The sequence below is a fragment of the Hyphomicrobium sp. genome, from assembly GCF_009026145.1.
GTDB lineage: Bacteria > Pseudomonadota > Alphaproteobacteria > Rhizobiales > Hyphomicrobiaceae > Hyphomicrobium_A.
This window is the reverse complement of the sequence record NZ_WBUE01000009.1, coordinates 27,501-83,252: the sequence shown is the minus strand read 5'-3', so window position 1 is coordinate 83,252 and position 55,752 is coordinate 27,501. Positions and strand designations below refer to the sequence as shown.

Genomic DNA, 55,752 nt, shown 5'->3' with positions numbered 1-55,752 from the left:
CGGCAACGGTGAGCGGCACGAGCACGATCGACAGCATCTTGAAGAACGCATCCCACCATTCGGCGCCAATCTTGAATTTCACGTTTCTGACCCCTGTCCCGGTTATCGCCACGGGATTCCCCGTCGCAAAAGCGGCATCGGCGTGACGCGGCGGCCGCCAAAGGCGTTGCGCGCGATAAGGCGTCGCAAGACATGGTTAAGGTCGTTGGGCGCGGATTGAGGAAATTTGGATCGCTTGGGCTAAGGCGATCTTGGCACGGGCAACGGTATCCTTTGAAGGACGTTCAATCCGGAGGATACCCCATGCACCGTCATCTTCCCGTCTGCGCATTTGCCGGCGCCCTGACGCTGTGCGCCGTGGCGCTCGGGACACCGGCGCAGGCGGCGCCGGTCGCTGGCCTCAGCGCCATTCCCGGCTACTCGGCTCATTCCGCGTCCATGGTCGACAAGGCCGGCTGGGTTCGCTGGCGCTGGCATCGCAACTGGTGGTGGCGCTGGCGCCGTTGGTGAGAAGCCGCAACAACGGGGGCGGCAATCAATGTGCCGTTCCGGTCCCCGAAAGCTGGTGACGTCGTCACTCGGCCAGCAACGCCTTCTCTATCGCGGCCTCGCCGGAGATCATGCGCCAGAAGGCAATCATCTTGGCCGCATCGTGGAATTCCTCCATACGCGCGATCCTGTTGCCCCTATAGGTGACGAGCTGGCGGTACGATCCGACGAGTGTGTGGTGCGTCGTCTTATGGCGAATGTAGCACTCGATCTTGGCGCGCCCGATCCCATCGCTGAAGCGGAAGTATTCGGATACGGAAACGCTTTCGGCGACGTCGGCGATGGGCTGCAGCATGTGGCGCAAGGCCTGCTTGCCGACGATCGAAAGTGGTCCTCCGTCGGGGCCGCCGGTATTGCAGTAGTAGGTGAGATCGTCGACGTAGTTGCTCAGCACCCCCTCGATATCACCGCGGCTCCACGCAGCGTGCGACGAATCCAGAATCATCCTGGCCCTGTGTTCGTCTAATTGCATCTCCACTGTCCCTCCCGCCGACAGTCGTCCCGAGAGACCGAAGGTCGGCCCATTCCGCATTCCACGGACGAAGTGCCGATGACCGAGTGGCGGAAATCGGACAGATCGCGGGGTCGCACGGTGCGGATCGAAGGTCGAGCTCAAGGGGCTGCATTCGGTAACGCGAGACTTCGTGCTCAGGCCGCATATCTTGCCATGTCAGTCAAGCAAGACAAGTCCTACGCATGTTGAATGTCAGCAGGCAGATCGATTTCCGCTCATATGATGCATTTCCGCAGATGCGTCCGGGATCTGGGTTTCCAAGGCACTAAATCTGAGGGCAATCCCATGCCCATTCATTGATCACCATCACGCGGGTCTGCGCTCCCTCACTGCAGGGCCACACCGACTGAGGAATCAGCGCCGCGCAATTCACGCCGCTTCAATTTCTGTTACGGCGCTCACCTGCGCCGGCATTTCGGCAGTGGCATCGTCTTTCGGCCAGAGCGCTTCGGCATGCCGAACGGTCCCCGACCCATTGACGCTGATGTCGGTGAACCCCGCGGCCCGTAGCCGATCGGCGATCATGTCGTTGCCGGCGAGGCTTTCCAAAAGGCCGAGCGAGATGGTGGCTTGGTAGCGCCGGCCGCGCCTGACGGTGAATGTGCTCAACTGGACCTCCTTCGACGTCATTTCGCGTTTGCAGGGGGTCATATTGCCACGCAATCCGGCTGCGTGGACGAGTTCCGGCTCGACGACTAGTCTGCGCCCGGGGAGCGGGAGTAGAGCACCATGGCAAAACGCGTGGCGGTTATCGTCGGGTCCACCGGTGCCATCGGGCGCCAGCTCATGCCGCTACTGCTCGCCTCGCCGCGGTTCGACAATATCGTCGTGCTACACCACCGGCCGACGCAGTATGCCGAGCTTCCGAGGGTCAAAGAGAGAATCGTCGACTTCTCCCGCATTCCTCCGCCGCCGGCGGGCGAGGACGTGGAAGCGGTATTCTGCTGCGTTGGTACGACGCAAAAAAAGGCTGGGTCTACCGAGGCTTTTCAGAAGGTCGATCGCGATATTCCGATCGCCTTGGCGAAATGGGCGGCCGCGCATAGCGCTACGGCGCTCGTCGCCATAAGCTCCGTCGATGCCCGGGCAACGGCGCGCAGCGTCTATCTTAGGACCAAGGGGGAGATGGAAAGCGGGGTTGCGGGCGCGGGGTTGCGATCGGTCTATATCCTGCGCCCATCGCTGCTCGCCGGAGAGCGCGACGAGTTTCGGCTGGCCGAGCGCATCGGCAACCGGGTACTCGCCGTCATCGGCCCACTGATGCTGGGGCCGCTACGCAAGTATCGGGCAATACATACAAAAACGGTTGCCAGGGGCATGCTCGTATGCGCCGAGCGTGCCGCCCCGGGCGTGCACATCGTCGAATCGGATGCGATCCAGGAGCTGGGCACCTGAGGCCTTGTCGCGTGCCCCGCGGCGAACGATTTGTTCGCTATCCTTAACCATGGCCACAATGGCTTTCAGGTAACCCCCGACGAAGAAAGCAACTTTAAGCAGGCGCGCGACACAGTGCGGCCTTTCCCCGTATCCTCTCGCCGATTAGCCGTTGGCGCGCGAGCGTCCGTAAGAAGAAGTGCCCAATGAAGATCGTCATCGCCCCGGATTCCTTCAAAGAAAACCTGACCTCCCTGGAAGTGGCGAGCGAGATCGAGACGGGCCTCAAGCGGGTCTGGCCGGACGCCGTCTACGTCAAGGTGCCGATGGCCGACGGCGGCGAGGGCACGGTGCAATCGCTGGTCGATGCCACCGGCGGCCAGATCGTCCAGGTCGAGGTCTCGGGTCCCATGGGCGCCAGGGTGCTGGCTTCCTACGGCCTGCTCGGCAACGGCAAGACGGCGGTCATCGAGATGGCCGAGGCTTCCGGGCTTCCGCTCGTTCCCAAGGAGCAGCGCAATCCGCTCGTTGCCACCACCTACGGCACCGGTGAGCTGATCGCCGATGCCATCAAGCGCGGCGTCGAGGAGATCATTCTTGGCATTGGCGGCTCGGCCACCAACGATGCCGGCGCCGGCCTCGCCCAGGCGCTCGGTGTCCGCTTCCTGAACTTTGGTGGGGCGCCGATTCCCGATCTCATCGCTGGCGGTCACCTCGACAAGGTGCAGGCCGTCGACATGTCGGGCGTGAACCCTGGCCTCGCCAAGATCCGCATCAGCGTCGCCTGCGACGTCACCAATCCGTTGTGCGGCGAGAAGGGTGCTTCGCGCGTCTACGGCCCGCAGAAGGGCGCCACGCCAGAGATGGTCGAGCAGCTCGACAAGAACCTGGCGCACTTCGCCCACGTCATCAAACGCTCAATCGGTGCCGATGTCATCGATCGGCCGGGCGCTGGCGCTGGCGGCGGCATCGGGGCTGGGCTCATGGCCTTCACCAACGCCACGCTGAAGCGCGGCGTCGAACTCGTCGTCGCGGCGACGCGGCTCGAGGAGCACATGCAGGGTGCCGCTCTCGCCTTCACCGGCGAGGGGCGCGTTGATTTCCAGACCGCCTTCGGCAAGACCCCCTCGGGCGTCGCCGCGGCGGCGCGCAAGCACGGCGTGCCGGTCGTAGCTATCGGCGGCGGTCTGGCGGATGATGCAGGCGGTGTTTTCGCGCACGGCATCGATGGTCTCGAGACGGCAACGCCCAACGCCATGCCGCTCGATGTGGCGATCAAGAAGTCGCGGCAGTACCTGCAGGATGCCGCCGAGCGCGCCGCCCGCCTGATCATCATCGGCCAGCGCATGTCGAAATCGGCTTCCTGAGCGCGGACAATTCCGATACGCGGCGGCGCCTTTGATTAAGCATGAGGCGTGCGGCGTATGTGCATGCCACCGATGGCACGCTAGGCTGCGTACCCATTGAAACCGCAGAGGTTTAGCGTAGCGGTGGGGGCAGCGTATGAAGTCATTGATGCCTCAGCTGGCGATGACGCCGCATGTCGCGGCGCTCTTGAAGCTAGCCGGACACGCTGGCTTCGTGGCCAATCGCCGACCAGCTGAAACTCCAGCACCCACCGATGCGATCACCAACTGGGAAGGCGGCGTGACCTACAGTCCGGCCGTCGTGGTCCACCCGCGAACGATCGACGACGTGGTGCGCGTCGTCATGGATGCGGCGAGCTATCCCTCGCCGGTGCGGGCGGTGGGCAAGCTGCATTCGCCGGCTCCCTGCTCCGCCGACGACGGGGGCACCATGCTCGATATGACCGGCATGACCCGCATCATCGAGATCGGCCACGACTTCGTCACCGCCGAGGCGGGCGCGCTGTACATCGATGTGGCGGAAGAGCTAGCGCGCCGCGGCAAGCAGTTTCACATCAACACCGAGATCGGCAACGTCACGCTCGGCGCGGTCGCCTGCGCCGCGACGAAGGACAGCTCGCTGATCGGCACCTCGTACTGGGGGCAGATCAGCTCGTTCGTCTCCGGCATGAAGGTCGTCAGACCCGACGGCACGGTGGCCAGCTACAATGAGACCGAGAACGGCGAGGAGATGCGCCTTTTGCGCTCGAGCTACGGCCTCATCGGCGTCATTGTCGAGGTGACGCTGCGCATCAAGCCGCTGACCGCCATCTGGGCGCGCCACCGCGTCTTCACGCTCGAGCAGTTCCGCGCTGCCGTGCCCAGCCTCGTGGCCGAGGGCAAGGCGCTGATGATGTACTTCTATCCTTTCTCAGGCAGGGTGATGGTGGAGGAGCGGCGCGAGGTGCCGGGCGTCAAGCCGACCTCCTCGGGCCGCTGGTGGCTGCGCAATGCCTTCTGGCGCCGACTAGGGCCTATGTTCACGGTTCTTATCGCACGCGGCTCACCTAACCGTGCCATAGAGTACCGCGTGCGTGCGATCTACGACTTCCTGATCTGCCGCTGGACGACCTTCATCGTCGGCGGCAACGCAACCAAGCCGCACCTGCAGATCATCCGCCACAGCGAGAAACCCGGACCCTACAAGTTCGTGTTCTCGATGTGGTCGTTCGACGAGGCGCATTTCTTCGCCACGCTGGAGGCCTACTTCCGTTTTTGCCGCGAGTATGCGGAGCGGACCGGTTTCCGTTGCGACTTACCAGCAGTCGGCTACCGCATGGTCGCCGACAAGAACGCGCTCCTGTCGTTCACGCACGATGCCCCGGCCATGAGCATCGACCCGGCCTCGACCGGCGGACCCGGCTGGGATGCCTTCCTTAAAGCATTCAACGAGTTCTCCAGCGCCCACGACGGCCATCCGCTGCTCAATCAGACCAAGCACCTGACCCCGGAGCAGGTGGCCAAGGCATACGGTGACCGGTGGAGCGAGTTCGCGCAGGCGCGCCGCGCGCGCGATCCCGGCGATCGGCTGTTGTCCAGCTATTTCAAGACGCTGTTGCAGAGCGCGGAGCCCGATCAGACAATGCTCTTGGCGTAAAGATCGGCGCGCCGGTCGCGGAAGAAGCCCCAGTCGGCGCGGTAGCTCTCCAGTTTGTTGAGGTCGAACGTGTGCACGAGCACGCCCTCGTCGCTAGCGCCGAAAGATTCGACGATCTCGCCGCGGTGATCGGCGATGAACGAGTGGCCGTAGAATCTCTGCTTGGCGCCGTCATTGTCTTCGAGGCCGATGCGGTTGGCGGCGACGACCGGCACGGCGTTGGCGACGGCGTGGCCCTGCATCGCACGCTGCCACTGCAGGTGCGTATCGAGGCTCGCGTCGTAGGGCTCGGACCCGATGGCGGTCGGATAGAACAGCACCTCGGCGCCGGCGAGCGCCATGGCCCGCGCGCACTCGGGGAACCACTGGTCCCAGCAGATGCCGACTCCGATGGTGCCGGCCTTGGTCTTCCACGCCTTGAAGCCGGTGTCGCCGGGGTGGAAGTAGTATTTCTCCTGGTAGCCGGGGCCGTCCGGGATGTGGCTCTTTCGGTAGACGCCGAGGATGGACCCGTCCGCGTCGGCAATGGCGACGCTGTTGTAGTAGCGCGGGCCGTCCTTCTCGAAGAACGAGATGGGAATGACGACGCCGAGCTCGCCGGCGAGCTTCTTGAGCGCCAGCACGCACGGGTGCTCATCGACGGGAAGCGCCGTCGTGAACCACTTCGGGTCTTGGCGGGTCGGGAAGTAGATGCCCTGGAACAGTTCCGACGGCAGCACGACCTGGGCGCCCTGCTTTGCTGCCTCGCGCGCGAAAGCCTCGGTCCTGGCGATGTTGTCGCGCAGGTCGTGGCCGTACCATGTCTGGATCGCGGCGACGGTGAGCGTGCGGTGGGCCATCTAGCGCGGCTCCTGCTGGGTGATGCAATGGAACGAGCCGCCGCCAGCGGTGCCGCAGCCAAGCAACCCGCGCGAGGGAACGCCCACTACCTTGTGATCGGGGAAAACCGTCCGGAGCCCGGCCAGCGCTGCCTCTTCGGTAGGTGTGCCGTACACGGGCACGACGACAAGACCATTGGCGATGACGAAGTTCATGTGCGATGCGGGCGAGATCTCGCCGAGGGCATTACGATAGAGCCCGACGCCGGGGATGCGCGCCACCTCCAGTTTGCGACCGAGGGCGTCGGTTGCCGCCTCCAGCGTGCGGGCGATGGCATCGAGCGTCTCGCGGTTGGGATCGTCGTCACCGGCCGGCGCCTGGCAGACGACGCGCCCCGGGCCGACGAAGCGCGCGATGTTGTCGATGTGCCCGTCGGTATGGTCGTTCTTGAGGCCCTCGTCGATCCAGATCACCTTCTGGGCGCCGAACGCCTCGCCGAGCGCCGCTTCGGCCTGCGCCCGCGTCCAACCGTTACGGTTGGGGTTGAGCAGCGTCTGCCGCGTTGTCAGGATCGTTCCCTCCCCGTCGTGGTCGACAGCGCCGCCCTCGAGCACGAAGCCGAAGCGCCGGATCGCGACGTCTGCGACGCGGGCGATGTCGTCGCCGACCGTGGCGTCGTCGGGCAGGTCGTACTTGCCGCCCCAGCTGTTGGTGGCAAAGCGCAGCGCCACGGGGCCGAGGTGTGTGTGCGCGAAGATGGGTCCCGTGTCGCGCAGCCAAATATCACCATAGCGCGCCTGCACAAAATCGGCGACGCCACCCAGCGCGGCACGTGCCGAGGCCTCCGCCTCCGCGCCGTTGACGAGCAGGCGCACCGTATTCGCCTCGGCCAGCGCGCGCACCATCGCCGCCACGTCCCGGCGCGGCGTCTCGAGGTCGCCGTTCCATTCACGCGGGTCGGCGGGCCAGGCGGTCCATACTGCCTTGAGCAGTGCCCACTCTGGCGGAACGGTAATCGTCGTTTCGGTTACGTCGGGCAGCATCTCGTCTCTCGTTGGCGCGCGTTCGGCGGATCAATAGCGGGCGCCGGGCTCGCTGGGGAGCCTCATATCGTGCGCCGGAGGCGCCTTCGCCAGTGGCATGTCGCCCTACGGGGCTGAAAACGCCCCAAGGCACGGGGGCGGCGCCCATCCGCAACTTCTGCAAAGCTGTTGTCCGAGCCCCACCAATTGCCTCGGCAGCATGAAGGATTTGTTTGCTCTGACCCAAGGTCTCGCCGCCACGCTGAGCCTCTCGTCATACCTTGCCGGCTATCCCAATCCCATCGGTCGCCGGCCGCGAGCCGTTGCGACACGTTTGCGTTCGGAGGGAAGATCATGACTCGCAGCTCGGTTCTTGCGCTCGCCGCAAGCGTTGCCATAGGCACATTCGGTTTGACCACGGATGCCGACGCGCGCGGCGGCTTCGGTGGCGGTCACTTCGGCGGCGGCTTTGGCGGGGGTCACTTTGGCGGCATGCGCGATTTCGGCGGTGGCATGCGCGACTTCCGGCCCGAGTTCCGGTCCGAGATGGGCGAGCCGCGCATGGGCGACCACCGTCCGGTCGAGGATCACCATCCCGTCGACGACCATCGTGCCATGGACGATCACCGCGCCGATGACGCGGCACGTCGCGGCGACGACCATGCCGATCATCCCGATGCGCGCGACCGCGCGGTCGACGATCATCGCAACCTCGACCGCCGTGACGATCTCGCCCAGCACTGGAACAACTGGCACGAGCCGGTGAATGCCGGTCGCTGGGACCACAACGCGTTCTGGAACAACAATTGGAACGCCCGCAACTTCAACTGCTACAATTGCCGCTGGGGCTGGGTCGGCCCGGTGTTCTGGCCGTTCGCCTGGGGCGACATGTGGTCGTTTGCCTGGTGGCCCTACGCGGCGACGGCGCCGTTCTGGAACTATGGCGTCGACTACATCATGGGCGGTCTGTTCTGGCCCAACGGCGCCTACGCATGGCCGACGGGTGGCTACGGCGCCACGGCGTGGACGCAGACCGACGGCGACTACGTCTATGCGCGCCAGTCGCACCAGGACATCTACAGCGCGGGTCCCTCTGATGGCAGCGACGAAAAGCAGACCGCCGCGGCACAGGACGACAGCCAGAACCAGGATCTCGCCACTTGCAGCGGCTTCGCACCCGGAGTTGCCAGCCTGCCGATCGACAAGATCGAGGCGAGTGTGAAGCCCACCGGCGTGCAGCTCACTGACCTCAAGGCGCTCGAAGTCGCCTCCAGCAAGGCGGAAGGCATCCTCAAGGCGTCGTGCCCCAGCTCCCCGCCGCTGACCCCGGTTGGCCGCCTCGACGCGCTGCAAAAGCGCCTCGACGCCATGGTGCAGGGTCTCGACCTCGTGCGCGCGCCGCTTGCCAAGTTCGATGGCTCGCTGTCGGCCGAGCAGAAGCAACAGCTCGATTCCCTCGGCGGCAGCAAGGTGGCGAACCCGACCGCGCTGTGCTCGACGCAGAACGAGGAGTTCATCAACGTGCCGACGCAGGAGATCATCGCGACGGTCGATCCCGACGAGGAGCAGAAAGCAGCGCTCGACGCCCTCGACAACGTGTCGGCCAAGGCGGCGGCCATGCTGCAGGCGACGTGCCCGGCGCAGATCCCGGCAACGACCGAGGCCCGTCTCGACGCCATGGACAAGCGTCTGCGCGCTACGGTTACGGCGATGAACGAGGTGCGGCCGGCGCTGGTCGGCTTCTATGACTCGCTCAGCGACGAGCAGAAGGCGCGCTTCGACACGATGCCGGGCCAGTAGCCGAGCTAAGGTTGGATTGGCCAGAGAGCGTCGCCGACTAACGCTGACAGAGCCCCCTCACCCGGAACGCACGCTACGCATTCGCGCCGGCCTGTCCCCAGTGGGGAGAGGCTAGTCGAACTCGAGGCAAGGCCTTAACCTCTCCTCGCCGGGGAGAGGTCGGAAGCGATCGCAAGATCGCTTCGGGGTGAGGGGGAGTAGAGCGTGTCAGCCCAGCTTCACGCTGCGCAGACGCAACGAATTGGTGATGACGCTGACCGAGGACAGCGCCATGGCGGCCGCGGCGATGATCGGCGACAACAGGATGCCGAAGGCCGGGTAAAGCACGCCGGCCGCTATCGGCACGCCAGCGGCATTGTAGATGAAGGCGAAGAACAGGTTCTGGCGGATATTGCGCATGACGCTCTCCGACAGACGGCGCGCGCGCACGATGCCCTGCAGATCGCCCTTCAAGAGCGTGATGCCGGCGCTCTCGATAGCGACGTCGGTGCCGGTGCCCATGGCAATGCCGACCTCGGCTGCCGCGAGCGCAGGAGCATCGTTGACGCCGTCGCCGGCCATGGCGACGACGCGGCCTTCCTTCTGTAGCTTCTCGACGACGGCGCTCTTCTGGTCGGGCAGCACCTCGGCCTCGATTTCGGTGAGACCGAGGCGGCGCGCGACCGCCAGTGCCGTAGTGCGATTGTCTCCCGTGAGCATGACGACGCGCACGCCGTCTCCGCTCAGCGCCTTAAGCGCCGCCGCGGTTGTGGCTTTGACCGGATCGGCGATGGCGATGACGCCGGCAACCTTGCCATCGACGGCGACGAAGATCGACGTCGCGCCCTCGCGGCGCAGCTGCTCGGCCTGCGCCTCGAGCGGTGTGGTGGCGATGCCTAGCTCGGCGAGGAAGCGCGGATTGCCGAGCGCAACGCGCTTGCGCTCGACCATGCCGATGGCGCCCTTGCCGGTCGGCGAGTCGAAGCCCATGACGCGGGCCAGCTCGATGTTGCGCTCCTTGGCGGCGGCAACGATCGCCGCCGCAAGCGGGTGCTCGCTCGCGACCTCGACGCTGGCCGCGAATTTGAGCAGGCTCGCCTCATCGAAGCCCTCTGCGGGGACGATCTTGACGACCTTCGGCTTGCCTTCCGTCAAGGTGCCCGTCTTGTCGACGACGAGGGTGTCGACCTTCTCCATGCGCTCGAGCGCTTCCGCGTTCTTGATCAACACACCGGCCTGCGCGCCGCGTCCGACGCCAACCATGATCGACATCGGGGTGGCGAGCCCGAGCGCGCACGGGCAGGCGATGATCAGCACCGTGACAGCGGCAACGAGCCCATAGGCAAAGCGCGGCTCGGGCCCGAACATGGCCCATGCCACGAAGGCCACCACTGCGACCAGGATCACCGCCGGCACGAACCAGCCTGAGACCTGGTCGGCAAGGCGCTGGATCGGGGCGCGCGAGCGCTGCGCCTGTGCTACCATCTGCACGATCTGGGCGAGCATGGTGTCGCGCCCGACCTTGTCGGCGCGCATGACGAAGGAGCCGGACTGGTTGAGCGTTCCGGCGATCACCTTGGCGCCGACCTCCTTGGTGACGGGCATCGACTCGCCGGTCACCATGGATTCGTCGAGCGAGGAGCGTCCCTCGATGAGGGTGCCGTCGACCGGTACCTTCTCGCCCGGGCGAACGCGCAGCTTGTCGCCCACAACTACATCGTCGAGCGGGACCTCCTCGTCCGAGCCGTCCTGCACGCGGCGCGCGGTCTTGGGCGCGAGGTCGAGCAGCGCGCGGATGGCGCCGGACGTCTGCTCGCGCGCGCGCAGCTCGAGAACCTGTCCCAGCAGGACCAGCACCGTGATGACGGAGGCCGCTTCGAAGTAGACGGCTACGGCACCATCCGGTCCGCGGAACGCCGAGGGGAAGATTCCGGGCGCAAGTGTCGCAATTACGCTGTAGACCCAGGCGACGCCTGTGCCCATGGCGATGAGCGTGAACATGTTAAGGTTGCGCGTGAGAAGCGACTGCCAGCCGCGTTCGAAGAACGGCCAGCCGACCCACAGCACGACCGGCGTCGCTAACGCCAGCTGCAGCCAGTTCGACGTCGTCTTGCTGAGCAGCATATGCAGCCCGGTGAGATGCCCGCCCATCTCGAGAGCAAGTACCGGCAAGGTGAGCACTAGGCCGATCCAGAAGCGTCGCGCCATGTCGACGAGCTCGGGGTTCGGGCCCGTCTCGGCGCTTACCAGCTCGGGCTCCAGGGCCATACCGCAGATGGGGCACGAACCCGGACCAACCTGGCGAATCTCTGGGTGCATCGGGCACGTGTAGACGGTGCCTTCCGGCACCGGCACATGCACGCGCTCGTCTTTGGTGAGGTACTTCTGCGGATCGGCCAAGAATTTCGTGCGGCAGCCGGCGGCGCAGAAGTAATAGCTGCGCCCAGCGTGTTCGGCGCGGAACTTGGCGGTGTGTGGGTCGACGTCCATCCCGCACACGGGATCCTTGGCCAGCGACGGCGATGGGCTGGCCGCCTCGCTCTTTTTGTGCTCGTGCGCGTGCGGATGGTGGTGGGTGCTGCCGGGAGCGCGGTGGTTGTCGGCCATGGGATCCTCGTTGGTCGAGACCCAATATAGGTATGGCCTTGGATTAAGCGAGCTTTGACGGAGATCAGGCGGCCGACAGCTCGAAAGCCGTCACCTCCGGCCAGAACACGCGCGCGCGGGCGCTGATTTCGCTTGGATTGCCGGTCGTCATCAGAACGAGCGAGCGGCCGCGATCGCCGTCCACGTAATGCTGATGCCGCGCCAGATAGTCCTCGAGACTATCGGCGACCACCTCCGGCTGCGAGAGGATGCGGGTGAACGGCGGCAGGTGGCGGCGGAAGAGGTGCTCCACCAGCGGGAAGTGCGTACAACCAAGAATCGCGCGGTGCGGCGGCATTCCGTTGGTCTGCGCTAGCAACCCGCGGATGCCCTCCTCGACGAGGCGCTCCAGCTCGGCCTCCGGGGCCGCCTCCTCGATCGCACCGGCGAGGCGCCCACACACTTGCTGCACGACCGTAACGCGCGGGCAGCGCTTGCGGATCTCTTCCGGGTAGACGCCGGAGGTAATCGTGCGCGTGGTGCCGAAGACGGCGACGACGTCGGTGTTGTACTTCTGCGGGTATTGCGGGCTCGACACGGCCCAGGGCGTCTGCGTGGCGGCTTCGACCGTCGGCGCCACGATGCCAAGCACGTTATGGCCGCGCCAGCGGCTGCTCGGCAGCCACTTTTGCTGTAGGTGACGGGCGGCGACGGCGGTTGCCGTATTGCAGCCGAGCAGGACCAGCTTGCAGCCCTGGGCAAACAGCGCTTCGACGCTGGCGCGCGTGAAATCGATGACCTCGGCCGACGAGCGATCGCCGTAAGGGACGTTCGCGTGGTCGCCCAGGTAGAGAAATGACTTGTCGGGGAAGCGGTCGACGAGTGCGCGCAGCACCGTCAGCCCCCCCAAGCCTGAATCGAAGACGCCGATCATGCGCGTGTGTGGGGCCGGCACCGTCAGGTCGTCAAGATGGGTCGATGCGCTATTCTGCGGCTTCGGACGGTGAGCGACCGCCCGGCGCAGCAGGGGCCACAGCGGGGGCCTCGGTGTCGAAGCGCTTCAGCGCCTCGAGGCCCGGCATGGCGACCGTAGAATATCCACAATCGACGAAATGCACCTCGCCCGTCACCGCACCCGACAGATCCGACAAGAGATACAGCGCCGATCCGCCCACCTCGTTGAGCGTCGGCGTGCGCTTCAGCGGCGCATGCTCCTTTTGGAAGTTGAAGATGACGCGCGCGTCGGAAACGCCGGCGCCCGAAAGCGTACGCATCGGACCGGCGGAGAGCGCGTTGACACGGATGCCCTGCGGGCCGAGGTCGGCGGCGAGATAGCGCACGGAGGCTTCCAGCGCGGCCTTGGCGACGCCCATGACGTTGTAGGAGGGCACCGACTTCGTGGCGCCGCCATAGCTCAGGGTCAAGAGCGAGCCGCCGTTCGGCATCAGGGGGAAGGCGCGCTTGGCAACCTCGGTGAACGAGAAGCACGAAATGACCATCGTATTGGTGAAATTCTCGCGTGTGGTGTTGACGTAGCGCCCCGAAAGCTCGCGCGGGTCGGAGTAGGCGAGCGCGTGCACGACGAAGTCGAGGTTGCCCCAAGTTTCTTTGATGCGCGCGAAGGCGCGGTCGACGCTGTCGAGGTCGAGGACGTTGCACGGCTCGATGATTTCCGAGCCCAGCGACTTGGCGAGCGGCAGCGCGCGGCGGCCGAAGGCGCCGTCCTGGTAGGTGAAGGCGAGCTGGGCGCCCTGGCCAGCCAGGATGCGGGCGATGCCCCAGGCGATCGAGCGCTCGTTGGCTACGCCCATGATGAGCCCGCGCTTGCCAGCCATGATCGGGCCAGGTTTGGCGAGGTCGATTTCGGTCATGGGACTTCCTGTCGTTCCTGAGTGTCTAGTGGCGGCTCGCAATGCCGCCCGCGGTTGATAGCCGCTCCGCGCTAATTCGCTGTTCCCGGCATGACAGCCGTCCGCTCGGTCGTTCTAGCCGGTCACACGCCGAAAAACGAGCGTGGCATTAGTGCCGCCGAACCCGAAGCTGTTCGACATGACGCAGTTAAGGCTAACATTATCGATGCGCTCGCGCACGATCGGCATGTCGGCCAGCTCGGGGTCGATCTCCTCGATATTGGCGCTTTCGCAGATGAAACCATTGTTCATCATGAGCAGCGAGAAAATCGCCTCCTGCACACCGACGGCACCGAGCGAATGCCCGGTCAGCGATTTGGTCGAGGCAATCTTCGGCACCTCGCCGTCGAACACCTTGCGGATGGCCTCGATCTCGCGCAGATCGCCAATCGGCGTACCGGTGCCGTGCGGGTTGATGTAGTCGACTTTGTGGCCGATGCCTCTGCCGTCCATGCCCTTGAGAGCGAGCTGCATGCAGCGCACCGCGCCTTCTCCCGAAGGAGCCACCATGTCGTAGCCGTCCGACGTGGCGCCGTAGCCGGCGACCTCACCGTAGATGCGCGCCCCGCGCGACTTCGCCCGCTCCAGCTCCTCCAAGACGACGACGCCGGCCCCGCCCGCGATGACAAAGCCGTCGCGGTTCTTGTCGTAGGCGCGGCTGGCCTTGGCCGGCGTATCGTTGAACTTCGAGGACATGGCGCCCATGGCGTCGAACAGCACCGACAACGTCCAGTCGAGCTCCTCGCAGCCCCCGGCGAACATCACGTCCTGCTTGCCCCACTGGATCAGCTCGGCGGCATTGCCGATGCAGTGCGCCGACGTCGAGCAGGCCGACGCGATGGAATAGTTGACGCCTTTGATCTGAAAGCTCGTGGCGAGGGCGGCGGAGGGCCCGGAGCACATGGCCTTGGGCACCTCGAACGGCCCGACTTTGCGGGGGTCCTTCTCGCGCGTGACGTCGGCGGCGGCGACGATGGCGCGGGTAGACGGGCCGCCCGAGCCCATGATGATGCCGGTGCGCTCGTTGATGATGTCCTTTTCCTCGAGGCCGGCGTCGCGAATGGCCTGATCCATAGCGACGTAGTTCCAGCCGACACCGTCACCCATGAAGCGGCGCGGTTTGCGCGGAACCTGCGACTCCCAGTCGAGGTTGGGGGCGCCGTGCACCTGGCAGCGGAATCCCAGCTCGGCGTACTTGTCGGCGCGCACGATGCCGGACTTGGCCTCGCGGAGAGACGCGAGCACTTCCTGGCAGCTGTTTCCGATCGAGGAAACAATGCCCATGCCCGTGACGACCACTCGTCTCATCCGCCCATCCTCTCGTACCGGAAGCTTGCGGCTTCGCTCGCAATTCGGCTCCGGCGGAAGCGAGCACGAAAAGCCATCAAGATCAAGGACTGACGGCAGCCGCCGATTCGCCGCTCTCGAACAGGCCGACGCGCAGGTCGTTGGCCGTATAGATGACTTGGCCGTCGGCCTTCATGACACCGTCCGCGATGGCCAGCTTCAGCTTGCGCAAAATGACCCGCTTGAGGTCGACGATGTACTCGACCCGGCCGACCGTCGGCACCACCATGCCGGTGAACTTGACCTCGCCGACCCCCAGCGCGCGGCCTCGCCCGGGCGCGCCCAGCCAACCGAGGAAGAAGCCCGTCATCTGCCAGAGGGCGTCGAGGCCGAGGCAGCCGGGCATCACCGGGTCGCCCTCGAAATGGCAGCGGAAGAACCAGTCGAGCCGGCTGTTGCCGGCCACCTTGAGCTCGGCGGCGATTTGCCCCTTGCCGTGCTGGCCGCCGGTCTCGGAGACGGTCGAAATCCGGTCGAACATGAGCATCGGCGGCAGCGGCAGCTGCGCATTGCCGGGGCCGAACAGCTCGCCGCGGCCACACGCAAGCAGGTCCTCGTATTCGAAGCTCGTGCGGCGTTCTGTCATGATTTCTGCGCTCAGTTCCTCGCTTGCGAACGCCTTCGGCAGGTTAAGCCGCGGCCGCGGGGTTCCCTAACACAGTCGTATGGCCTTCAAAAGGGTGGGCACCGAGCCGCAGGGCGAGGATGCGTGCTCCCGCTGCGTTCGGGCCCCGTGTTGCAGGCAACCCGGCGCCTGCCTATAGTATATTTCTGGTGTTAGCTTGATTTGCCGCCCCATTGGGGGAGCTAGTGCGGCCCGCCAAGCGGCCAGCCCTGTAACAGGCGCGACGCGCATACGGATGACCAACAACACGCCCGGCTTACAAAAGGACGCAAAGGCCCCTCGGGGCGTCGCTCAGCTGCTGCGCAGGGCTGGGCTGCGGCCGACACGCCAGCGCTTGGCGCTCGGCGCCCTATTGTTCGAGGGCGAGGATCGCCACGTCACAGCCGAATCGCTGCACGCCGAAGCCACCGCCGCCGGCCAACACGTTTCCCTGGCTACCGTCTACAACACGCTGCACCAATTCAAGCGGGCGGGGCTGCTGCGCGAGCTGGCGATCAACGGCGCCAAGGCCTATTTCGACACCAATACGTCGAACCACAATCACTTCTTTGTCGAGGAAGAGGGTGAGCTGCATGACATTCCGGGCCATGCCATCCGCGTCGATGGCCTGCCGGAGCCCCCCGAGGGCATGAGCATCACCCACATCGACGTCGTCGTCCGGCTCAAGAAGGACTGAACGGCGCGTCGTCCCGTTCCCGCTTCGACCTCACTTCAGCACCTCGCCCTCGTAGACTCCCCACAACTTGTTCTGCTCGATGTAGCCTTGGAACTTGTCGATGCTGACGCGGCACCAGCGTCCATCGCAGGTCGAAAGGTTAGCGATGACGCCCGCCTCGATCATGGCCACGGGACGGGCGTGCTCGCTGTCGTTGCGGCGCAACGCCACCTTGGGCACCGGAGTGCCCTGCTTGATCTCCCATGGCAGCACCAATGCCGTACGCCTGCCCGACAAGAACGATTGCAGCACCCACCCGGCGGCCCCATCGGCGTCGCGTACCTGTCGCCAGCCCTCGAATTCCTTGATCACCTCGAGCGGCAAACCGGCGCGGCGATAGACCCACGCCGTCGGGTAATCAGTGCCGGGTCCCTTGCGCATATTGACGCGATCGGACTTGAGGCTGACGAAGCGGGGAACGGGCAAACCGCTGCCGCCGGGGAAGCTTGACCCGGCGCCAGTCGGCTGCCATGCGGCGAGTGCGGTCGCAGCCAGAACCGTCATCGCCGCCAGCGCATTGCGAAACAGATTGTGCGCTGCCGTTGCCTGCCTTCGCATTCTCGCCTCGTCATTGGTCCGGGTAAGGAGAATCGCTGGGTGAATTCTTAGGTGTCCTCTCGGACCAGTCTGCTCTTGCCGTCGCTCAGAGAAAATCCCGCACTTTGTCATCGCAATGACGTTCTGTTAGACCTGCCTGAACGAGAGCTAATTCGACTGGCCCCTTCCAGACCCCCCATCCTCCAAGAGCCAACAGCGAACCCCCCGATGCCGAACAGCGCCCGAAAGCCAATCGTCATTGTCACGCGCAAGCTGCCCGATGTCGTCGAAACCCGCATGCGCGAGCTGTTCGACGCGCGGCTCAACGTCGACGATGCGCCCCTGACGCAGAGCCAGATCGCCGAGTCGCTCAAGATCGCCGACGTATTGGTGCCCACGGTTACGGACCGCATCGATCGCGCCGTGATCTCCCAAGCCGGACCGCAGCTGCGGCTGATCGCCAACTTTGGCACCGGCGTCGACAACATCGACCTCGATACGGCCCGCAACCGCGGAATTACAGTCACCAATACGCCGGGAGTTCTCACCGAGGACACCGCCGACATGACCATGGCACTGATCCTCGCCACCCCACGCCGGCTGGTGGAAGGAGCCGACTACCTCAAGGACCAGAAGAATACCTGGAGCGGCTGGTCGCCGACATGGATGCTCGGCCACCGCATCTACGGCAAGCGGCTCGGCATCATCGGCATGGGACGTATCGGCTCGGCGGTGGCACGTCGCGCCAAGGCGTTCGGCCTGCAGATCCACTACCACAACCGCCGCCGTGTTTCTCAGGACTTGGAGAAGGAGCTCGAGGCGACCTACTGGGAAAGCCTCGATCAGATGCTGACGCGGGTCGACATCGTCTCCGTGAACTGTCCGCATACCCCCGGGACCTATCACCTGCTTTCGGCCCGCCGCCTGCGGTTGTTGAAGCCGTCGGCCTATATCGTCAACACTTCGCGCGGCGAGGTCATCGACGAGAACGAGTTGGCGCGGCTCATCGAGGCCGGCGCCATCGCGGGCGCGGGGCTCGACGTGTTCGAGCATGAGCCGGCGGTCAACCCCAAGATTCTCAGCTCGGAACGGGTCGTGGCGCTGCCGCACATGAGCTCGGCGACCATCGAAGGCCGCATCGACATGGGCGAGAAGGTGATCATCAACATCAAGGCGTTCCTCGACGGCCACGCCCCGCCCGACCGCGTCCACCCGGCGATGTTCTAAGGCGCGCGCGCCGTGGTCGAGTCTAGGCGGCCATCCCCGCAGACGGTCGTGCGCAGCTGGCAGGTGCCGCGGGCGCGCCGATCGGCATTGCAGCGCCCGAGCGCCAACCGCTCGGCATCGCTGGGCGTAAGGCCGCCGCCCGAGTAGGTGATCTTTCGCTCTTTGGCGATGCGCCCCGACGCGATGGCCGCGCAGACCTCGCCGCGAAAGCTCACGGCTTCGCAGGCTCCGCGCCCGAGGGCGGCACACTCGGCGCGCACTTTTTCCTCAGCCTCGAGGCGCGAGCCGATCTTCCACACCGAGAAGAACGAGCCATCGGGTGCGAAGGCGATGGCGCCGAACTCGGGCGCCTTTTCGGGTACCGGTGCGGGTGCGATCGACAATTGCGGCGGCTGCTCAGGCTCGGCACGCGCCTCGAGGTCGAAACCGGGCAGCGGCAGCAGGACGGCGGCGACAATTGTCAGGAGCAAGGTGTGCAACATCCGTAAGAGCAACATGGAAGCGCTATCCTCTCATGCCGCGCATGTCGAGTTGTGCTTCGTCGCCGCATGGATTGAAAGGTCGGTTATCGTCGGGTTGCGGCCACTGATCGGATTTTCCGGATCCCAGGTGATCGACAGCGTCTCGAAGCGCGCCGCGAGTGCATCGTACATCAGCAGGCGGCCAGCCAGGGTCGACCCGATGCCGAGGATTTCCTTCAGTATTTCTGTTGCTTGCAGCGTGCCGATGACGCCGACGACGGCCCCCAAGACTCCAACCTCGGCGCAGTTGGGCAGCGTGCCGGGCGGCGGCGCCTCGGGGAACAGGCAGCGGTAGCTGGGGTAGGGGGTCCCGTCCGCGTCACGCTCGTGCGGCTTGAAGGTCGATACATAGCCGTCGAACGGGCCCACGGCACCGAACACCAGCGTGCGCTTGGCGAGGTAGCAGGCGTCGGAGACGAGGTAGCGCGTCTCGGCGTTGTCCGAGCCATCGGCGACGATGTCGTAGCGGGCGATGATCGCGGCGGCATTGCCGGCATCGAGGCGCGCCTCGATCGGCTCCACAACGACGTGCGGATTGATGCGGCCTATCGCATCGCGCGCGCTCGCCACCTTCGCTTCACCGACGTGGGTCGTGTCGTGGACGATCTGGCGCTGCAGGTTGTCGAGCGACACGCGGTCGTCGTCGACGATGCCGATGGTGCCGATGCCGGCCGCGGCGAGATATAGAGCGAGCGGCGAGCCGAGGCCGCCGGCCCCGACGATCAGCACGCGGGCGCTCTTGAGCCGCTGCTGGCCTTGGCCGCCCACCTCCTTCAGCACGAGGTGGCGCTTGTAGCGCTCGATCTCCTGCGCCGAGAGCCGCGGTGATGCTTTGTCCTGCATGCCGCTAGGTTAGCGCAACTGACCCTGGCCGTCAGCGGGCGGCGGCCTATTCTTCCGCGCCGCACGCCGCCCATTCGGCCAAGATAGTTACGATGCGCGCGCAAAAAAGAAGGGCCCCCGGGGAGGACAAGCCCGGGGGGCAGCAACGCCGATAGATTCGCGACGCAATTAGGTGGGCTTGCTCGGGTCGAGGAAGAGATCGCTGGTGTAGTAGCGCTCGGCCGACGACGGCGCGAAGGTGACGATCGTCTTGCCGGCGTACTCCGGCCGCTCGGCAACGGAGAGCGCTGCTGCCACGTTGGCACCGGTGGAGATGCCGCCCGGGATGCCTTCCACTTTGGCGACGAGGCGCGCGACCTCGAACGCCTGCTCGCTCGACACGGTGACGATCTCATCGATGAAGCTGGTGTCGAGGATCGAGGGGATGAAACCGGCGCCGATGCCCTGGATCTTGTGCGGCCCGCGCGGCTTGCCGGACAGCACCGGGCTGGTCGTCGGCTCGACGGCGATGATCTTGAGGTCAGGCTTGCGAGGCTTCAGTGCTCGTCCGCAACCTGTCAGCGTGCCGCCCGTGCCGACGCCGATCACGAGGGCATCGACCTTGCCATGCGTGTCGTTCCAGATCTCCTCGGCCGTCGTCAATTCATGAACGAGCGGGTTGGCCGGGTTATCGAATTGCCCGGGGATGACGGCGTTGGGGATCGTCTTGGCGAGCTCGTTGGCGCGCTCCACCGCTAGTGGCATGCCGCCCGGGCCCGGCGTCAGCTCCAATTCCGCGCCAAGGTGGGTCAGGATCTTGCGCCGCTCCATCGACATGGTTTCCGGCATGACGAGAATCAGCCGGTAGCCGCGCGCCGCGGCGACGAAGGCGAGACCGATGCCGGTGTTGCCGGACGTCGGCTCGACAAGCACCGTCTTGCCTGGCGTGATCTTCCCCTGCGCTTCGAGGGCGTCGATCATCGATACGCCGATGCGGTCTTTGACCGACGACAGCGGGTTGAAGAACTCGAGCTTCAAGAGAATGTCGGCTTTGACTTTGGCCGCACTCGTTATCTTCGATAGGCGGACGAGCGGCGTGTGCCCAATGGTTTCGGCGATCGAATCGTAGACGCGGCCGCGGCCCCACGTCTTGGTGGCGGCAAGGGTCTTGATCTCGGGGGTATCGTTCATCGCGGGGGTGCCTCGTATCAGCGGCCGAGTGATTGACTGCCGCGGCCGATGGCAAGATCAGTCGCGGCAATCGCACGTTGGGCGAAAGGCCGACGCTGTCAAGAAGCGGCGTCGATCAGCGATTGCCGGTCCGAGGCCTGACCGGACTTGTTTTTTTTCGCGGGCCGGCAGGCGGAGGGATGGATTTCTTTTGAGGTGCGGTTCTGCGGGATTGGGCGTTCTCATTGGCTCCTGTCGAGCCAAATCCCCCCGCGCCGCGCGCCGTAGCGGAGATCTCCTCCACCTCGACCAGCTGGGCATGCGTCACCGGGCTGACGACGAGCTGCGCAATGCGCTCGCCGCGGCGGACCTCGAACGGGGCCTGCCCGAGGTTCGCCAGCACGACGCGCACCTCGCCGCGGTAGTCGCAGTCGATGGTGCCGGGGCTGTTGAGCACCGTGACGCCGTAGTTGAGTGCCAGCCCCGAGCGCGGCCGCACCTGCGCCTCGTATCCCGGCGGCAGCTCGATGATGAGGCCGGTCGGCACGAGCGCGCGCGCGCCGGGTGCCAGCGTCATCGGGCTGCGCGCATCGAGCGCGGCAAACAGATCCAGCCCCGCAGCGCCCTCCGTTTGATACGCGGGGAGCGGCAGGCCGCTGCCGTGCGGCAAGCGCACGACCCTTACGCGGGCGCGCAGATTGGCCTTTGTGTGTTGACGCGACGTGGTCATTCGGCCGCCGCCGCGCTATGCCGCAAAAACTCGGCGGCGCGCAGCATGAGGCGCCGGGCGACTTCGTCCTTGCTGAGCGTCGGCCAATCCTCGATGCCGTCGGCCGTGACAAGATGCACCGTGTTGCCGTCGCCGCCGAATACGCCGCGCGATGGCGAGACGTCGTTGGCGACGATCCAGTCGGCACCCTTCGCCTTGCGCTTCTTGGCGGCTTCGCTCGTCACGTTCTCCGTCTCGGCGGCAAAGCCGATGACGAGCGTCGGGCGACCAGAGCGCGACTTGCCCACGGTGGCCAGGATGTCGGGGTTCTCGACGAGCTCGAGGCTCGGCTTGGCGCCCGACTTCTTTATCTTCTCGCGCGGTGCCGACGCAGTGCGCCAGTCGGCAACGGCGGCGGCGAACGCGGCGATGCCGGCCGGCAGCGCCGCCTGCACCGCATGCAGCATCTGCTCGGCGGTCTCTACGCGCACGACGTCGACACTAGGCGGATCGGCCAGCGACACCGGGCCGGTAACGAGGGTGACGCGCGCCCCGAGCGCCGCTGCGGCGCGCGCGATGGCATGGCCTTGCTTGCCGGACGAGCGGTTGGCGATGTAGCGCACCGGGTCGATCGGCTCGTGCGTCGGGCCGCTGGTGACGAGCACATGCCGGCCCGCGAGTGGGCGCGCGCCAACCCGTGCCAGCGGCGAGCCTCGCCGCCCGGCGAGGATCTTGTTGGCCGCATCGATGATCTCCGGCACCTCGACCAGCCGCCCTGGGCCGGCCTCGTCGCGCTCGGCCATCTCGCCGGTGTTGGGCCCGACGAAATGCACGCCGTCGGCGCGCAACTGCGCGACATTGCGTTGCGTGGCAGGGTTGAGCCACATGCGCGGGTTCATAGCCGGCGCGAGGAGCACAGGCTTGTCGGTCGCCATTAGCACGGTCGAAGCCAAATCGTCAGCGTGCCCGCCCGCCATCTTGGCGATGAGGTCGGCGGTCGCCGGCGCGACGATCAACAGATCCGCCTCGCGCGACAGGCGAATATGGCCGATCTCCTGCTCGTCATTGAGGCTGAATAGGTCGGTGAACACGCGCTCTGAGGTGAGGGCGCCGACCGAAAGGGGTGTCACGAACTCGGTGGCGGCCCGCGTCATGACGGCGCGCACGGAGGCGCCCGCCTCGCGCAGTCGACGGATGAGATCGAGGCACTTGTAGGCGGCGATGCCGCCGCCGATGATGAGCAAAATGCGCTGTTGTTTCACGTGGGACGCTCGCAGGTCGCAGGGGACGAAAGCTAGCACAAATGCCGGCCGGAAGGGGTTAAGCGACGCCCTCGTAAGGGCGCTGGCGCCATCGCCCCGATAAGGCCATGTTTCCTATGGTTTCAAGGGGGGCCGGCCCAGCTCTGGGGAACGTGATGACCTACGCTAGGATCTTAGCCTCTATCGGCGCGCTTGCCCTCGGGGCAGCTACCGCGCTGGCAACCGTCGACAACCCCACGCTCGACTGCCTCAGCGACGACAACGAGCGGCGTATCAGCGGCTGCTCGGCCCTGATCGAGACGCCGGGGCTCCCCGACGATCAGCGCAGCCTCGCCTACGGAATGCGGGCGCTCGCCTATTCCCTGCTCGGCATATTTGACAAGGCCCTCTCCGATTACGACGCGGCCCTCAATATCAAGCCAGATTTTCCGCTGGCCCTGAACAACCGCGCCTGGTCCTACTACAAGCTGGGTCGCCCCCGTGACGGCATTGGCGACGTGGAAAAGGCGCTGCAGCTGGCTCCCGGCAGCCCCTATGCCCTCGATACCCGGGCCCACATCCACCAGGCGCTCGGTGATGCCAAGGCCGCTTTCGACGACTACGATCTGGCCATGCGCGCCGGAGGTTCACGCATCGTCAAGATGTACCAGTGCGGGCTCCGCTCCCAGGGCCTCTACTTCGGCGCGATCGACGGCGCCTATTCCTCGAGCGTGCGCCAAGCGATGCGCGCCTGCACCGGCAATCGCCATTGCGATCCGCTTCCATCCGATTCCGAATGCCGTCCCGAGGTTTCCTAAAGGCTTCGTGCCAGCCCTGACGCGTCGGCCGCAAATCGCTGCGCTGCATCAGAAGTTTTACCGCTCGGTACCGCTTGACGCAGTTCCTGTGCTCACACATGGTTCGGGGCCGGCGAATCGTGGACCGCTCTGTCGGCCCAGAAAAAGCAAATAGGTCCAAGTCTAGGGAGAGGATCCCAGGGCGGGGGGATGCGGGAGCGTATCGCCCCGCCTTTTAGTTTCCACGTCATGCATGCTCGAGTGCCACGAGGCTGTCGCAAAGGCCGGCGAACTTCGCGGCGGCGGAGCGGTGCGCACACCGCTGCGATGGACGATTGGGGGCTGGGTGCGCGGAAATCCGCAATCATCGGGTGGAGTGCAGGACGCCGGGCGGTTGCCTATCGTCGCGCTGCTACTGTGGGCGCTGCTCGCCTTCGTCGTGCCGAGCTTCGTACAGGCGCTCAACCTCGTCGACGTGCTCGCGTTTCCGCTCGGCTACTACCTGGCGGCGCAAGGCGTGCTCCTCGCCTTCGTAGCCATCGGTGTGGTGTCGGCGCGATGGCAGGATCGCCGCGCCGTGCGCGCCGCGAGGAAGCCCTGACATGCCGCTCGATGCCCCCAGCGCCGGTTCGCCGCGCTCGCGTGCGGAACCGCTGCTCGCCGGATTTGCGTTGGCGGTCGCGCTTGGCATCGCGGCCCTCGTGTTGCTAGCTCGGCTCGGTGCTTCCCAGACTTGGATCGACGGTGGGTATTGGGCCATGGGGATCGCCGTCGCAGCGGCCATTGCCATGGGCTCGGGAGCGCGCCGACCGAGCCTGGCTGCGCCGGTGTTCGGTGGCCTGGCTATTGCCTCTGCGACCGTCTCGGCCGCGTTCTTCCTGGCGCTCGCCGGGGCGATCTTCGCCTGGGGGCATGACGGTCTTGCCTTCCCCCTCGGGCTCGGCGCCGGCTGCCTGTTGTTGCAGCTGACGATCGCGCCGCGCTTGGCGCAGAGCGGGGCCCGCTCGCTGCTCGAGTTCTTTGCCGTGCGATATCCGGGCCGCGCCGCGCGCATGGCGAGCGCAGCCGTTGTCATCATATCGATGCTGACGCTTCTGGTCGCCGAGCTGATGGCCGCCGGCCTCATCGGCGTGCGCCTGCTCGGCATCGACTATGCGGCTGCTACCATCGTCGCCGCCGGCGCCGTGCTCGCTTGCTTCGTTGTCCGCGCTGCAGGCGGTGGTTCATTGCTCAACGGCCTTCTCTTTCCTGTCCTGCTCGTCGCCCTGCTGGTGCCGCTCGTGCAGCTGTCGGCTACATGGTACGACCTGCCGCTGCCGCAGCTCGCCTACGCCAACGCCTTGTGGCAGGTGCAAGGGCTGGAGGAGACGCTGCTCGAGCAGGAGCTCGCCGATCCGGCCTACATGAAGCCGATGCTAACGGCGTTCGTGTCGCTCACGCCGACGAATTTCCTGGGCATCGTTCTCGGGCTCGCAGTGGGCGTCGCGGTGCTGCCGAGCCTGTTGAACGAACAGCTCCTGGCCGCGCGGCCGGCGCGCGAAGCGCGCTGGTCGGCGTTGTGGGGGCTGATCTTCGTCGTTCTGCTGTTGACGCTCGTGCCGGCGGTTGCCGCTTACGCCAAGCTGTCGGTCGCGACCCTGATCGCCGACCGCACGCCGACCGCCGACCTGCCGGCGTGGATTTTCACCTACGGCAAGCTGGGGTTCGTCCACATCTGCGGTCGCGCGGCGACGGATGCGGCCGCCGTCGCGCAAGCGTGCGCCGCATTGCCCGACGTTAGCACCGCGCTGCGGTTACACGACCTGGCGCTCGACCCGGACATCGTCACGCTCGCTCTGCCGGAAATCACCGGATTGGATCCGGCTTTGCTGGGGCTCATCGCTGCAGCGGGCTTGGCGACCGCCTTGGCAACCGCGCACGGCCCGCTCGGCGTCATAGTAGGCGCCCTCATCGGCGATCGCTCGGCGGCCGCCGGCTCCGCCCCCCGAACGCAGCGCTTTACGTCATATGGCATTGCCGCGGCCATGCTCGCCGCGGCCGCCTTCGGTGCGCTGGCACGTCCGGCCGGCATCATCGAAGTTGCGACCTGGGCGTTCACGCTGGCAGCGGCGGGGCTGTTTCCCGCCCTCTTTGCCGCTCTCTGGTGGCATCGCGCCAGCGCCGAGGGCGCCGCCGCGGCCATGCTCGCCGGCCTAGTCGTGACTCTCATCTATCTCCTCGGCACCCACTACTTCGCCGTCCCGTTCTTCGAGGCGACATCGGGCCTGTCGAGCGCCGGACCCAGCGGCCAGGAATACTTCGCCGAGCTCAAGGAGGCGTGGCTGGCAGCCGAGCCCGGGGCGGCGAAAGAGGCGGCCTGGGCGGCGCTCGATGCCCACGCACGATCTAGCGCCGACTGGTGGGGCATCAGTAGCCTTGCCGCGGCGCTTCTCGCCCTGCCGGCGGGCATCGCCGCGCTCGTCGTCGTGTCGCTGGTGACACCGCCGCCCCGCGGCACGGAAACGGCGCCGTAAGCCCTCGCGTGCTAGTCTGACGCGTATGATTTACGACCTCGTCGTTGCCGGTGGCGGTATCAACGGTGCCGGCATCGCAGCCGATGCCGCCGGCCGCGGACTCTCCGTACTGCTTGTCGAAAAGGCCGATCTTGGCGGGGCGACGTCCTCGGCAAGCTCGAAGCTCATTCACGGCGGCCTCCGCTATCTGGAGCATTTCGAGTTCCGCCTCGTACGCGAGGCGCTGCAGGAGCGCGAGGTTCTGCTCGCCAATGCCGGTCATATCATCTGGCCGCAGCGCTTCATCCTGCCGCAAGTACCCGGCGGTCGTTCGTCGCTGATGCTGCGCGCGGGGCTATTCCTTTACGACCACCTCGGGCAGCGGCGACGCATCCCCGCGTCGGCATCACTGGATCTGCGACGCGACCCCGCCGGGCATGCGCTACGGCGGGAGTTGACGCACGGCTTCGCTTATTGGGACTGCCGCGTCGACGATGCGCGGCTGGTCGTGCTCAATGCGCGTGCGGCGGCCGACAGAGGCGCAGCCATAAAGACGCGCACGAGGCTTCGATCGGCACGTGCGCACGATGGCGTATGGCACGTTGAGCTCCATGACGCCGGCGGCGGCCTGGAGGTGAGGGCGCGAGTCCTCGTCAACGCGACCGGGCCGTGGGTGCGGGACGTCGACGGAGTTGTGCACACTGCTGCGCAGCAGCCGGCACCACTCCGACTCGTCAAGGGTAGCCATATCGTCGTGCCGCGCATTGAGGGGGCAAACGATGCCTACCTTTGCCAGAGCGCCGACGGCCGCGTCGTCTTCGCCATTCCCTACGAGGAGCGATTTACGCTCATCGGCACGACCGAGGTCACCTATGCCGGCGATCCGGCAGCCGCCGCCATCGGCCGCGAGGAAGAAGACTACTTGCTCGCCCTGACGCAGCAGTTCTTTGTCAGCCCACCGGCGCGCACCGACATCGTGTGGGCGTTTGCCGGCGTACGCCCTCTCTATGAGGACGACTCCACCGCCAGCGCCTCGGCCGTGACCCGCGACTATCGCTTCGAGCTGAGCGACACGGAAGGCGCGCCGCTGCTCACCGTGCTCGGCGGCAAGTTGACGACGTATCGCCGGCTCGCTGAAGCGGCGCTGACAAAACTCGCGCCGTATTTCCCCGCCATGAGGCCGTCGTGGACCGCATCTAGTCCACTACCCGGAGGTGACCTCGGCGCAGGCGGGCTCGCCGCGTTCATCAAGGACCTCTGCCGGAACCATCGCGGGTTCGATGCCGCATTCCTCGGGCGCCTGGCGCGCCGCTACGGCACGTTGGTCGACGATGTCCTCGACGGGGCGCGCAGCGCTGCGGACCTCGGAGCTCCGCTTGGCGGTGGCCTCACCGAGCGCGAGGTTCTCTATCTGCGCGAGCACGAATGGGCGCGCCATCCGGACGATGTCCTGTGGCGGCGGACGAAGTGCGGTTTGCACATGAACGCTGAGCAGCGCGCGGGCGCCGAGGCCGCCATCTCGCGACTGCTGTGACCAGGATCAGCCGGGGCTCGGTGGGCCATACTTCTGCGCGCCGCCCGCCGGCGGACCGGAGCGGATCGCCGGTGCCGACCACGGGCCATGCACGTTGATGATCTCGCGCCGTTGCAGCTTAAGCTCACCCGCGCCGACATCGCCGACGCTCGGCTTGGCGACGTCACCGACGGCGAGTTCGAGGTCGAGGCTTCGCTCGAGCAAGCTGATAGCGCCATCCGCCTTGAGGGCGCGCTCGCCCGACACCGCTTCCGCAGATTGCGTGCGAATGATGCCCTTGCTGACGATGAAGCGCGCATCCAGCTTGTCGACCGAGATGGCTCGCGTGCTCACGTCCTGCCATGCTGCCGCGGGCAATGGCTCGCTCTCAGTGGTAGCGAGCTTGTTGATGTCAAGGCCGACGCGGCCGCCTTCGGCGAGCGTGACGCACAGCTTGCCGTCGAGCGAGCGAAGCAGGCTATCACCGGTGTTGCCGGTCGCCGCGAGATCGACGGTGATGGCGCCACGTCCCTGCACGGTCGGATGTCCGAACACGGCCTGCACCGAGCGGCCCACGTCAGCCGCCTCGAATTTGGCCTGCACGCCGTAGTTCGGGTTGGCACCGCTCATATCGATACGGATTTGACCCCCGCCCCGCGTGCCGTCGTCGAACTCCAGCTCCGCGATATCGGCGAGCATCTTGCCGTCGCGCAGCGATACCGTCGCAGCGCTGCGTCCGATGGTGATTGCCGGCAGGGTGAGGCTGTCGGTGGAAATCCGGAAGTCCGCATCGATGGCTTGGATGAGCGGAAACTCCAGCCCGCTTGCACCTCTGACAGCCGCCAGGAAGCTGTCGTTCTTTACGGCCGTATCGGCGCCCTTCAAGTATTGCGTGAGGTCGAAAGTCTTGAGGCCGAGGGTACCTTCAACCGTCGGCCTTGCACCGGCGAAGTTGATCGACAGCGTTCCCGTGGCCCTGTTCTCGTCGAGGTCGATCGCGGCGTTCTGAAAGGCAACCGTGCGCTCGACCCATTCCAACTGACCTTTGGCGCGGAACGCGCCGAAGCCACGGCCCGCCGGCCAGTCGATGCCGAGCCAGCGCGCCGCAGCGCGTAGGTCCGTTGCTTTGAGCTCGGCCTGCGGCGACAGAAGCTGCGGGTTTTCGCCGAGGATCAGCCTGCCTTCGAGCGCCGCCGTCAGCGGCGCGCCCGCGAACGTGGCAGCGAGTGGACGCGACATGCCTTGCGAGTCGAGGCTGGCGCCGAGGGTAGTGTCAAAGGTGATCTTCTCGCCGCGGAAATCGAACGATCCCGATGCCTGGATGGCCCCATTCGGCTCCGAGGATATCGAAGCATCGACGTTGGTCAGCTCGACGCTGGAGCCGTCCGACATCTTGATGCGCACGGTGCTGTCGCGCACGATGAGTCCATCGAACTGCATCCTCTGCAGCGCCTTGACCAGCGGCGCCACCTCGTTGAGACCGGAGTCTTGCGAGAAGGTGGGCTCGCGGGTCGAGAAGTCGGTGGTGAAGGTAGCGCTCTCCAGTGTCAACTGCGGGCCACTGCCGGTGATGAGCATGGCGATCATCTGCCCGCCGCGCGCGAGTCCGGTACGGCTCGGCGGCACCGACAGCGTTCCGCCTTCGAGGTCGATCCTAGGTCCGGTCATGAGCCGCACCGGCGAGCTGAGGCTGTAGCTGTTGCTGGAGGCGGCGAGAACGGCGCCGCTCTGCAGCGCCAAGCGGTTATATCGATCGGTGAAGAGAAGAGGTGCGGCGAGTAGGATGACGAGGAAGCTCACTATGGCGAGCGCCCATGTGTAGCGTCGCATCGTTTGCCTCGGGCGCTTCATGGACCCCTGCCGCCTCAGCACACGCTACCCAGTGTCAACTCGCAAAGCTACCAGAGGAACGTACCGGCTCGAGCGGTCGACGTTGGTACCTTTAGCAGACGCTGTAGTCTTAAAGGTGGCTCCGCCGGGGTGCAAGCAGCGAGCTGTCCTTGCCGGCGCCATACGCCGCTTTTTCTTAACGCCCGACAATCTTTCCTATACCGCCGGCTCAGCGATGGCGAGATGCGCTGGGCGTCCTGCCCACGCTTTTTGAAAGCTTCTCATGCAGTTTCGTGTGGACACAGAATTCGCCCATCCCGCGGGCCATGAAATGGCGTGCGCCGCTTCACGCTGATGGAGAGCAGCGGGCGGCGTGGCTTGCGCCTAGCAGCCCCTCCGGTGCACCTTCGCCGCCGGATCGAGCGGGGAAACAGCGGAGCGTCGCCGTGAGGCAGCCGTTCGTCGTCGGAGGTTTGGCCGTCAAGCCTGGCGAGCGTCGGCTGGTCGACCTGCCAATTTCGAAGCTTTCTAATCATGCGCCCGTCACGCTGCCGGTGCATGTGCTGCACGGGGCGCAGCCGGGACCCACAATGTTCGTCTCCGCCGCGATTCACGGCGATGAGCTCAACGGCGTCGAGATCATCCGCCGGCTGCTGCGCACGCTCAATTCGCAGAGCATCAACGGGACGTTACTGTGCGTGCCGGTCGTCAACGTGTTCGGCTTCATCAGCCGCTCGCGCTACCTGCCCGACCGGCGCGACCTCAACCGCTCGTTTCCGGGCTCGGCCACGGGATCGCTGGCGGCGCGCCTGGCACATCTCTTCCTGAGCGAGATCGTCAAGCGCTCGCAGGTCGGCATCGATCTGCACACGGCGGCGATCCACCGCATCAACCTGCCGCAGATCCGCTGCGTGTTCCGCAAGCGCCCGCGCGTGCAGGAGCTCGGGCGGGCGTTCGGCGCCGAGGTGATGCTGGAAAGCCCGGAGCGGCCAGGGTCGTTGCGCGAAGCCGCGCGCGCGGCCGGCGTCGACGTTCTGAGCTATGAGGGCGGCGAGGGCCTGCGTTTCGACGAGTTCGCCATAAGAGCCGGCGTCGACGGCATCACGGGCGTGATGCTCAAGATGGAGATGCTCGACGTAGCCGAGGGCGTCGAGCCGCTGGCCGCCGAGCGGCGTGTCCCTGTGCTGATCAATGCCTCGAGCTGGCTGCGCTCGCCGGAAGGCGGCGTCTTCCGCACCACGAAGCGCATCGGCGACGGGGTCAGCGTGGGCGAGGTCGTCGGTCACGTCGCCAACCCCTACGAGGACACTGCCGTCGAAGTGCGCTCGCCGCGCCGCGGCATCATCATCGGGCGCACGACGCTGCCTATCGTCAACATGGGCGACGCACTGCTCAATATCGGCTGGTCCGAGGAGCTCTCCGACCGCGCCTCGCCGGAGCGGGAGGTGCTGGACGAGCCCTTCGATGAGGACGAGGTCGTCGACTAGCTCAGCGGCTGCTCCTCCCTGGACGCCCTCCGGCGATCGCCTCGTGCAGCAGCAGTACCGGGATTAGTCCGACGAGGACGATCGTCAACGCCCCCAGCGAGGCCTGCTCGAGCTGCTCGATGGAGGCGAGGCTGTAGACGTGCGTGGCCAGCGTCTCGAAGTTGAACGGGCGCAGCAACAGCGTCGCCGGCAACTCCTTCATGCAGTCGACGAAGACGAGCAGAGCGGCGGCGCCGAGTGGCGGTATGAGCAATGGCAGGTGCACGCGCCAAAGCACCGACAACGCACTTTCGCCCAACGTGCGGGCGGCAGCATCGAGGTTCGTCGATACGCGTCCGAGACCGGCCTCGATGGGCGCCAGCGCTACCGCGAGAAAGCGGATCACATAGGCGAGGGTGATGGCGAACAGCGAGCCGGATAGGAACAGGCCGGTCGACACGCCGAGGGTGGAACGCAACAAGGCATCGACGTGATTGTCGATGCCGGCGAGCGGGATGAGCAACCCGATGGCGAGCACCGTGCCCGGCACGGCGTAGCCGAGCGCGGCAACGCGCCCGGCCGAGCGGACAAAGCGGCTTGCAGAGACGCGGCGCGCGTAGGCCAGCGTCAAGGCCACGGCCAGCGCCACGCCAGCGGCGATCGTGGCAAGGAGCAGACTATTGCCGGCTGCCGGCAGGAACCCGCTGGATAGCGCGCCTTCCAGGTGTGCCGCGGCATCGGGGGCGATCACCAACACCGGTACCACGAACCCGAATACAAACGGCAGCGAGGCAAGTGCCGCAGTAAGCAGGCCTTTCCAGCCGGTGATCTCTTGAAATGGGATGGCGCGGTAGCGGCCGGTCGTATGGTGGCTGCGTGCGTCGCCGCGTGCCGCTCGTTCGATTGCGAACAGCCCGGCAACGAGCACCAGCATTACTGTGGCGAGCTGCGCCGCGCCGCCGATGTTGGAGCGTTGTACCCAGGTGGCAAAGATGCTCGCCGAGAGCGTGTCGACGCCGAGATACTGCACCGCGCCGAGGTCGTTGAGGCATTCCATGATGACCAGGGCGACGCCGGCGGCAATGGCCGGGCGCGCGATCGGCAGCGCTACGTCGGCGAAGGTGGCGAGCGGCGTGCGGCCGAGCGTGCGGGCAACCTCGAGCACACACACCGACTGCTGTGCAAAACTCGCTCGGGCTGTGAGGTAGACGTAAGGGTAAAGCACGGCCGAGAACACGAGGATGGCGCCGCCGAGCGAGCGAACGTGCGGAAACCAGTAGTCGCCGGCGCCGGTGAAGCCGAAGGCTGCGCGTAGCTGCGTTTGTACCGGCCCGGCGTAATCGAGCAGCTCCACATAGCAGTAGGCGATGATGTAGGTCGGCACCGCCAGCGGCAGCACGAGGAGCCGATCCAGCAGCTCGCGGGCCGGAAAGCGGTACATGGTGACGAGCCACGCGGTCGCCGTGCCGACAGCGAAAGTCAGAAGTCCGACGCCGCTCGACAGCAGGAGCGTACGCGCCAGCGATCCGGGCAGCACGGTCGAAGCCAGGTGCGGCCAGATGTTGTCGGAGGGGGAGAGCGCCAGCAGAAGCACCGTCGCGATCGGCAGCGCAACGACGAGAAGGATCGCAGCGACGATCGCAGTCCAGGCGGGCGACACCCTGCGCGTGCGCCGGTGAGCCTTGAATGCGGACGATAGCTGGCCGAGAAGAGTGCATGCCGCATCGAACAAGCGCGGCAAGCTGGCACGCGGCAACACCGGCTCAGGGCCCTGCACCATCATTGGCCGCGCCGCTTTCCGTCAGCTCGATTGCGCGCGCTCGGCACGCTCAGCAGAGGCTCCGCGCGCGTGGCGTCACCAGGCCGGCACCCATGAACACGGTGCCAGGCGAAAGCACCTGGCCTGCGTCTCGCAGGCAGCGCGCGAAGTTGTCGGCGCCCTCGATCGCCTCTTCCACCTCGTCGCACCCGAGCAGCGCCACCGCGCAGGCGCGGAAGGCAGGGCAGGTGCTGTGCTGGCACGCCGCTACCATGGAAATGGCGAGGCATTCGTCGCGGCAGAAGCGGCGGCACTGCGCCGGGTAGACCTCGATGCGGCGCTCGGCCGAATCTTGCACGGCGCGTACCCAGCAAGCCAGCTCCGTCATCAGCGGCTTGGCGGCGCGCGGCCCGACGGCGCGCGAGAACTCCTCCCAAGCGACCTCCCAGCAGCCGATGTCACTCGTCTGGAAGCCCTGCAGCCAGCAGCGGAAGCCCACACCCACCAGACGCTCGGCGGCGGGGAACATGGCGGCCGCCGGAATCGCGGAATCGCGGGACGGGCGGCCTCTCTGGAATGTATCGATCCTAGACATTAGATGTTCGGCCCCTGATCGAATTGAACACGGTCGATGAGCTCGGAAGCCCTTTTGCGCAACGCGGCAATCTTCGTGAGCGGGAGGGGATCTGCTTTCAGCGGTCCCCAGCTCTGCACCAGGGGGGAGGCCGCAACGCCGTCGGACGCGGGGTACTCGCCATTGGCTTCGGCGTAAATCCGCTGTGCTTCCGGCGAAGCGAGGAATTCCATCAACCGCCGCGCATTTTCTTTGTTGGGCGCGCTTGCGGTCATGGCCATGCCCGACACGTTGACGTGGGTGCCGCGATCGGCGGCGTTGGGGAAGACGATGCGCACAGCGTCCGCCCAGGACTTCTGGTCGGGGTTCTTCAGCATCGCAGCCATGTAGTAGGTATTGCCGATGGCGATGTCGCACAGCCCGGCCTGCACGTCGCGCACGGCCTCACGGTCACCGCCGGCAGGGCGCCGCGCCAGGTTGGCTCTGAGGCCGGTCAGCCATTTCTCGGTTGCTTCCTCGCCATGGTGGGCAATCATCGAAGCGACCAGCGCGACATTGTAGGTGTGCTGACCCGAGCGGATGCAGATTTTGCCCCGCCACTTCGGATCGGCGAGCTCCTCGTAGGTGATGGCGTCCTGCTTGACGCGGTCCTTGGAGGCGTAGACGACGCGAGCGCGCCGCGTGAGGCCAAACCACTGGTCCTTGTCGTCGCGCAGCGCCGCGGGAATTTCCTTGGCCAGCACCTCCGAGTGGACCGGCTGCGTGACGCCGGCGCCGACCGCCTGCAGCAACAGACCGGACTCGTTCGTCAGTAGAACGTCGGCGGGGCTGTTCTTGCCTTCGGCGGCCAGGCGCTCGATAAGACCATTGGTAGAGAACACCACGTTGGTCTTGATGCCCGTTTCCTTGGTGAACTGAGCGAGCAGCGGATTGATCAACCCCGGCTCGCGATAGGAGTAGATGTTGACCTCGCCCGACGCCTGGGCCGGTGGGGTGAACGTGGTGCTGGCTAGAGTGAGCACGGCGGCAAGGGCCGCGCTGCGCAAGAGGGCGCTGTATGACCGCATCGGTGGCTCCAATAGTCGGGGTTCAAGGCCCCGGTATCGGCTGATTGTCTCGCGGGGCGCGAGTGGCAGACCCCGCACTGCGATCATCCCTAACGTGCACTCGTGGACACAGTCAACAAAAGTGGACGCAATCCGAATAGATTAGAAATCGTCTAATTCGAAAGGGCCGTGCGCGGGATGACGCGGTCGCGCGGAAAGACAAGTGCTACCGCCGTGCCCTCGTTCAGCGCACTGTCTATCTCGAGCCGCGCGCCGTTGGCTTCGGCGAGGCTGCGTGCGAGAGGCAGCCCGATACCGTGACCGCCCGCCTCCTTGCGTTGTGGGTTGGCCGGAACCTCCGCCTTGAGCGCAGCGTCGATCGCCTCATTGCTCATGCCGACACCGGTATCCTGTACGGCGATGAAGACCGAGCGATCGAACCCGAGCCCGGTCACGACGCGCACGTCGCCGCCGCGCGGGGTGAACTTGATCGCGTTGCTCAACAGATTGAACAGCACCTGCTTGACCGTCGTCGCGTCGGCGCGCACGCGGGGCAACTGGCTGTGATACTCGGGCCTCAGTTCGAGGCCCGCCTCCTCGGCGAGCGGACGCATCGCCGAGACGGAGCTTTCAGCAAGGGCGTTGAGGTCGAGCTCGGCCGGTTGCAAGCTGCTTTCTGGTTGCTCCTCGCTGTCGCCGCCCAACAGGCGGTTGATCAGCGCCAGCGCATGGCGTGCGTTGTCGTGGATGTCGGATGTGTAGCCGCGATAGCGCTCGTTGCCGATGGTCCCGAAGCGCTGATCCTTCATGATCTCGGCAGCGGCGGCGATGGCGCTCAACGGCGTACGCAACTCGTGCGCCAACTTCGACACTTGCGCCGAGCGGTCGCGCGACGGCGGCCGCGAGTCGGGCGCCTCGGCCTCGTCGGTGTCGGCAGTGGCAACCGGCTGTCCGCGCCCGCCGGCGAAGCCGCTGCGAATGGCGCTGGCGATCTTCGTCATCGTCGCGGCGTCGTCCGCGGACGAGGTGACGGGCGGAGGCAGAATGCTGGTCGCCTGCGTCGTTACGGCGGGAGCCGACCGCTTCGGCACCCCGGAGGCAATGCTCACGAGCACGAGTGCCGACGGTGCAGTCGTTTCCGTGGCCTCCGGCACCGCGGCCACATCGCACACGAGGCTCTCGGCGCCATAGGCGGTCCAGAAGATGAGCGGCACGCGGCGCCCACCATTGAGCGGCTCGCGCAGCATGGCGCGCAAGCGCACGAGGCCGGGCATGGCCGCATCGAGCGTACCGGAGGCGGCGTCGGGGCGCAGGCCGAGGCGGGCGGCGCCGGCCGCATTGGCGGCGAGCACGCGGCCCTTGGCCGGATCGATGATCCACGCGGGATCGGCACAGCCCGCAAGCACCTTCTCGGGGCCGGCTCCGGTCGATGGCAGCGATGCGCGCGGGCCGTCTGCTGGCATGAGCGAAACACCAAGGCTTCAAATCTGTTAGCGCGATGAGCCGCTTCCGTCCACGAGCCGAAAGCTGCGCCGTCCGGTATCCACATTCATTTCGCGACCCTTCGAGGGCAGAACGAGGTATATTTGCCCCCGGCCCGAAAACCAGGAGCGGGCGCCACAACCATCCTGGCCTGAGGAGGAGACCCCCCGATGTACGACAAGCCGCAATTCGAGTTCCCGGAGGCAGTCCGCGAACTCGCCGAGCGCAACGTCGAGCAGGCTCGCAGCGCCTACAATCAGTTCATCGAGATGGCGCGCAAGGTCCAGGAGACGCTCTCAGCGTCGCAGGGCGCTATGACCTCCGGCGCGGCGGAAATGCAGACGCAAATTGCCAAGTTTGCGGAACAGAACATCCAGGCGAGCTTTGCGTTCGCCACCGAGCTGTCCCGCGCCCGCGATCTCAAGGAGTACATCGAGATCCAGCAGCGCTACGCCCAAAAGCAGATGCAGGCGTTCGCCCACCAGGCGCACGTCCTGGGGCGCCTGGTGAGCGAGGCGGCGCAAAAGGCGCAGGCGCGCTAGACTGGCCGGCCCGCAGCGTTCCCGACCTTGCTTCGAGCGGGCGGTCGCTGTATTTCAGCGGTCCTGCGCGCCGCATGGTTCGCACGGGGCGCATCCGCAGCGGGTTCGCTCCATTTGGCCCGCTTCGCCAGTGACGCAGCCGCCGGCGCGGAATTGACTTTCCGCCGGGTGCTGACCTAAGTCGCTGATGTTGTTGGCGTGCCGCCTTAGCTCAGATGGTTAGAGCGCTAGATTGTGGATCTAGAGGTCTCCCGTTCGATCCGGGAAGGCGGTACCAGCAAAATCAATGGGTTAGAGACCGCCCCTGGATCTTACCTAGCGAGTCCTCCCCCCTTGCCCCTCGCCCGGCCTTCGCCATGCCTTGATGGAGGTCAACGGTCGCTCCCCGCCTGTGCGCTGTAATTGCGGTCTCATGCGGCGGATGGAGGCGCTCGGGTGAAACGCTGGCTTGGCAGTGTAGCTGTGTCCCTCGTATTGGCGTTCGATTGCAGCGCGGCCTCGCGGGTGGAAGTCGAAGCCGCCAAGGGAAAGGCGCTGCTGCAGAGCAATTGCGGTCGCTGCCACGCCGTGAGCGCCGATACGGAAAGCCCACTTAAGCAGGCGCCCAATCTTTGGATCGTGCTCGGCGCATGGCCCAGCGAGCGGCTGGATACCGAATTGGCTGAAGGCGTCGGCTCGCGCCACCGCGAGATGCCGCAGATCCAGTTCTCGGACGAGGACATCACCGCCATCTACTACTATCTCCACGGCGAAGGGGCCGAGGTGCCTCGCGGCAGGCAATAACCTCGCCGGACGCTACGTCTAATGTGAGGTCGACCCCGCGCGCCGGCTGCAATAGAAGGTGTCGATGGCGAAGCGACCGCATCTGACGGCGCGACGCAGCGCGGCCGCGGCTACCTTCCGACATGAGCGAAGCAAAAGACTCCTTCCTTCTGCGCTACCCCAACTTCAGCCTCCTGCTCCTAGGTCGCTTGCTGTCCACGGTGGCGATGCTGACGCAGAGCGTCACGCTCGGCTGGCAGGTGTATTCGATCGCGCGCCTCGAGCACTCGGTCGAGTACAGCGCATTTCTCGTCGGCATGATCGGGCTGGTGCAGTTCGTGCCCATGTTCGCCTTCGTGCTGCTCGCCGGCGAGACTGCCGACCGCTACGACCGGCGGAAGATTCTCATCGCCTGCAGCCTGCTGCAGGTCGCGTGCTCTGCCGGCCTCGCCGCCCTCGCCGGCATGGAGCGCCCGAGCCTCGTCGGCATCTTCGCCATCGCGGCGCTGTTCGGCGTCGGTCGCGCCTTCACCATGCCAGCCAGCGCCTCGCTGGGTCCCATGCTGGTGCCGCGGGACATTCTTCCGCGCGCCATCGGCTGGAATACGCTGGCCATGCAGGCGGGCATGGTGTTGGGCCCGTGGCTGGGCGGCGTGCTGTGCGCCATCTCCGTTCCGGCCGCGTATGGCACGTCGGCGGCATTGTACGCTGCGGCCGGCGTGGCGGTGTGGCTCATCGCTGCCAACACGAAGCCGGACCATCGGGGCGGCGCGCGGCTCAAGCTGATCGCCGAGGGGCTCACCTACGTCTGGTCGAACAAGATCGTTTTCGGTGCCATATCGCTGGATTTATTCGCGGTGCTGCTCGGTGGCGTGACAGCGCTGCTACCCGTCTTCGCGCGCGACATCCTGCACATTGGACCGGATGGCTTCGGCCTGCTCCGCTCCGGGCCGGCGATCGGCGGAGGCTTGATGGCACTGGCGCTGAGCACGCGGCCGATCCAGCGCGATGCCGGGTTCTGGATGCTCGTGTCGGTGGCCAGCTACGGACTAGCCACGATCATATTTGCCGTGTCGACGTGGGTCTGGGTATCGATGCTGGCGCTTGCGGCGCTCGGGGCGGCGGATACCGTTTCGGTCTTCGTTCGCCAGAGCCTTATCCAGATCGTCACGCCCGATCCGATGCGCGGGCGCGTCACCGCGGTGTCGAGCCTGTTCATCAGCGCGTCGAACGAGCTCGGCGAGTTCGAAAGCGGTGTCGCCGCACGCTTCCTCGGGCCCGTCGGTGCAGCGATCTTCGGTGGAGCCGGATCGATTGTCTTGACGGGCGTGTGGGCGAGGATCTTTCCCGCCTTGCGCACCGCCCATCTCGATACGGTACGCACAGAGATGCCGGCCAAGCGATGAGAGCTGGATGCGCTCGACAGTCGATACTGTCGCTAGATGGTCGCCAACGGGGCGCCGGTAAATCCGCTTAGCGTACTCTTGCGCACGCCGCCCGGGTTGAGCAGGAACGCGACCATGTCCGGGCTGATCGGCTTTGCCGCGTAGGTGTGGGGGACGGTGCCGAGACCGGCGCCGACGTTCGGATGCCCTGACAGCACAACGACCTTCACGCCCATCGCATGCAACGTGTGCGCAATGTCGCCGCCCGTGTGACCGTCGGCCAGCTCCAAATCGATGAAGGCCACATCGGGCGTTTCGTCGCTGGCCGCCGCGAGCGCATCGCTGGCATTGGCGTAGACGCCGACGACGCGGTGTCCGGCGCTCTCGACGCTTGCCGACAGATCGGCGGCGAGAAAGGCGTCGTCTTCGCAGATCAGGACGGTGCTCATGGCAAGTACTCCTTCGCGTGCATAACGTCGCGCTGAGCATCTGGGTTCCGCGCCGCACCATTGCGGTTGCGCCAATGTAACGGGGGAACTTCGCGCCGCAAGTCTCCGTTGCCCAAGCGCAAGTGGGTCGATGAGCAACTAAATTTCTATGTTCAGCGTGCGACTGTCATGTGGGCAACCGGGCGCAGACCGGAAGCACACGCCGTGCCCATATCATCGGCGCCGCCGATGCTCCGGGAACCACGACGCGGCAGTGGCGTTGCCCTGCGAACAGTGGCCGCGGAGATGCGACATGCACCGTGAACGTCTTGCGCAGTATCGCTGGTATTTGCTCGACGCTGTGCAGCTGGCGGCCATTGCCCTCACGGCCATCGCCCTGACACCGGCAGGGGCGCACACCTTCGAGATGTTCGCCAAGCTGCAGCTGGCTCCAACCGAATACATTGCTGTGCAACGCGTGCAGCATGGGTCGGTACTGTTCGCCGTCGCTGGCGCGCTGGCCTGCGTGGGCATCGCACAGCACGTCTTTCTCGTGCGCCGCAACGCCGCATCCTACGGCTGGTCGCTGGCTGCGCTGGCCGGCGTCGGCGCGGCGCAGATGCTGTTCTGGTCGATCGCCTATCCGATCACCGCCGAGGCCGAGGGTTGGACGATCGTTCCAACCGACTTCGACGCCGCGCGCCAGCAATGGGAATACGCTTTCGCGGCCAGCGGTGCGCTGAGTTTCGGCGGACTTCTCGCCTTCGTGCGCGCCATCGAAGCGAGCCGGCCGATTGCCAGCATGTCAATTCTCGAATCGATCGAGCGCGACGCGGCCGTGCGCGCGGCACGCATGCGCGCGCGCTCCCCCGACGGTGGGGGACAGCCACGGCTCGAGCGCAGCCTCGCCGGGCAGACCCGGGCCGCCTAGCTCAAGCTTTCGGAAGCCATTGGTACATCCAGGTCTCGGAGAGCGTCTCCTCTCCGAGGCGCAGGTAGCAGCGCAGGTCGACCGGTCCGTCGCCCTCGGTCGTCAGGTCGAACAATGCGCGCCAGCGCTCCGTTCCGACAACCTTGATGACGTAGGCGTTGTCGACGCGTCCGCGCGAATGCGACACCACCGGCGTCACGTCGAACCGCTGCTCCAGGTTGGCCAACGGACCGCCGGCGAAGTCGATGACGAACTTGCGCTTGTTGAGATCGTCCGGTCGCGGCACGCCGGGCACGCCACCGGCACCGGTGTGGGTCGAGACCACGCGCCCGATGTTGACCGGCGGGTTGGGCTCGTCGTTCTGCCAATAGAGCTTGTAGTTGAAGGCAAGCTCGTCGCCGGCGCGCACCGGATTTTTCGGAACCCAGTAGGCGACGATGTTGTCGTTCGTCTCGTCCTTGGTCGGGATCTCGACCAACTGCACTGCGCCCTCGCCCCAATCGCCGATCGGCTCGACCCAGATTCCGGGACGCTTGTTGTAGAACGCGCCATCGTCCTGATACTCGCGGAAGTCGCGATCGCGCTGCATCAGGCCGAAGCCCTTGGGCGAGGCATCCGAGAAAGTGTTGGTGCGAACGAATGGGCCATTGTTGAGCGGACGCCAAATGTGCTCGCCGACCCCGGTCCACATGGCCAGTCCATCGCTGTCGTGGACCTCGGGACGCCAGTCGGTGGCATGGCGCCGGTCATTTTCCCCGTACCAGAACATGCTGGTGAGCGGCGCCGCCCCGAGCCGGTCGATGTCGGTGCGCGCATAGAGGTTGGCGCTTACGGTCATAAGCGGAGCACGGCCGTTCACCGCATCGAAACGGTAGGCTCCGGCGATGCTCGGGCCGTCGAGCAGAGCATAGACGGTGATCGATGGCGCATCGGCCTTTGGCTCCTCGAGCCAGAATTCGACGAAGCGCGGAAACTCCTCCGGTTGGGGCATGGCGGTGTTGATGGCGATGCCACGCGCGGACGCGCCGTACTGGTTCTCTTCGCCCGATGTGCGGAAATAGCTGGCGCCCTGGAAAGCCAGCCAGTCGGTCTCCTTGCCGCGGCCATCCATGACGCGGAAACCCGAGAAACCGAGATCGGGTGGCAGCGTGCTGGCGAGCGCCTCGTTCTTGTAGTCGAAGCAGTCGGGCGAATAGAGCAGCTCGCGCGCCTGTCCGTTCGACAGCTCGTTGATACGCACGCCGAGCGGGTTGAATTTGTCGACGTGGAAGAGCCGGACGGGATACGCGCCCGGTCCGGACGGCCATAGTGCACGGTCGGCGCGGAACTTGATTGCCTGCACAGCGTCGAAGTCGACGCTGTCGACGATCCGCGGTGCCGGCGCGGGCGCCACGTATGGCCTCGCCGCGAGCGCCCTCGCCCGCTCGCGCAAAAGCTCGAAGCTGAACGGGCGCGGCTCACCGAAACGCAGTGCGGATGGCGGTGCACCACGCGCAGGGGCGATTCCCGCCACGGCCGTGAGCAGGGCCCACGGCCCTCCGGCCGCAAGAACTTGCCTTCGATTGATAACAGACATGTACGCTACCTGTCACGCTTTCTGGGACGGGCGCTCAATTGCAGGGCGGCATGACATGGCGAAGGCGGCGCTGCGTTGTCAACACGGTGCCTGAACCGGCCCTTGATGCGAGACACGTAAGGTGCTGAATATAGGTGCAATTCCACGACCATCGTGCTGTTCCGCGCCGCACGCGGCATTTTGGAACCCGACCATCACCCGAGGTGTTGACGGGCTAGCCAACGCTTGCCGCAAGGCTGCCGGGGGTCGCGCTTCGATGACCACCGGGGCCCCTCGCCCGGCTCGGCGCGCATGCTTACCTAATCCTCACAGGCGCTTGTCGCGCCAGCGTGCCAATGGGGAAGCGAGCCCGCGAATGGAGACGAGCATGGCGACGAAGGGCAAAGCCGCAGCATCGCCCGACCCCTTGGAGCCGGACAACATTCCTGGACGGAACCCGTCGACACCTGAGCGCATGTCGGGCCACAGGAAGGCCCGCGAAGGCAAGGTGAAGGAGAAGGCCGCCGCGCAGGAGATCAATGAGGAGCTTGACGACGCGCTCGAGCAGACGTTTCCCGCCAGCGATCCGATTTCGCTCGAGAGCACCCTGGTGCCGGGCGGCCACCGCTAGCGGCAACCGGTTCTAATGCAAGGAATGGGATAAGCGGCGACGCGACCATGCGTCATGCCTGGCGGGTCGCTTACCTTCAAACCATGCATAACGATCTGAATTTCAGCGACATCTCTCCCTAGACGACGCCACAATCTTTTGGAGATAGTGCGCGCACTGCTGCAGTGCACACACGCGCGTTCGCGGCAGGCGATACGGGGAGGGATCCTTGCCGAACAAGCTCCACGCGGCACGCGCCGCTATGTCCTGTGCGGTGGCGTGCGCGTCGGTGCTCGCGTTGCTCGTTGCCCAGGTCGACGAGGTTCACTCCGATCCGGTCATGACGGCAACGTCGATGTACGGCGCCTTCGGCCCTGAAGGCCAGCGCATGCGCGAGCAGCTGTGGCTGCTGCCGAGCGGCGATGCGAGTATCGCCTTGCGTGCGACGCTGTTCCGTCCGGCCGGCACCATGGCGGAGCGCTTTCCGCTGGTCGTCATCAACCACGGCACTTCCGAGACGAACCGACTGTCGGTGTCGATGCCTGTCTACTATTGGCTGTCGCGCTGGTTCGTCGATCGCGGCTATGCGGTCGTGCTGCCGCAACGACGCGGACACGGCGCGACGGGGGGGAACCTCGTCGAATCGGTTGGCGACTGTGCCAACCCCGATCATTTCCGGTCGGGGCTGATCGCGGCGGAGGATGTCGGCGCCGCCGTCGATTATATGGCGCGGCAGCCTTTCGTCGATCCTAGTCGGATCCTGGTCGTTGGCATCTCGACCGGAGGCTGGGCGTCGCTGGCGCTGGCGGCGAAGCGACCCGATCTCGTGGCGGCGGTGGTGAACTTCGCCGGCGGGCGCGGCGGGCATGCGTGGGGCCGCAGCAACGCGGTGTGCGATGCCGCCGAGCTCGTCAAGGCAGCGCACGAATATGCGCGGACTGCGCGGGCGCCGACCCTGTGGCTCTATGCGCAGAACGACAGCTACTTCGGTCCCGCTATCGCCAACAAGCTGGCGGCGGCCTGGAAGGATGGCGGCGGCTTGGTCGATTACGAGCCGTTACCCGCATACGAGAAGGACGGTCACAGCATTGCCGACGATCGTGCCGGCTGGGACCTGTGGGGCAGCAGCCTCGACCGCTTCCTCGCTGCCAACCTCGCTGCTCCGAAGGATCCGCAGGTCGCGCAAGGGCCGTAGCCCGCTCACTCACATCTGCGTCTTGGCACGTCCGGTAACCGGATCGCGACCGCCGCGGTACTCGTACTCCTGCTCCGCGTCCGGGCTCGCTTCCAGCGGCCGCTCCTCGGTAGGCTGGCCGCCCACGTAGGACCGATCCTGATAGGGCGCGTTCATGTCATCCGGCGTCCTCGAGTACATGGGTGACTGGCAGCCGGCGAGCACAAGGGCGCCGAGGAACGCAGCGGCAAGCGATGAGACAGATATTACAGAACGTGCTGCCATGTCGGTTCCGCTTACGGGGACTGGGGGATCGGCGCTAATTGAAACGCCCGCCGAGAATCTGCAGTTCCGCGCGAGGGTGCTGCAACCATAGCGCCGGCGCTAGCTGCGCCGGGCGGCAGCGGCGATGTAATTGACATCGGTGTCGGCGCTGAGGCACCACGTGTCCGACATCACATTATAGATAATGCCGGACACCTCCGGGGCCGCGAAGCCGGCGTCGGCGAGGTAGCGGCCAAGCTCATCCGTCGTCACGAAGCGGTTCCAGTCGTGCGTTCCACGCGGCAACCAGCCGAGCACGTACTCGGCGCCGATGATCGCCAGCGCGTAGGACTTCCACGTGCGGTTGAGCGTCGACATGATGAGCGCGCCGCCGGGCCGGACCAGCGCGCCGAGGCTGCGCACGAAGGCGGCTTGGTCGGGCACGTGCTCGATCACCTCCATGCACACGACGGCGTCGAAAGTTGCGCCGGCGGCCTCAAGCGCCTCGACCGATGAGGTGCGGTAATCGATGGCGAGGCCCTGGGCCTCGGCATGGCGACGCGCCACGGCGATGGAATCGGTGGTCGGGTCGATGCCGGTAACCTTGGCGCCGAGGCGGGCAAGCGGCTCGGAGACGAGGCCACCCCCGCATCCCACGTCGAGGATCGACAGCCCGGTGAGCGGCCTCAGGTCACCTTTCGCCCGCGCGAAATGGCGCACCAGGGCATCGCGCACAAAGCCGAGGCGCGCCGGCCCTTGGCTGTGCAGGGGGCGCAGCTTGCCGTTCGCGTCCCACCACTCCCCGGCGAGGCGCTCAAAGCGCTCGACCTCGGCCGGATCGAGGTTGGTGGAAGCGGGGCCCGTGGCAGGGCTGGCTTGCGGGTCGCTGTGCATGCCCTGCGATACGCACGGGAGCGAAACAGAATGTCAAGGCGCGGGATATTGCGGGAACGGTGGGATGTCGTTAAGAGAACGCCGCGTAAACGGGATTCCTGTTCGCCCCAGGCTGTTTGCGCCGCTGGACCGGCCGCGCCCCCCGCGCGTCCGGCGCCGCAAGAGGGCAATTCCAGGCAATTGAGGCGAAAGCCGCACGGCGGAACACGCGATGGCTGTTGTTGTGATGAAGTTCGGCGGCACGTCCGTCGCCAACGTCGAGCGCATCCGCAACGTCGCGCGCCACGTGAAGCGCGAGGTGGACGCCGGCAACAAGGTCTGCGTAGTGGTCTCGGCCATGGCCGGTGTGACCAACCAGCTCGTTGCCTGGGTGCGCGAGGCCTCCGTGCTGCACGATGCGCGCGAGTATGATGCCGTCGTCGCCACCGGCGAGCAAGTTACCGCTGGCCTCCTTGCCATCGTGCTGCAGTCGATGGGGCTGCAGGCGCGCTCCTGGCAGGGCTGGCAGATTCCCATCACCACCACTGCGGCGCACGGCTCAGCCCGCATCACCGGCATCGACGGAGCGGAGCTGCGGCGCCGCTTCAATGAAGGTGAGGTCGCGGTGGTGACGGGTTTCCAAGGCGTCGAGCCAGAGCGTCGCCGCATCGCAACATTGGGTCGCGGCGGCTCCGATACGAGCGCGGTCGCCATGGCCGTCGCGCTCAAGGCCGATGTGTGCGACATCTATACGGACGTCGATGGTGTCTACACCACCGATCCTCGCATCGTGCCCAAGGCGCGGCGGCTCCCGAAGGTGTCGTACGAAGAGATGCTGGAGATGGCTTCTCTGGGCTCCAAGGTGCTGCAGACGCGCTCGGTCGAGCTCGCCATGGTCAACCGGATGCGGGTTCGCGTGCTTTCGAGCTTCGTGGCTCCCGAGGCGATGTCGCCCGTGCGGCTCGACAAGCTGGAAGACATCGGCACCATCGTTTGCGATGAGGATGAGATCGTGGAAAGTCAAGTCGTCAGCGGCATTGCCTACGTCAAGGACGAGGCGAAGGTGACGCTCATCAAGGTGGAGGACAAGCCGGGAGTCGCCGCCCGCATCTTCGGCCCGCTCGCCGACGCCAACATCAACGTCGACATGATCGTGCAGAGCGTCACGCCGGACGGCAAGCACACCGACATGACATTCACCGTGCAGGCGACCGAGCTGGCGCGCACGCTCGAGGCCCTGAAGGCGGCGAAGAAGGACATCGGTGAGTTCGCGGTTCAAAGCTCGGCCGACGTCGCCAAGATTTCCGTCATCGGCATCGGCATGCGCAGCCACGCCGGCGTCGCCGCCATGATGTTCAAGGCCCTGTCCAGCAAGGGCATAAACATTCTGGCCATTACCACTTCCGAGATCAAAATCAGCGTGCTGATCGACGCGGCCTATGCCGAGCTTGCTGTAAGGACGCTGCATTCTATTTATGGTCTCGACGCAGACTGAGCGCGAAGCGAGCGCGCGCTCGGTCGAGCACTGAACTCGCCATTTCGGCGGGTCCACCCCCGGGCGGCACAACCTATGCAGAGGCGAGGTGACGACCCAAGAGTGATGACCTCCGAGCCGGCGCTGCGTGTGATCATGCGGCGTCTGCGGGAGATCATGTCCGAGCCCGGCGACGGCCAGGCTCGCCTAGACAAGATCGTCAAACAGATCGCCGGCGTGATGGTGACCGAGGTTTGCTCGATCTACCTGAAGCGGCAGGACGGCTCGCTCGAGCTGTTCGCCAGCGAGGGCCTCAATCCCAAGGCCGTGCATACCACGCGCATGAAGCGCGGCGAGGGTCTCGTCGGCCGCTGCGCCGAGCTGAACATCACGGTCAACGAGCCCGAAGCGTCAACCCACCCGGCATTCTCCTACAGGCCGGAGACGGGCGAGGAGATCTACCACTCGCTGCTCGCGGTGCCGATCGGACGCTCAGGGCAGGTGCTCGGCGTGCTGGTCGTGCAGAATCGCGCGCAGAAGGAATACTCCGACGAGGACGTCGAGGTGCTGCAGGCGACGGCGATGGTCGTGGCCGAGCATCTCGTCTCTGGTGCGGTTGCGGGTGCCGGAACCGCCATCGAGCTCGAGAAGTCGCTGTCGGCGGTGATCCAGGGCGAGCAGATGGCGGAAGGCATCGCGCTGGGCCACATCGTGCTGCACGAGCCGCGCATCGTCGTCACGCACCTGATGGCCGAAGATCCGGCCGAGGAATTGCTCCGCCTCGATGCGGCGGTCGCGTCCTTGCGCGCCTCGCTTGACGAGATGTTCGACCACGAGCACTTGTCGGGAGCGGGGGAGCATCGCGACGTGCTCGAAGCCTACCGCATGTTCGCCCACGACAAGGGCTGGGAACGGCGCTTGCGCGAGGCGGTGGAGGGAGGCCTCACCGCGGAGGCAGCGGTGGAGCGCGTGCAGAACTCGACGCGCGCCCGCATGCTGCGCCAGAACGATCCATACTGGCGGGAGCGTCAGCGCGATCTCGACGACCTGTCGGATCGGCTGTTGCGCATCCTCGCCGGACGCGTGACGAGCGCGGACGAGCCATCGGCGCTGCCGCCCGACACTATTCTCGTGGCTCGCACCATGGGGCCGGCCGAGCTACTCGACTACGACCGCAAGCGCCTGCGCGGGTTGATCGTCGAGGACGGCAGCGGCCAGAGCCATGTGGCCATCGTCGCCAAGGCGCTGGGCATCGCCGCGGTCGGGCAGGCGACCGGCGTCGTCGAGCGCGTGAACGCCGGCGATGCGGCGATCGTCGACGCCATGACCGGCGAGGTGCACCTGCGACCCTCGACCGACGTGATCGCCGCCTACTCGGACAAGGTGCGTTTCCTGGCGCGCCGGCAACGGCAATATCGCGCACTCAAGGATGTCCCGGCGGTGACGATCGATGGCGTGAAGGTCGATCTGCACATCAATGCTGGCTTGCTCGTCGACATGCCGCATTTGAAGGATTCGGGCGCCGACGGCGTCGGGCTGTTCCGCACCGAGCTCTTGTTCATGCTGTCGAACACGCTGCCGAAGGTCGAGCGCCAGGCCGATTCCTATCGCGCCATCGTCGCCCGTGCCGACGGCAAGCCGGTCGTTTTCCGCACGCTCGATATCGGCGGCGACAAGGTGCTGCACTACCTGCGCCAGCCGAAGGAGGAAAACCCGGCCATGGGCTGGCGGGCGGTGCGCATGGGCCTCGATCGTCCGGCACTGCTGCGCACTCAGGTGCGCGCTTTGCTGCGCGCCGCCGCCGGTCAGGAGCTGCGGGTGATGATCCCCATGGTGTCGATGGCCGCGGAGATGGACGCGGTGCGCGCCCTGGTCGAAAAAGAGCGCTCGATCATGCGCTCCAAAGGCCATGAGGCGCCCGAGAAGGTGCTGGTCGGCGCCATGATCGAGGTCCCGTGCCTGCTTTTCGAGCTCGACGCGTTGATGAAGAAGGTCGACTTCGTTTCTGTCGGGAGCAACGACCTCATGCAGTTCATGTACGCCGCCGACCGGACGAACGCGCGCGTCGGCAGCCGCTATGATTCCCTGTCGCCGGCGCCATTGCGCGCTTTAAAGGCTCTGGTGAAGGCAGCGGAGAAGTACAAAGTGCCGCTGACGCTGTGCGGCGAGATGGCTGGACGTCCCATCGAGGCGCTGGCACTCATCGCGCTCGGCTTCCGTTCGTTGTCGATGGCACCCGCTTCGATCGGCCCCGTGAAGACGATGATCCTCGCACTCCACGCCGGCCGCGCCGCGAAACTTGTGGAAGAGCTGTTGAAAAAAGGCACCACCAATATCCGCGAACGCCTCGACAGCTTTGCGGAATCGGAAGGTATCGAGTTTTGACGGCTGCGCGTTCTGTCTTTGACAAGCAGCCGCTTTCATCAGACGATGCGCCTTGGGGGAACCTCCAGTTCCGATCATAGTGGCGTTTGGTCATGCGTGAAGGCTACGAGCCGGCAAGACCGTATTCTGTTGCGCGCCCGCAAGGTGCGAGCTCCTCCTCTGGTCGGGCGCCGCCGTCGCCGGCAGTGATGGCCGCCGAGGTCGCTCGCTTCTTTCATGACTTGCGGGGTGCGCTGCGCCTCACCCCTGCCCAGGCCGCACAAGCGCTGGCAACGCGCGTCGACATCATCGCCGCGCTCGAGCGCGGCCAGATCGGCGCCCTTCCTCCGTGGCCGGAAACCTGCCGCATCGTGCGTACCTACGCCGGCCTTGCCGGGCTGGATCCGCGCCCGGTGCTGCATTCGCTGGAGCAGCTTTTCGTATCGGCGCCGCGCGCGCCGGTGCCGCGCGGCCCGCGCCGTGCTTTGTTGCCCAATCTCGGCCGGCAGGGCGCGCCAATCTTTAGGGCGATCGGCGGCGGCGGACGACGGGCTGCCGCGGCGGCGCGCAACGTCCGCGATGTCGTCAACGAGCACGCCGGCCGTCCGGGGATGGCCCTGTTTACCGTTACCATGGGCGTTGCGCTGATCCTGCTCGTGACGCAAACGGCGGTCCTGGAAGCCGCCGTATCCCAGCTGCCGCCGTCGATGAAGCGCATCGTCCGCGGCGCCCAGAACTACGTGATCGTGCATCTGGCCCCAGTGCGCGACGGCTTGCGCTGGATTGACGTCCCCGACCCTCGCACCCGCCGCAGCGACAAATTGCAGACGACCGCCCAATCGGATTAGATGCGGCGCGCCGCGGCGCGGGTGCCCATATCCACCCCAAGCAGAATGTATCGTCGGTTCGCCCGCCAGGGCGCGGCCGGCATCGTCGTTTAAGACGCCAAAGCTCTGAAGAACATGGTCGGAATCCCACAGGACAAGCTCGAAAAGATGGTTGGGCGCTGGAGCGCGATCCAGGCCGAGCTCAACGCCGGGGTCAATCAGGCGGCCTACGCCAAGCTGACCAGGGAGTTCGCGGCGCTCAACCCGGTGGTGGCGACGATCGAGGCGCTGCGCGCCACCGAGAAGGAGCAGGCCGACCTCGAGGCGCTGATCGAGGATCCCTCGTCCGACAAAGAGATGATCGCGCTCGCGCGTGCTGACCTCGAGGCGCTGGCACCGCGCCGCGAGGAGCTCGAGCAGCAGCTGAAGATCCAGCTCCTGCCCAAGGACGCCGCCGACGAGCGCAGTGCCATTCTCGAGGTCCGCGCCGGCACCGGCGGCGACGAGGCGGCGCTGTTCGCGGCCGACCTGTTCCGCATGTACAGCCGCTATGCGGAGCTGCACGCCTGGAAGGTGGAAATCATCTCCGTCTCCGAGAACGATCTCGGCGGCTATAAGGAGATCGTCGCCTCGATCGCCGGCGAGGGGGTGTTTGCCCGCCTGAAGTTCGAATCCGGCGTGCACCGCGTGCAACGCATCCCGGAGACGGAGACCGGCGGGCGCATCCACACCTCGGCGGCGACCGTTGCCGTGCTCCCCGAGGCCGAGGACATCGACGTCCAGATCCGTCCCGAGGATATCCGCATCGACACCATGCGCGCTGGCGGCGCTGGTGGCCAGCACGTCAATAAGACGGACTCGGCCGTGCGCATCACGCATCTACCCACCGGCATCGTCGTCGTTTCAGCGGAAAAATCGCAACATCAGAACCGGCGCCTGGCCATGCAGGTGCTGCGTTCGCGCGTCTATGAGCAGGAGCGCGAGCGCGCCGACGCCGCGCGGGCGCAGGCACGCAAGGGCCAGGTGGGCTCGGGCGATCGGTCGCAGCGCATCCGCACCTACAACTTTCCGCAGGGTCGGGTCACCGATCACCGCATCAACCTCACGCTGCACAAGCTCGATGCGGTGCTGGAGGGCGCGGCTCTCGATGAGCTGATCGATGCGCTGATCACTGATCACCAGGCGAGCCAGCTGGCGGATATGGAAAATGCCTGACGCCCGGCGTGCGCGAGGGTTGGGCGAAACGCTCGGCGAGGCGGTGCGCGAAGTGCAGCGGGTTTTGGCGCAAGCGGGCGTCGACGACCCTGGGCGCGATGCGCGCCTGTTGGTCGCTGCCGCCGCTGGGGTCGAAACCTCGCAGATCATCGCGCGTCCCGAGTGGCGCCTGTCGATCGAGGCGCAGGCGAGGTTGCAGGACATGGTCCTGCGTCGCAGTGCGCGCGAGCCGGTATCGCGCATCGTCGGCGAGCGAGAGTTCTACGGGCGCCGCTTCTCGCTTTCGCCGGCGACTCTAGATCCTCGCCCCGATTCAGAAACGCTGATCGAGGCGGCGCTGGCTATCTCTGCGCGCGAGGGCTGGCGCGAGACCCCGATCCGCATCCTCGATATCGGCACCGGTACTGGCTGCCTCCTGTTGACGCTGCTCGGCGAGCTACCGTTGGCGACCGGCCTCGGCACGGACGTCAGCGAGGCGGCCCTGGCGACGGCCGCGCGCAACGCCGAGACGCTTGGGCTGGCGAGGCGGGCCACGTTCGCGCGCCACGATGCGCACGAAGGCATCGCCGGGTCGTTCGACCTCGTTATCAGCAACCCGCCCTACATTCACACCGGGGATATCGCCGATCTGAGCCCTGAAGTGCGCCAATATGATCCGCTGGCTGCTCTTGACGGCGGACCCGACGGTCTCGACATCTATCGCAAGATCGCCGCTGGCCTTGAGCGCGTTCTACGCGGCTGGGTTATCCTCGAGGTGGGTATGGGCCAGGCGGACGCTGTGGCGCAGCTGTTGCAGCAAGCGTTCGTTAAGACACGCAAGGCAGAAGTATGCCGGTATGACGACCTGGGAGGCCACACACGTTGTGTGGCCCTGAGGTTACAGTCATAAATGGTCGCAAAGAAAAGGTTTGATTTGCGCCGGTTCCGCGCTAGTCTGGCCAAAGCCGATTGATCGTGCGCCGCGCTTCAGTGTTGGAGCCTGACCGACTGCACGAGCTGGGATTGCGAAGCACGGGGACACGCAAAGCGCGCGGACCTGTTGCTCCCGCTGAAACGGCGATCGCTAGCCGCTTGGCGTGCAACGCCCCTTTCCGATCGGAAGTAGCGACTGCCGGTTGAGCGTCACGAGATAGAGACACATGCGCGCGCATGGGCGCCGCCAGAAACTGGCTAAAGATTGCCTGTCAGCGCCTGCTCTGAGGCAATAGCAGTCTTGCGACGCTGAGGTAGGCCGCGCACGCTTTGCATTTTTTCATCACGACTGAGAACGGAGCCAATGAGGCAAGGACAGCAGAACCGCCGGGGCCGCGGACGCAACCGCAAGGGGCAGAGCCCGCTCACACGCAGCTTCGAAAGCACGGGGCCGGACGTCAAAATCCGCGGTACGCCCTCGCACATCGCCGAGAAGTACATGTCGCTGGCGCGCGATGCGACATCGTCCGGCGATCCGGTGCTGGCTGAGAACTACTTGCAGCACGCCGAGCACTACAATCGCATCATCATGGCCTTCCGCGAGCAGCAGATGAGTCAGGGCGGGGGAGAAGGGATGAACGGCGGCCTGCCGCGCGCCCGGCCCTTCATGGCCAGTGACATGGATGGCGACGAGTTCGGCGACGACGAAGGTGATGATGGCGATATGCCGCCGCAGCACCATCAGCAGCAGCCGCAGATGCGCCACAGCGACCATCAGCAGCCGCGCATGGACGGCCAGCGTTTCGAGGGCCAGCGCGGCGGGCCCGATCAGAACCGCTTCCGCGATCGCCACGATCACCGCAATCGCAACCATGAGCGCGGGGAGAGGCATGATCGCGGCGAGCAGCACGGCAACCAGCCCCCGCGCCAACGCAGTGCCGAAGGTGGCGAAGGCTCGGGCCAGCCGACTGCTGAAGGGCAGTTCCAGCGTCGCGACCGCTTTCCGCAACAGCAGCACGAGCAGCCTGAGTTCCTGCGCCGCCCCGTTCGCCGGCCGCGCCGCGAGGGTAACGGGGCTCCCGGCGAGGCGAACGGCGTCGATGACACCGACCGCGATTGAGGCGGGAAGCGGCCGGCCGAGCTGCCTTTAGTCTAATCCTGACAGTCGTCAGACCGTGACGGGATCGCCCAGGGCGATCGTCCCGCCGGCGGTAACGCGTGCGTACGCCCCGAAATCCGTGTGTCCGAATGCCCGCTGCAGGGCGGCGAGTATGGCCATGTCGCGCTTGCCCGTCTCCGGGTCGACATTGGTCGCCGCGCAGCGCTCGGTAAGCTTGAACACCTCGAGCCGCACCGCTCCAACCTGCAAGGGCGAACCGATCCAATTGCGCTCCGCCCACGGGTCGCAGCCGTCGATGACGAGGTTTGGTCGGAAGCGCAGCGGATTGAGCGGACGGCCGACCACGCGCTCCAGCTCGCGCAGCGAAGCGAGGCTGACGACGTGCAGGCACTTGGCCGCGACGTCGGAAAAGCTGTGCCCCGGCGCCGACACGACGCGGGGAGCGCCGCGCAGCTCCTCCTGCATGTAGGCGGCGAGAAACTGCTCGATCATCTTGCGGCCAATGGGGGTTCTGAGATCACCGCTCGCCACGCGCTTGCCGGCGCGCAGGATGATCAGCGTCTCGGTCACGTCGTCGAACCGCGTCTCCAGCGTGGCGAGCCGCTCGTTGCGCATCAGCATGAGGAAATGGATTTTCGGCAGGTGCGCGGGGTGCTCCGGGTCGAAGCCTCCCGGGCCGTTCTCGATCGCGTAGGCGCGATCGAACGGCGCCGTCTCGCCGGCACGCAAGGGCATGCGCTCGAGAGGCTCCGGCGACAGCCCTTTGACGGGATAGCGATACAGACCGCGGACGCAGGGTCCGCTCGAATGGGCCATCGTTGATGCAACTCAAGGCGTGCGGGATGTGGCCGGCTTAAGGCCCCTTTTGTCCAGTTCCGAGCACACTATATCACCTGTTGGAAAGGTTTACGGACGATGCTGCCGCACGTCGGCGAGGTCGTCCGCACCACCATCAATCCTGACGTAGAAGGTGCCGGCCCGTGCCGTTTTGGGCGGATCGGCACGCCGAGGAGGGAAGTCATGAATTTTGAGATGTTTACGGATCGCGCGCGCGGATTCGTGCAGGCGGCGCAGAATCTTGCATTGCGTGAAGGGCACCAGCAGTTCTCCCCGGACCATCTGCTGAAAGTGCTGCTCGACGACAATGAGGGCCTGGCGGCGGGTCTCATTCGCAAGGCGGGGGGCGATCCCAAGGCGGCGCTCAAGGCCGTGGAGGCACAGCTCGCCAAGCGTCCGAAGGTGTCGGGCGGCGGTTCCGGCCAGCTCTACATGGCCTCCGAGCTCGCTCGCGTCTTCGATTCGGCCGAGAAGATCGCCGAGAAGGCCGGCGACAAGTACGTGACGGCCGAGCGGCTGTTGCTCGCCCTGGCGCTTGAGAAGGGCACCGACGCGGCGAAGATCCTCGCCGATGCGGGCGTCACGCCGCAGGGCCTCAATGCCGCCATCAACGATCTGCGTAAGGGCCGCACCGCCGATACGGCATCTGCCGAGCAGGGCTATGACGCTTTGAAGCGCTACGCACGCGATCTCACCGAGGCCGCTGCCGCCGGCAAGCTCGATCCCGTCATCGGCCGCGACGAGGAGATCCGCCGCACCATCCAGGTGCTGTCGCGGCGCACCAAGAACAATCCGGTGCTGATCGGCGAGCCCGGCGTCGGCAAAACCGCCATCGCCGAGGGCCTGGCGCTGCGCATCGTGCAGGGCGACGTTCCCGACAGCCTCAAGGACAAGAAGCTGTTGGCGCTCGACATGGGCGCACTCATCGCCGGCGCCAAGTACCGCGGCGAGTTCGAGGAGCGCCTGAAGGCCGTGCTAAACGAGGTGCAGGCCGAGGGCGGCCGCATCATCCTGTTCATCGACGAGCTGCACACCATCGTCGGCGCCGGCAAGACCGAGGGCTCAATGGATGCCGGCAACCTTTTGAAGCCGGCGCTCGCCCGCGGCGAGTTGCACTGCATCGGCGCCACCACGCTCGACGAGTACCGCAAGCACATCGAGAAGGACGCAGCATTGGCGCGGCGTTTCCAACCGGTGTTCGTCAACGAGCCGACGGTCGAGGACACCATCTCCATCCTGCGTGGCCTCAAGGAGAAATACGAGCTGCACCACGGCGTGCGCATTACCGACTCGGCGCTGGTCGCGGCGGCGACCTTGTCGAACCGCTACATCGCCGACCGCTTCCTCCCCGATAAGGCGATCGACCTCGTCGACGAGGCGGCCTCGCGCCTCAAGATGCAGATCGACTCCAAGCCCGAGGAGCTCGACCGCATCGATCGTGAGCTGATGCAGCTCAAGATCGAGCGCGAGGCGCTGAAGAAGGAGAGCGACGCCGCCTCGAAGGACCGGCTTGCCAACATCGAGAAGGAGATTGCCGACCTCGAGGAGGAGAGCAAGATACTGACCCAGAATTGGGAAGCCGAGAAGCAAAAGCTCGGCAGCGCCCAGAAACTCAAAGAGGAGCTCGACCAGGCGCGCACCGAGCTGGAGAAGGCGCAGCGGAGGGGCGACCTCACGCGCGCCGGCGAGCTGGCCTACGGCAAAATTCCCGAGCTTGAGAAGAAGCTCAAGGCGATCGAGACCCAGGAAGCCAAAGGCAGCATGGTCGAAGAGGCGGTGACGCCCGATCAGATCGCCGCCGTCGTCTCCCGCTGGACCGGCATTCCCGTCGACCGCATGCTCGAGGGCGAGCGCGAGAAGCTGCTCAAGATGGAGGATGCGCTGGCCAAGCGAGTCGTCGGTCAGCGCGAGGCGGTGGATGCCGTCTCAACCGCCGTGCGCCGCGCGCGCGCCGGTTTGCAGGACCCGAACCGGCCGATCGGCTCGTTCATGTTCCTAGGGCCCACGGGCGTCGGTAAGACCGAGCTGTCGAAAGCGCTTGCTGCCTTCTTGTTCGACGACGAGAACGCCATGCAGCGCATCGACATGTCGGAGTACATGGAGAAGCATTCGGTCGCGCGGCTCATCGGCGCGCCGCCGGGGTACGTCGGCTACGAGGAAGGCGGCTCGCTCACCGAGGCGGTGCGGCGCCGGCCCTACCAGGTGATCCTGTTCGACGAGATCGAGAAGGCGCACCCCGACGTGTTCAACGTGCTCTTGCAGGTGCTCGACGACGGCCGCCTGACGGACGGGCAGGGCCGCACGGTCGACTTCCGCAACACCATCATCATCCTGACCTCGAATATCGGCGGCGAGTATCTCGTCAACCAGAAGGAAGGCGAGGATACCGACTTGGTGCGCGACCTCGTGATGGGGGAGGTGCGGCAGAAATTCCGGCCCGAGTTCCTCAACCGCCTCGATGACCTCATCCTCTTCCATCGCCTGCAGCGGTCGGAGATGGGCAAGATCGTCGACATCCAGATGCAGCGCCTGCAGAAGCTGCTGACCGACCGCAAGATCAAGGTCGAACTGGACGATGCGGCACGCACCTGGCTCGCCAACCGCGGCTACGATCCCGCTTACGGCGCGCGGCCCTTAAAGCGCGTCATCCAGCGGCACGTGCAGGACCCGCTCGCCGAGCAGATCCTCGCCGGGCGCATCAAGGATGGTGACACGGTGCGCATCGGCGTGCGCGACGGCGAGCTGGTGCTCAACGGCCAGCCAGTGAAGGCCGCGGCGTAACTCTTCCCCTCCCGGCGTGTGAGGGACTACTTGCTGGCGGTCATCACCGGAGCCAGGTGACGCAAATCGTCGATGCGCTGGCGCTCCTTCTGGAACTCGGCGAGCTGGCGGCCGGTGAGCTCCCGCTCGCGCGGCACCTGGATGGCCAACGGGTCGACGAAGCGCGAGTTGATCAGCACCTCGTAGTGCAGGTGCGGGCCCGACGCGAGGCCGGTCGAGCCGACGTAGCCGATGATCTCGCCCTGGCGCACCTTGGCGCCGGCAACGAC

52 protein-coding genes and 1 tRNA gene (2 of these 53 running past the window's edge) are annotated in these 55,752 nt (G+C 66.1%); 26 read left to right on the top strand and 27 right to left on the bottom strand.

What is annotated here, in order from left to right; translation table 11 throughout:
* Positions 1–82: the beginning of a hypothetical protein gene (locus tag F9K20_RS09495; RefSeq protein ID WP_291000450.1), read on the bottom strand. Its footprint begins 629 nt before the window's first position; the window shows 82 of its 711 coding nt (coding positions 1–82); it begins with the start codon at positions 80–82; its stop codon lies off the left edge, out of view.
* 221 nt (positions 83–303) lie between these two features.
* Here F9K20_RS09495 and F9K20_RS09490 point away from each other — a divergent pair, with 221 nt between their 5' ends.
* Positions 304–510: a hypothetical protein gene (locus F9K20_RS09490; RefSeq protein WP_291000448.1), complete on the top strand. Its 207-nt coding sequence runs from the start codon at positions 304–306 to the stop codon at positions 508–510.
* A gap of 64 nt (positions 511–574) precedes the next feature.
* Here F9K20_RS09490 and F9K20_RS09485 read toward each other — a convergent pair whose 3' ends face one another.
* Together F9K20_RS09485 and F9K20_RS09480 are read right to left on the bottom strand one after the other, a co-directional pair.
* A complete protein-coding gene (locus tag F9K20_RS09485; RefSeq protein ID WP_291000443.1) occupies positions 575–994 on the bottom strand; it encodes a hypothetical protein in 420 nt (139 codons plus the stop codon).
* A 438-nt stretch (positions 995–1,432) separates the two neighbouring features.
* On the bottom strand, positions 1,433–1,672 hold the full coding sequence (locus tag F9K20_RS09480) for a hypothetical protein (RefSeq protein WP_291000440.1): 240 nt from the start codon (positions 1,670–1,672) through the stop codon (positions 1,433–1,435).
* Positions 1,673–1,792: 120 nt separating this feature from the next.
* Between F9K20_RS09480 and F9K20_RS09475 the strand changes: the two genes are divergently transcribed.
* The 3 genes from F9K20_RS09475 to F9K20_RS09465 all read left to right on the top strand — a co-directional run bounded on the left by F9K20_RS09475 (position 1,793) and on the right by F9K20_RS09465 (position 5,440).
* Entirely contained in the window at positions 1,793–2,458 is a 666-nt protein-coding gene (locus F9K20_RS09475) for an NAD-dependent epimerase/dehydratase family protein (protein ID WP_291000437.1), read from the top strand.
* A 185-nt stretch (positions 2,459–2,643) separates the two neighbouring features.
* Positions 2,644–3,804 (top strand): glycerate kinase, encoded by a 1,161-nt coding sequence (locus F9K20_RS09470; protein WP_291000434.1) that lies wholly within the window; start codon positions 2,644–2,646, stop codon positions 3,802–3,804.
* A 136-nt stretch (positions 3,805–3,940) separates the two neighbouring features.
* The gene (locus tag F9K20_RS09465; protein ID WP_291000431.1) at positions 3,941–5,440 is read left to right on the top strand and encodes an FAD-binding oxidoreductase; all 1,500 of its coding nucleotides are present in this window, start codon (positions 3,941–3,943) and stop codon (positions 5,438–5,440) included.
* Here the strand turns inward: F9K20_RS09465 and aguB are convergent.
* Both aguB and F9K20_RS09455 read right to left on the bottom strand, forming a co-directional pair.
* Complete coding sequence (aguB, locus tag F9K20_RS09460; RefSeq protein WP_291000428.1) at positions 5,419–6,279, bottom strand: N-carbamoylputrescine amidase; 861 nt, start codon at positions 6,277–6,279, stop codon at positions 5,419–5,421. The genes F9K20_RS09465 and aguB overlap by 22 nt on opposite strands.
* Positions 6,280–7,302, bottom strand: coding sequence for an agmatine deiminase family protein (locus tag F9K20_RS09455; protein ID WP_291000425.1), 1,023 nt, complete (start codon positions 7,300–7,302; stop codon positions 6,280–6,282).
* A gap of 333 nt (positions 7,303–7,635) precedes the next feature.
* Between F9K20_RS09455 and F9K20_RS09450 the strand changes: the two genes are divergently transcribed.
* Positions 7,636–9,081: a Spy/CpxP family protein refolding chaperone gene (locus F9K20_RS09450; RefSeq protein WP_291000423.1), complete on the top strand. Its 1,446-nt coding sequence runs from the start codon at positions 7,636–7,638 to the stop codon at positions 9,079–9,081.
* Positions 9,082–9,288: 207 nt separating this feature from the next.
* Here the strand turns inward: F9K20_RS09450 and F9K20_RS09445 are convergent, their stop codons facing one another.
* From F9K20_RS09445 to fabA, 5 genes are all read right to left on the bottom strand, one after another.
* Positions 9,289–11,667 carry a heavy metal translocating P-type ATPase gene (locus tag F9K20_RS09445; protein ID WP_291000421.1) on the bottom strand — a complete coding sequence of 793 codons (2,379 nt, stop codon included), beginning with the start codon at positions 11,665–11,667 and terminating at the stop codon, positions 9,289–9,291.
* A gap of 64 nt (positions 11,668–11,731) precedes the next feature.
* Positions 11,732–12,601: a glutamate racemase gene (locus tag F9K20_RS09440; protein ID WP_291000418.1), complete on the bottom strand. Its 870-nt coding sequence runs from the start codon at positions 12,599–12,601 to the stop codon at positions 11,732–11,734.
* A 28-nt stretch (positions 12,602–12,629) separates the two neighbouring features.
* The gene (locus F9K20_RS09435) at positions 12,630–13,517 is read right to left on the bottom strand and encodes an SDR family oxidoreductase (RefSeq protein ID WP_291000415.1); all 888 of its coding nucleotides are present in this window, start codon (positions 13,515–13,517) and stop codon (positions 12,630–12,632) included.
* A gap of 114 nt (positions 13,518–13,631) precedes the next feature.
* Entirely contained in the window at positions 13,632–14,864 is a 1,233-nt protein-coding gene (gene fabB / locus F9K20_RS09430; RefSeq protein WP_291000412.1) for a beta-ketoacyl-ACP synthase I, read from the bottom strand.
* An 82-nt stretch (positions 14,865–14,946) separates the two neighbouring features.
* Positions 14,947–15,489: a 3-hydroxyacyl-[acyl-carrier-protein] dehydratase FabA gene (fabA, locus tag F9K20_RS09425; protein WP_291000410.1), complete on the bottom strand. Its 543-nt coding sequence runs from the start codon at positions 15,487–15,489 to the stop codon at positions 14,947–14,949.
* 274 nt (positions 15,490–15,763) lie between these two features.
* On the opposite strand from fabA, the gene irrA reads away from it, so the two are divergent.
* Positions 15,764–16,204, top strand: a complete 441-nt coding sequence (gene irrA, locus F9K20_RS09420; protein WP_291000407.1) for an iron response transcriptional regulator IrrA — start codon at positions 15,764–15,766, stop codon at positions 16,202–16,204.
* A gap of 30 nt (positions 16,205–16,234) precedes the next feature.
* On the opposite strand, the gene F9K20_RS09415 is transcribed toward irrA, so the two are convergent.
* The gene (locus F9K20_RS09415) at positions 16,235–16,801 is read right to left on the bottom strand and encodes an SH3 domain-containing protein (protein ID WP_291000404.1); all 567 of its coding nucleotides are present in this window, start codon (positions 16,799–16,801) and stop codon (positions 16,235–16,237) included.
* Between the two features lie 207 nt (positions 16,802–17,008).
* On the opposite strand from F9K20_RS09415, the gene F9K20_RS09410 reads away from it, so the two are divergent.
* Positions 17,009–18,007 (top strand): D-glycerate dehydrogenase, encoded by a 999-nt coding sequence (locus F9K20_RS09410; RefSeq protein ID WP_291000401.1) that lies wholly within the window; start codon positions 17,009–17,011, stop codon positions 18,005–18,007.
* Here F9K20_RS09410 and F9K20_RS09405 read toward each other — a convergent pair.
* The 5 genes from F9K20_RS09405 to coaBC all read right to left on the bottom strand — a co-directional run bounded on the left by F9K20_RS09405 (position 18,004) and on the right by coaBC (position 22,491).
* Positions 18,004–18,504: a DUF4189 domain-containing protein gene (locus F9K20_RS09405; RefSeq protein WP_291000398.1), complete on the bottom strand. Its 501-nt coding sequence runs from the start codon at positions 18,502–18,504 to the stop codon at positions 18,004–18,006. The genes F9K20_RS09410 and F9K20_RS09405 overlap by 4 nt on opposite strands.
* 15 nt (positions 18,505–18,519) lie before the next feature.
* A complete protein-coding gene (locus F9K20_RS09400) occupies positions 18,520–19,371 on the bottom strand; it encodes a molybdopterin-synthase adenylyltransferase MoeB (RefSeq protein ID WP_291000395.1) in 852 nt (283 codons plus the stop codon).
* 168 nt (positions 19,372–19,539) lie between these two features.
* On the bottom strand, positions 19,540–20,541 hold the full coding sequence (gene cysK, locus F9K20_RS09395; RefSeq protein WP_291000392.1) for a cysteine synthase A: 1,002 nt from the start codon (positions 20,539–20,541) through the stop codon (positions 19,540–19,542).
* A gap of 115 nt (positions 20,542–20,656) precedes the next feature.
* Positions 20,657–21,250, bottom strand: coding sequence for a dUTP diphosphatase (dut, locus tag F9K20_RS09390; protein ID WP_291000389.1), 594 nt, complete (start codon positions 21,248–21,250; stop codon positions 20,657–20,659).
* Positions 21,247–22,491: a bifunctional phosphopantothenoylcysteine decarboxylase/phosphopantothenate--cysteine ligase CoaBC gene (coaBC, locus tag F9K20_RS09385; RefSeq protein ID WP_291000386.1), complete on the bottom strand. Its 1,245-nt coding sequence runs from the start codon at positions 22,489–22,491 to the stop codon at positions 21,247–21,249. The genes dut and coaBC overlap by 4 nt, the downstream gene beginning before the upstream one ends.
* Positions 22,492–22,646: 155 nt before the next feature.
* Between coaBC and F9K20_RS09380 the strand changes: the two genes are divergently transcribed.
* From F9K20_RS09380 to glpD, 4 genes are all read left to right on the top strand, one after another.
* The gene (locus F9K20_RS09380) at positions 22,647–23,288 is read left to right on the top strand and encodes a tetratricopeptide repeat protein (protein ID WP_291000383.1); all 642 of its coding nucleotides are present in this window, start codon (positions 22,647–22,649) and stop codon (positions 23,286–23,288) included.
* A gap of 325 nt (positions 23,289–23,613) precedes the next feature.
* Complete coding sequence (locus F9K20_RS09375) at positions 23,614–23,868, top strand: DUF4212 domain-containing protein (protein WP_291000380.1); 255 nt, start codon at positions 23,614–23,616, stop codon at positions 23,866–23,868.
* A 1-nt stretch (position 23,869) separates the two neighbouring features.
* Complete coding sequence (locus F9K20_RS09370; RefSeq protein WP_291000377.1) at positions 23,870–25,780, top strand: hypothetical protein; 1,911 nt, start codon at positions 23,870–23,872, stop codon at positions 25,778–25,780.
* 25 nt (positions 25,781–25,805) lie between these two features.
* Positions 25,806–27,293 (top strand): glycerol-3-phosphate dehydrogenase, encoded by a 1,488-nt coding sequence (glpD, locus tag F9K20_RS09365; protein ID WP_291000375.1) that lies wholly within the window; start codon positions 25,806–25,808, stop codon positions 27,291–27,293.
* A 6-nt stretch (positions 27,294–27,299) separates the two neighbouring features.
* Here glpD and F9K20_RS09360 read toward each other — a convergent pair whose 3' ends face one another.
* Positions 27,300–29,102 carry an AsmA-like C-terminal region-containing protein gene (locus F9K20_RS09360; protein WP_291000373.1) on the bottom strand — a complete coding sequence of 601 codons (1,803 nt, stop codon included), beginning with the start codon at positions 29,100–29,102 and terminating at the stop codon, positions 27,300–27,302.
* Between the two features lie 446 nt (positions 29,103–29,548).
* Here F9K20_RS09360 and F9K20_RS09355 point away from each other — a divergent pair, with 446 nt between their 5' ends.
* Positions 29,549–30,589, top strand: a complete 1,041-nt coding sequence (locus tag F9K20_RS09355) for a succinylglutamate desuccinylase/aspartoacylase family protein (RefSeq protein WP_291000370.1) — start codon at positions 29,549–29,551, stop codon at positions 30,587–30,589.
* Between the two features lies 1 nt (position 30,590).
* Here the strand turns inward: F9K20_RS09355 and F9K20_RS09350 are convergent, their stop codons facing one another.
* From F9K20_RS09350 to F9K20_RS09335, 4 genes are all read right to left on the bottom strand, one after another.
* Complete coding sequence (locus F9K20_RS09350) at positions 30,591–32,351, bottom strand: iron ABC transporter permease (protein WP_291000368.1); 1,761 nt, start codon at positions 32,349–32,351, stop codon at positions 30,591–30,593.
* 46 nt (positions 32,352–32,397) lie between these two features.
* Positions 32,398–32,856 carry a hypothetical protein gene (locus F9K20_RS09345; protein ID WP_291000366.1) on the bottom strand — a complete coding sequence of 153 codons (459 nt, stop codon included), beginning with the start codon at positions 32,854–32,856 and terminating at the stop codon, positions 32,398–32,400.
* A gap of 65 nt (positions 32,857–32,921) precedes the next feature.
* Positions 32,922–33,968, bottom strand: a complete 1,047-nt coding sequence (locus F9K20_RS09340) for a Fe(3+) ABC transporter substrate-binding protein (protein ID WP_291000364.1) — start codon at positions 33,966–33,968, stop codon at positions 32,922–32,924.
* 152 nt (positions 33,969–34,120) lie between these two features.
* Positions 34,121–35,410: a HAMP domain-containing sensor histidine kinase gene (locus F9K20_RS09335; protein ID WP_291000361.1), complete on the bottom strand. Its 1,290-nt coding sequence runs from the start codon at positions 35,408–35,410 to the stop codon at positions 34,121–34,123.
* A 189-nt stretch (positions 35,411–35,599) separates the two neighbouring features.
* On the opposite strand from F9K20_RS09335, the gene F9K20_RS09330 reads away from it, so the two are divergent.
* The 4 genes from F9K20_RS09330 (at position 35,600) to F9K20_RS09315 (ending at position 38,139) form a co-directional block, all read left to right on the top strand.
* The gene (locus F9K20_RS09330) at positions 35,600–35,971 is read left to right on the top strand and encodes a phasin family protein (RefSeq protein WP_291000358.1); all 372 of its coding nucleotides are present in this window, start codon (positions 35,600–35,602) and stop codon (positions 35,969–35,971) included.
* A 200-nt stretch (positions 35,972–36,171) separates the two neighbouring features.
* Positions 36,172–36,248 (top strand) — tRNA-His (locus F9K20_RS09325).
* A 158-nt stretch (positions 36,249–36,406) separates the two neighbouring features.
* On the top strand, positions 36,407–36,754 hold the full coding sequence (locus F9K20_RS09320; protein WP_291000355.1) for a c-type cytochrome: 348 nt from the start codon (positions 36,407–36,409) through the stop codon (positions 36,752–36,754).
* Between the two features lie 122 nt (positions 36,755–36,876).
* Positions 36,877–38,139 (top strand): MFS transporter, encoded by a 1,263-nt coding sequence (locus F9K20_RS09315; protein ID WP_291000352.1) that lies wholly within the window; start codon positions 36,877–36,879, stop codon positions 38,137–38,139.
* Positions 38,140–38,171: 32 nt separating this feature from the next.
* On the opposite strand, the gene F9K20_RS09310 is transcribed toward F9K20_RS09315, so the two are convergent.
* A complete protein-coding gene (locus tag F9K20_RS09310; protein ID WP_291000349.1) occupies positions 38,172–38,567 on the bottom strand; it encodes a response regulator in 396 nt (131 codons plus the stop codon).
* Positions 38,568–38,859: 292 nt separating this feature from the next.
* Between F9K20_RS09310 and F9K20_RS09305 the strand changes: the two genes are divergently transcribed.
* Positions 38,860–39,477, top strand: coding sequence for a hypothetical protein (locus F9K20_RS09305; RefSeq protein WP_291000347.1), 618 nt, complete (start codon positions 38,860–38,862; stop codon positions 39,475–39,477).
* A gap of 1 nt (position 39,478) precedes the next feature.
* Here F9K20_RS09305 and F9K20_RS09300 read toward each other — a convergent pair whose 3' ends face one another.
* The gene (locus tag F9K20_RS09300; RefSeq protein WP_291000344.1) at positions 39,479–41,053 is read right to left on the bottom strand and encodes a glucan biosynthesis protein; all 1,575 of its coding nucleotides are present in this window, start codon (positions 41,051–41,053) and stop codon (positions 39,479–39,481) included.
* Between the two features lie 367 nt (positions 41,054–41,420).
* On the opposite strand from F9K20_RS09300, the gene F9K20_RS09295 reads away from it, so the two are divergent.
* Positions 41,421–41,663 (top strand): hypothetical protein, encoded by a 243-nt coding sequence (locus F9K20_RS09295; RefSeq protein WP_291000342.1) that lies wholly within the window; start codon positions 41,421–41,423, stop codon positions 41,661–41,663.
* 208 nt (positions 41,664–41,871) lie between these two features.
* Positions 41,872–42,837 (top strand): alpha/beta fold hydrolase, encoded by a 966-nt coding sequence (locus tag F9K20_RS09290; RefSeq protein WP_291000340.1) that lies wholly within the window; start codon positions 41,872–41,874, stop codon positions 42,835–42,837.
* Between the two features lie 9 nt (positions 42,838–42,846).
* On the opposite strand, the gene F9K20_RS09285 is transcribed toward F9K20_RS09290, so the two are convergent.
* Entirely contained in the window at positions 42,847–43,101 is a 255-nt protein-coding gene (locus F9K20_RS09285; RefSeq protein WP_291000338.1) for a hypothetical protein, read from the bottom strand.
* Between the two features lie 99 nt (positions 43,102–43,200).
* Complete coding sequence (gene ubiG, locus F9K20_RS09280) at positions 43,201–43,974, bottom strand: bifunctional 2-polyprenyl-6-hydroxyphenol methylase/3-demethylubiquinol 3-O-methyltransferase UbiG (protein ID WP_291000336.1); 774 nt, start codon at positions 43,972–43,974, stop codon at positions 43,201–43,203.
* Between the two features lie 211 nt (positions 43,975–44,185).
* Here ubiG and F9K20_RS09275 point away from each other — a divergent pair, with 211 nt between their 5' ends.
* The 6 genes from F9K20_RS09275 to F9K20_RS09250 all read left to right on the top strand — a co-directional run bounded on the left by F9K20_RS09275 (position 44,186) and on the right by F9K20_RS09250 (position 51,865).
* Positions 44,186–45,448 carry an aspartate kinase gene (locus F9K20_RS09275; RefSeq protein ID WP_291000334.1) on the top strand — a complete coding sequence of 421 codons (1,263 nt, stop codon included), beginning with the start codon at positions 44,186–44,188 and terminating at the stop codon, positions 45,446–45,448.
* Between the two features lie 75 nt (positions 45,449–45,523).
* Complete coding sequence (ptsP, locus tag F9K20_RS09270) at positions 45,524–47,812, top strand: phosphoenolpyruvate--protein phosphotransferase (protein ID WP_291000332.1); 2,289 nt, start codon at positions 45,524–45,526, stop codon at positions 47,810–47,812.
* 92 nt (positions 47,813–47,904) lie between these two features.
* On the top strand, positions 47,905–48,639 hold the full coding sequence (locus tag F9K20_RS09265; RefSeq protein ID WP_291000331.1) for a helix-turn-helix domain-containing protein: 735 nt from the start codon (positions 47,905–47,907) through the stop codon (positions 48,637–48,639).
* A gap of 114 nt (positions 48,640–48,753) precedes the next feature.
* A complete protein-coding gene (gene prfA, locus F9K20_RS09260; RefSeq protein WP_291000330.1) occupies positions 48,754–49,833 on the top strand; it encodes a peptide chain release factor 1 in 1,080 nt (359 codons plus the stop codon).
* Positions 49,826–50,722 (top strand): peptide chain release factor N(5)-glutamine methyltransferase, encoded by an 897-nt coding sequence (prmC, locus tag F9K20_RS09255; RefSeq protein WP_291000328.1) that lies wholly within the window; start codon positions 49,826–49,828, stop codon positions 50,720–50,722. Before prfA ends, prmC begins: the two co-directional genes overlap by 8 nt.
* 387 nt (positions 50,723–51,109) lie before the next feature.
* Positions 51,110–51,865 (top strand): DUF4167 domain-containing protein, encoded by a 756-nt coding sequence (locus tag F9K20_RS09250; RefSeq protein ID WP_291000325.1) that lies wholly within the window; start codon positions 51,110–51,112, stop codon positions 51,863–51,865.
* A gap of 48 nt (positions 51,866–51,913) precedes the next feature.
* Here the strand turns inward: F9K20_RS09250 and F9K20_RS09245 are convergent, their stop codons facing one another.
* Positions 51,914–52,681, bottom strand: coding sequence for an MOSC domain-containing protein (locus tag F9K20_RS09245; RefSeq protein ID WP_291000322.1), 768 nt, complete (start codon positions 52,679–52,681; stop codon positions 51,914–51,916).
* A 204-nt stretch (positions 52,682–52,885) separates the two neighbouring features.
* Between F9K20_RS09245 and clpB the strand changes: the two genes are divergently transcribed.
* Positions 52,886–55,483: an ATP-dependent chaperone ClpB gene (gene clpB / locus F9K20_RS09240; protein WP_291000319.1), complete on the top strand. Its 2,598-nt coding sequence runs from the start codon at positions 52,886–52,888 to the stop codon at positions 55,481–55,483.
* Positions 55,484–55,509: 26 nt separating this feature from the next.
* Here the strand turns inward: clpB and F9K20_RS09235 are convergent, their stop codons facing one another.
* On the bottom strand, positions 55,510–55,752 hold the final stretch of the coding sequence (locus F9K20_RS09235) for a M23 family metallopeptidase (protein WP_291000316.1). It continues 1,716 nt past the right edge of the window; the window shows 243 of its 1,959 coding nt (coding positions 1,717–1,959); the start codon falls outside the window, past its right edge — the gene reads right to left on this strand; it ends in the stop codon at positions 55,510–55,512.

Bases quoted from the DNA above. Each gene is read 5' to 3' on its own strand.
- F9K20_RS09490 (WP_291000448.1), top strand. From the start codon at position 304: ATGCACCGTCATCTTCCCGTCTGCGCATTTGCCGGCGCCCTGACGCTG.
- F9K20_RS09485 (WP_291000443.1), bottom strand. From the start codon at position 994: ATGATTCTGGATTCGTCGCACGCTGCGTGGAGCCGCGGTGATATCGAG.
- F9K20_RS09475 (WP_291000437.1), top strand. From the start codon at position 1,793: ATGGCAAAACGCGTGGCGGTTATCGTCGGGTCCACCGGTGCCATCGGG.
- F9K20_RS09470 (WP_291000434.1), top strand. From the start codon at position 2,644: ATGAAGATCGTCATCGCCCCGGATTCCTTCAAAGAAAACCTGACCTCC.
- F9K20_RS09465 (WP_291000431.1), top strand. From the start codon at position 3,941: ATGAAGTCATTGATGCCTCAGCTGGCGATGACGCCGCATGTCGCGGCG.
- aguB (WP_291000428.1), bottom strand. From the start codon at position 6,279: ATGGCCCACCGCACGCTCACCGTCGCCGCGATCCAGACATGGTACGGC.
- F9K20_RS09455 (WP_291000425.1), bottom strand. From the start codon at position 7,302: ATGCTGCCCGACGTAACCGAAACGACGATTACCGTTCCGCCAGAGTGG.
- F9K20_RS09450 (WP_291000423.1), top strand. From the start codon at position 7,636: ATGACTCGCAGCTCGGTTCTTGCGCTCGCCGCAAGCGTTGCCATAGGC.
- F9K20_RS09445 (WP_291000421.1), bottom strand. From the start codon at position 11,667: ATGGCCGACAACCACCGCGCTCCCGGCAGCACCCACCACCATCCGCAC.
- F9K20_RS09435 (WP_291000415.1), bottom strand. From the start codon at position 13,517: ATGACCGAAATCGACCTCGCCAAACCTGGCCCGATCATGGCTGGCAAG.
- fabB (WP_291000412.1), bottom strand. From the start codon at position 14,864: ATGAGACGAGTGGTCGTCACGGGCATGGGCATTGTTTCCTCGATCGGA.
- fabA (WP_291000410.1), bottom strand. From the start codon at position 15,489: ATGACAGAACGCCGCACGAGCTTCGAATACGAGGACCTGCTTGCGTGT.
- irrA (WP_291000407.1), top strand. From the start codon at position 15,764: ATGACCAACAACACGCCCGGCTTACAAAAGGACGCAAAGGCCCCTCGG.
- F9K20_RS09415 (WP_291000404.1), bottom strand. From the start codon at position 16,801: ATGCGAAGGCAGGCAACGGCAGCGCACAATCTGTTTCGCAATGCGCTG.
- F9K20_RS09410 (WP_291000401.1), top strand. From the start codon at position 17,009: ATGCCGAACAGCGCCCGAAAGCCAATCGTCATTGTCACGCGCAAGCTG.
- F9K20_RS09405 (WP_291000398.1), bottom strand. From the start codon at position 18,504: ATGTTGCTCTTACGGATGTTGCACACCTTGCTCCTGACAATTGTCGCC.
- F9K20_RS09400 (WP_291000395.1), bottom strand. From the start codon at position 19,371: ATGCAGGACAAAGCATCACCGCGGCTCTCGGCGCAGGAGATCGAGCGC.
- cysK (WP_291000392.1), bottom strand. From the start codon at position 20,541: ATGAACGATACCCCCGAGATCAAGACCCTTGCCGCCACCAAGACGTGG.
- dut (WP_291000389.1), bottom strand. From the start codon at position 21,250: ATGACCACGTCGCGTCAACACACAAAGGCCAATCTGCGCGCCCGCGTA.
- F9K20_RS09380 (WP_291000383.1), top strand. From the start codon at position 22,647: ATGACCTACGCTAGGATCTTAGCCTCTATCGGCGCGCTTGCCCTCGGG.
- F9K20_RS09370 (WP_291000377.1), top strand. From the start codon at position 23,870: ATGCCGCTCGATGCCCCCAGCGCCGGTTCGCCGCGCTCGCGTGCGGAA.
- glpD (WP_291000375.1), top strand. From the start codon at position 25,806: ATGATTTACGACCTCGTCGTTGCCGGTGGCGGTATCAACGGTGCCGGC.
- F9K20_RS09360 (WP_291000373.1), bottom strand. From the start codon at position 29,102: ATGCGACGCTACACATGGGCGCTCGCCATAGTGAGCTTCCTCGTCATC.
- F9K20_RS09350 (WP_291000368.1), bottom strand. From the start codon at position 32,351: ATGATGGTGCAGGGCCCTGAGCCGGTGTTGCCGCGTGCCAGCTTGCCG.
- F9K20_RS09345 (WP_291000366.1), bottom strand. From the start codon at position 32,856: ATGTTCCCCGCCGCCGAGCGTCTGGTGGGTGTGGGCTTCCGCTGCTGG.
- F9K20_RS09340 (WP_291000364.1), bottom strand. From the start codon at position 33,968: ATGCGGTCATACAGCGCCCTCTTGCGCAGCGCGGCCCTTGCCGCCGTG.
- F9K20_RS09335 (WP_291000361.1), bottom strand. From the start codon at position 35,410: ATGCCAGCAGACGGCCCGCGCGCATCGCTGCCATCGACCGGAGCCGGC.
- F9K20_RS09330 (WP_291000358.1), top strand. From the start codon at position 35,600: ATGTACGACAAGCCGCAATTCGAGTTCCCGGAGGCAGTCCGCGAACTC.
- F9K20_RS09315 (WP_291000352.1), top strand. From the start codon at position 36,877: ATGAGCGAAGCAAAAGACTCCTTCCTTCTGCGCTACCCCAACTTCAGC.
- F9K20_RS09310 (WP_291000349.1), bottom strand. From the start codon at position 38,567: ATGAGCACCGTCCTGATCTGCGAAGACGACGCCTTTCTCGCCGCCGAT.
- F9K20_RS09305 (WP_291000347.1), top strand. From the start codon at position 38,860: ATGCACCGTGAACGTCTTGCGCAGTATCGCTGGTATTTGCTCGACGCT.
- F9K20_RS09300 (WP_291000344.1), bottom strand. From the start codon at position 41,053: ATGTCTGTTATCAATCGAAGGCAAGTTCTTGCGGCCGGAGGGCCGTGG.
- F9K20_RS09295 (WP_291000342.1), top strand. From the start codon at position 41,421: ATGGCGACGAAGGGCAAAGCCGCAGCATCGCCCGACCCCTTGGAGCCG.
- F9K20_RS09285 (WP_291000338.1), bottom strand. From the start codon at position 43,101: ATGGCAGCACGTTCTGTAATATCTGTCTCATCGCTTGCCGCTGCGTTC.
- ubiG (WP_291000336.1), bottom strand. From the start codon at position 43,974: ATGCACAGCGACCCGCAAGCCAGCCCTGCCACGGGCCCCGCTTCCACC.
- F9K20_RS09275 (WP_291000334.1), top strand. From the start codon at position 44,186: ATGGCTGTTGTTGTGATGAAGTTCGGCGGCACGTCCGTCGCCAACGTC.
- ptsP (WP_291000332.1), top strand. From the start codon at position 45,524: ATGCAGAGGCGAGGTGACGACCCAAGAGTGATGACCTCCGAGCCGGCG.
- F9K20_RS09265 (WP_291000331.1), top strand. From the start codon at position 47,905: ATGCGTGAAGGCTACGAGCCGGCAAGACCGTATTCTGTTGCGCGCCCG.
- prfA (WP_291000330.1), top strand. From the start codon at position 48,754: ATGGTCGGAATCCCACAGGACAAGCTCGAAAAGATGGTTGGGCGCTGG.
- prmC (WP_291000328.1), top strand. From the start codon at position 49,826: ATGCCTGACGCCCGGCGTGCGCGAGGGTTGGGCGAAACGCTCGGCGAG.
- F9K20_RS09250 (WP_291000325.1), top strand. From the start codon at position 51,110: ATGAGGCAAGGACAGCAGAACCGCCGGGGCCGCGGACGCAACCGCAAG.
- F9K20_RS09245 (WP_291000322.1), bottom strand. From the start codon at position 52,681: ATGGCCCATTCGAGCGGACCCTGCGTCCGCGGTCTGTATCGCTATCCC.
- clpB (WP_291000319.1), top strand. From the start codon at position 52,886: ATGAATTTTGAGATGTTTACGGATCGCGCGCGCGGATTCGTGCAGGCG.